The organism is Pseudomonas sp. AF32 (genome assembly GCF_022342325.2).
Classification (GTDB): domain Bacteria; phylum Pseudomonadota; class Gammaproteobacteria; order Pseudomonadales; family Pseudomonadaceae; genus Aquipseudomonas; species Aquipseudomonas uvaldensis.
In genome coordinates this window covers 1-57,671 of sequence record NZ_RQJK02000009.1, presented here as the reverse complement: position 1 = coordinate 57,671, position 57,671 = coordinate 1, and the positions used below count along the sequence as shown (strand labels likewise).

The window sequence follows — 57,671 nt, the reverse complement described above, 5'->3', positions numbered from 1 at the left end:
TCGCCAACCAGGCGGTAGAAAACAGCCTCAAGCAGCTCAAGCAGAGCGACCTGGAGATGATCCGGGTGCTCGACGACCTGATCCAGGTCCTGACCGCCAAAGGTGTCATCCGTGTCACCGATCTGCCAGCGGCGGCCCAGGCCAAGCTGATGGACCGCAGCCAGGCCCGGGAAGCATTGGGTGGGTTGAGCCGGTTGATCGATGATGATGAGAAGGGGTTGATCTAGGCCTGATTCATCTGCGTCAGGGCTGGCCTCATCGCGAGCGGGCTCGCTCCCATAGAAGAGGGTGCTGTCACAACTACCGTGATCACACCGAACCCACGTGGGAGCGAGCCTGCTCGCGATGACCGACTGACCGGCAGCACCGCCACCAAGCCTTAAACCCAGCGCCCGGGCTCCCCGATCAACTGCCCCTGCACCCCGAACAAGCCCATTTCGCGGATCACCGCCAGTTCCCCCTCAGTCTCTACCCGCTCGGCAATCAGCGGCAGGTCTATACTGTGGGCGGCGCGCTGGATGGCTTCGATGAACAGGCGCTTGTCGCTTTCCTGGTCGATGGCGCGGATGTAGCTGCCGTCGATCTTCAGGTAGGCCAGCCCCAACCGCGACAGGTTGCCGATCATGCTGAATCGACCACCGAAACGTTGCAGGCTCAGGGAGAAACCGAGTTCGCGCAGGCGCCGGGTCAGCTGCTCCAGTACCGCTTGCTCCGGCAATTGCTCTTCGCCGATCTCCAGGGTCAGGCGCGGCCCAAGGTTGGAATGGGACCGCAGAATCTCGAAGATTTTATTCAATGCCTGGGCATCGGCCAGGGTGGCTGAGGACAGGTTCAACGCCAGGGCGTGTTCGTGCTCGACCATCTGTTTGAGCACCTGCTCGAGCATCAGGCGGTCCAACCGCGCGGTCCAGCCAAAACGCTCCAGCCAGGGCAGGAAACGCCCGGCGGGGATGGTCTGGCCCTGCTCGTCCAACAGCCGGGAAAGCACCTTGTAATGCAGGACCACCTGGGTGTCCTGGGCCGCCACCACCGGTTGGAAGTACAGCTCGAACCGTTGATTGTTCAACGCCGCGTCCAGCAATGTGTGCCAGGCATGATGATCGTCGCCGACGCTGACCGATGCACTGTGTTCCAGACAAGCCCAACCCGGTTCGCCCTGGCTTTCGGCCTGAGCCAACGCCTGGTCGCCAAGCTGGAGCACCGCTTGTGGGGAGTCGCCGTGGACAAACGGCGCCAGTCCGATGGACGCCACGGACGCCACGTCGGTCGCCCCGGTGGCATGCAGACTCGCCAGCGCGGCTTCGAGGTTCTGCGCCAGCTGCACGGCTTCCTCACGTACCAGTCCCGGGGCCAGCACAGCGAATTCGCCACCGCGGATGCGCGTCACCAGATTCTGGGTTTCAGGGTAGCGGGCGCTCTCGCGCAGCAATTGCTCGCCCACCGCTTTAAGCAGTTGGTCGGTACGCTGTCCGCCCAATCGCTGGTTCAGACCAGCCAGGTCCTTGACCCGCAGCAACAACAGATAACCGGAACTGGCCTGCTCGGAGCTGCTCACCCGGGCGTTGAGCTGCATTTCGAAGTAACGCCGGTTGGCCAGTCCCGTGAGCGTGTCCTGGTAGGACTCGACCCGCAGTTTTTCACTGCGCTCGGCCTGCTCCTCGAACAGCGCCTTGAGCTTCTCGACCATCTGATTCATGGCCTGCACCACACGGCGCAGCTCGGGGGTACGTGGCAGCTCCGGCAGGCTCAGGAATTCGCGGCGGGCGATGGCATGGGACTGGTGCACCATATAATCCAGCGGCTTGAGCTGACGTCGCAGCAGCAAGGCCCCCAGCACTGCACTGATGGCGCCGCACAGCAACAGCCAGCTCAGGCTGCCCAGCGCACTCTGCCAGAGCTTGGCCAGGGCAAACATCGGATGGCTGACCACTTCGACCCGCGCCGCCTGCTCCCAGCCACGGCTGACGATCGCGTCGCCACCGGCCGGCTCCAGGCCAATGAGCTTGACGAACCATTGCGGCACGCTGCCGGCATCCGGAATGCCGGTGCGCTCGACGAGGGTCTTGTCGGTGGCCACATCGACCACGCGGATGCTGGCGTAGTAGCCGCTGTCGAAAATCGAGCTGACCATCAGTTCCACCATCGCCGGGTCATCGATGTTCGGCGTCAGGGACAGCGCCAGCGCCGTGGCCGCGTCCTGGGCGTGGGAGCGCAACTGGTTGACGTACTGGGCCCGCGAGCTCTCCAGGCTGACCATGAAGCTGCCGCTGAAGGCAACCACCAGGAACAGACAGATAGCGATCAACAGCTGTTTGAACAGGGACATCTGAGCGCGCGCTCCTAGTTAGTCTCGACCGGAAAACCTTCGGCCTGCATTTTCTTCAATACATCCTGCCACCGGGACAGGCGCTTGGTATCACTCACTTTCTTGTTGCCCTTGGTGCCCGGCAGCCAGAGCCCTTCGGCGTTGAAAGAGTAGACCGGCAGCAGGTCGGTTCGCTGGCTGGCCGGCTGGATGCCATCGATCAGGCTGTCGAGCACCAATGGCATGGCATCGGGGGTGGCGTAGTAGGTCAGCACCATGTGCGCACGGTTCTGCCGCAACGCCTTGACGTAGGTGATGCGCAGCTTGTCACTGGACACCCCGAGATGGCGCAGGCTGAAATACTTGGCGATGGCGTAGTCCTCGCAGTCGCCAGCGCCCTTCCACAGGGCCTGAATCGGGGTTTCCCAGTAATCGACCTCATGCCACAGGTCGATGTCTTCCACGTAGCGCACCTGTTTGTTGAAGAACAGGTTCACCACCTTGAGCTGTTCCAGTTCCGGAATTTGCTTCTGGGTCGCCAGCAATTTCTGCCAGGCATCGATCCGCTGCTGCCCTTCGCCCAGCGGCCCGTACAACGCCTGCGCCCGCCGGCTGATCTGCGCAAAGTCCCAATCAGCCCTGAGAGCGCCCAGCATGAGGCCGGCCAGCAACAATGCCGAACACAACCAGCGCAAGGACCTGAAGACAGGAGAAAGTGCAGCCAAGGGAAATACGTCCGGAAAGGGCCGTGAGTCATTCGTTGGATGGTGAAGCCTGGCCCGGGAAAAGACAATGGCAGGATGGAATCACTGCGGACACGCTAAACTTTAGTTCAGGAACCGGAGCCGTGAGATTTTGACGGCATGACAAACTGTAACTAGTGTTGGCTTGGATCCAATTTCGTTACTACCAGCCAGGGTGCGTTGTCGTGACACAGAAGCCCAAGCCGTTAAGCACTATCCAGGTCAACAAACCCGTCCCTGCGGCTCAGGCACGGTCGATCATCGAAGCTTCCCTGCGCGAGGCCATCCTCGACGGTCGCCTGCCTCGCGGCACCGCCTTGCGCCAGCAGGAGCTGGCCGACCTGTTCGGCGTGAGCCGCATGCCGGTGCGAGAAGCGTTGCGTCAGCTCGAAGCCCAATCGCTGCTCAACGTGGTCCAGCACAAAGGTGCCGTGGTGGCCCCGTTGATCACCAATAACGCCATCGAAACATATGCGTTGCGCGCGGTGCTGGAAGCATTTGCCCTGCGCCTGTCGATTCCATTGCTGGATGACGATGACCTGGCCCAGGCCGCCCGTTATATCGATCAGCTGGAAACGCAGACCGATCACAGTGAAATCGGCAGGCTCAACCGGCTGTTCCACATGTCGCTTTACCACAAGGCGCCCAACAGCAAGCTGCTGGACCTGATCGAGCGCGAACTCAGTGAAGAAGAGCGCTTCCTGCGCTTTCACCTGTCCTCCATGGGACTGGGCAAGCTGACCCAGGACGATCATCGCGCGCTGCTCGAAGCAGCGGCGGCCAGAGATATCGATCAGGCAGTGGCGCTGCTGGAGCGCCATCTGGAAAAAGCCTGCGTGACCATTCGCCGGTACCTGGAGCAGTCTCCAGGCTGACCCGCCTATCGACCCGCGTATCACTTTCTTACACATCCTTCCTACCGGCCTTCCCGCCTCCACGGCGGGCTTGGCCGTGGACGCGACGCATCGTCGTGTCGGCCTAATGGCACTGCCGTCGATTTGGGCTCACTCTTGCGTTTGTCGATTCAAGAAACAGACCTGAAGAAGTCAGCGTCCGGCCATCAGCCTGGCGAATCGAAGCCACCACGCAAGGAGCGTCGCCCAACCGGCGGGATGATCGAGTGTCCGACCGATATCCCTCCCTTAATACACAAACTTCCTTATTTCCTGTTCCCTGAAGTGCTCCGAGTGAGGCATTCACTCGAACTTTTCGATTCTGATGACAATCCATCGGAAGGAGCAACTTCGACCCAATAAAACTTATATATAAAGTTTTAACCAGCCTCTTCGCGCCCAATAAAACCACAAATAAAAATAATAAAAAAAGTTCTTGCGACTCACTTATTACGTGTATTAGTTTTTTCGCTGTCGAGCTTTTATCGATGATCACATTCTTTACCAAAAGCCCATGAACAAAGGCCCACAAGCCCGGCACAGATGGTAAAGCAAACACTTTAGCTATTCATGGATTCCGGTTCAGGCCCCCGCTCGCCTTGATTAAATCTCGAGCCGCCTACTGGTCAAACATCATTGATGAGGACGTTCCAATGCAGCCAACCAAAGAACAACTTTTTCTGAAAAAACGTGAACTTGGGCAACATCCGGTTTTTTCCGAAATAACGTCAATTGATCTGTTGCGCCGTTTTATGGAAAGCCATGTGTTTGCCGTGTGGGATTTCATGTCGCTGACCAAACGGTTGCAGCGGGAATTGACCTGCGTCCACCTGCCCTGGCTGCCGCCGGCCGATCCGCAGGCGGCTCGCCTGATCAACGAGATCGTCCTGGGAGAAGAATCGGACGACCGTCCGGGTGCGGGGTACTGCAGTCACTTCGAACTGTACCTGGACGCCATGCGCGAGGTCGGTGCGGATACCCGGGCGATTGAACAATTCATCACCTTGCAGCAGGAAGGTGTCAGCCCCGACACAGCACTGGACAGCGTCGAAGTCGAACCGGCGGCGGCGCGGTTCGTTCGCCAGACTCTGCACACCGCCCTGCACGCCCCGGCCCACAGCGTGGCGGCTGCGTTCGTGCACGGCCGCGAGAGCGTCATCCCGCAGATGTTCCAGCGCATGTTGGATGCCTGGGGCATCGGCCTGGACCAGGCGCCGACGTTCCGTTACTACCTGCAACGGCACATCGAAGTGGATTCCGAAGATCACGGCCCGGCGGCGGAGAAACTGCTGGCCCGGCTGATCGATGGCGATCCGCAGCGCGAAGCCGAGGTGTTGTCCTCCGCGCTCGCCGCCGTGAACAGCCGCACGGCCCTGTGGGACGGCCTGCGCGAAAGCATGAGCCAGCCGGTTGCGCAGGTGATGCCATGAACGCCATCCAATACCAGTCTTTCGCCGACACCTGGGAAAGCCGCGCCACGATCCGCACCCGGCCACGGCGTCGGGTCGAGAACGACGACAAGCTGATTTTCCCGATGAGCCGTCAACCCCTGGTGCACAGCCAGACCTTTCTCAGCCATTGCCCACAACTGCGCGATTTTGTGCTGGTGCAAAGCCTCTACAAGTTCATCAACGACGTGGTGATCTTCGAGACGGAGCTGGTGGACCACACCGCCCGGCGCATCGCCAAGAATCGCTTCGGCATCGAGTTCCCGTTCGCCTGCCGCTACGACGCGATGACCGTGGTGGTGGACGAGGATTATCACGCGCTGGTGGCAATGGATTTCATGCAGCAGACCATCGACATGACCGGCATCGCACCGATCCCATTACCGACACAGATCGAACTCAGCCGGGCCATCCCCGCGACGCTGGCCCAGGCGCCGGAACACTTGCTCAGCGCCGTCGAATTGATCTGCATCGCCATTGCCGAGAACACCGTGACCAACGAAGTGGCCGCCTTCGCCCGGGACGACTCGGTCAAGGCATCGATCAAAGGGTTGATGGCCGATCACTTACTGGACGAGGGCCGGCACTCGGGGTTCTGGACGCGTTTGGTGCAGATGTATTGGCGCACCGCTAGCGAAGAAGACCGCGAGGCGATTGCACGCCTGATGCCCGGGTTCATCGCTCAATACCTGGCGAGCGATCTGCAGCAGGCCTTCGATTTCGAGCTGATCGCCCACTTGCCCGTCGACGAATCGGTGCGCCAGTCGCTACGCGAAGAAGCCAGCGCGCTGGCCTATCCCATCAATCGCTATCACCCGCTGGTGGGCAACATCACGCGCTTTTTCCGCAGCAGTTCGATGCTCGCCTCCCCCTGCGTGCGTGATGCCCTGGCCGACTACCTGATCCCATGAGGAGCCCCCGATGAGACGCCTCGAAATTGCAGTGCCTGGCACAAGCCAGGCCATGGCCGAATTGGCCCGAGAACTTGAAATGCACGGTCACGGGATCGTGGATGCTCAATCACCTGTCGACCTGTTGATCGACGACGGCACGGTGCAGTGCGCCATTGAAGCCCGATCCTGTCTTCAAGTGCGTGTGGCATTACGCACGGTGCCCGGCGAGGCACTGCCGCAACCCGTCGTGGTGTTCCGCGACGGGGCCCAGCGCCTGCTATGCCAGGAAACTGTTGCCATGCAAAGCTGCGGCAACGGTCAATCCTTGCGGCTGAATACACTGGCAACAGTGGTCGAAACCGCTGCTCGGCTGGTCAGTCAGCTATCCCGGGATGCAACCTGCTTCGATCACTGGCCGGCGCCTCATGTCGACGTTGTCGATCAGCCTTTACATGGGCTCGATGCGCTGGAGCCACTGGCTTTCGAACACCGGCTCAATCGAGCCTCCGTGCCCTGGCTGCTGGCCGCCGCCGAAGTCCCGGTGATGCATGACATCGAACAGCACATGCTCGATGACGCCCTGTCACCGGCGCTGTGGGCCGACGGCAAGCTCACCGACTACAAAACCTTGCGCAGCGAAGCGCTGAAGTTGCAGCGCGCCATGCTGGAACGGTTGGCGCATGCCTCTGTTGACACAAGGCCTGTGGGAGCAAGGCTTGCCCGCGATACTGACACAGCGGTACCCAACCAGACCGAGCCATCGTTCATCGCGGGCAAGCCTTGCTCCCACAAGCCTCGCTCTCACCAGCCTTCCCTTCACCAGCCTAGCTCTCAAACGGTGATTGCGCTGTGCCTGCCAAAATCGGCGCAGTTGTACGCGGCCATCCTGGCGGTGCTGGGCTGTGGCGCCGTGTACCTGCCACTGGATCCGCAACACCCGGCGCAACGTCGACGCTTCATCCTGGAGAACGCCAAGGCCGACCTGCTGCTGCACGACGGCAGCACCGACCTGGGTGATCTCCCGGTGCCCACCCTGAACGTGCACCGGCTGCCCTCCGCCAGGCCGGATTTCCCCGCCTCGCTGATCCGCCGCACAGTAGACATCGACGAGCCGGCGGTGGCGATCTATACCTCGGGTACCACCGGTCAGCCCAAGGGTGTGCTGCTCAGTCATCGTAACCTCAGCCATTTCTGCGCCTGGTACGGCAACCATGTCGGGTTGCAGCGCAACAGCCGGGCGTTGCAGTTCTCCACCATCAACTTCGATGCGTCGCTGCTGGATATCCTGCCGACTTTCATCCAGGGAGCGCTGCTGGTAGTACCCGGCGAAGACCAACGTCGCGATCCGCGCCAACTGGTCGAGCTGATCCGCTCACAACAAGTCACCCATGCCTTCCTGCCGCCCGCGCTGCTGAGCGTGATGCCCCTGGAGGAGCCGCTGGGCCTGACGCACCTGATCACCGGCGGGGATGTCTGCGAGCCGTTTGTGATCGAGCGCCTGGCGCCACATTGCCGGTTTCACAACATTTACGGCCCGACGGAAACCACCGTGCTTGCCACCACGCGGCAATTCACCGGTGGCGACAACAACCGCAACCTGGGGGTGCCCATTGCCAACGGTCGGGTGCTGATCCTGGATGAACACCTGCAACCGGTCCCGGAGGGCACACCGGGCGAACTCTATATCGCCGGGCCTGGCGTCGGCCTGGGCTACCTGAATGACCCGACGCTGACCGCCAGCCGCTATCTCGACCTGTCGCTGCCCTGCGAGCGCACGCTACGGGTTTATCGCACCGGCGATATCGGCCAGTGGACCGAGCACGGTATCGAACTGTGCGGCCGTCGCGACAACCAGGTGAAGATCCGCGGCTTTCGGGTCGAACCGGAGGAAATCGAGCATTGCCTGCGGGAAAGCCAGTTGTTCCGTCAGGTCGCGGTCGGTGTGGATGAACGTCGCAGGATCCTGGCGTTCCTCGTCCATCCACAGGAAGACCGGCCCGGTGCCGCACTCCAGGCCTTGCGCGAGCATGTGCAACGGACGCTGCCCGCCTACATGCATCCTGGCGCCTACATCGAGCTAGCCAACCTGCCCTACACCAGCAACGGCAAGGTCGATCGCCGGGCCTTGCTCGCCCTGTCGGTGCAGGTCCAGTCCGATAGTCAGCACCGACAGCCACAAAACCCGCTGCAAGCGCAGTTGCAGCAGCTGTGGGCCGAGCTGCTGGAGCTGCCCGCCGAAGACATCGCCGTCGATGAAAGCTTCTTCAACCTGGGCGGGCATTCGATCCTGCTGTCGCAGATGCTGCTGAACATCCACCAGGCTTTCGGCCGCAGCCTGTCGATCAATCGCTTCATCGAAGCGCCCACGCTGATCACCCTGGCGAAATTACTCGACGGTCCCGAAACAACGGGTGTATCGGTGCTCAGCCCACAGGCTTTCATCGATGCCGAAGCCGAACTCAACATCGATCCGCTGCCCGTCAGCCAGATCGGTGATGTGCACAAGGTGGTGGTGACGGGCGCCAACAGTTTTCTCGGCGTGCACATCGTCGAAGCCTTGCTGGCCTGGGGCGCCACCGAAGTCGCCTGCCTGGTGCGTGAGTCCGCCGGGCAAAGCGCGGCACAACGCTTTTCCCAGGCCCTGCAGGACAATCGCCTGACTCATCTGGACCTGAGCCGGGTCAGCGTCTACGCCGCTGACATCACCCTGCCGCAGTTGGGCCTGCCGGATGACGTCTACACCCGCATCGACCGCACCTTCGGCGCGCTGGTGCACAACGCCGCCCACGTCAATCACGTCCTCGACTACGAGTCGCTGGCGCGGGACAACGTGGAGCCGATCTTCGAATGCCTGCGCCTTTGCGAAGGGCGCAGCAAGAAAATCTTCAACTTCGTCTCCACCCTGTCGGCCTCCAGCGCCTTGGGTGATGACGGCCAGGTGCTGGAGCAGCCCGCCGCACCGACGCCGCCCATCTACATCAAGAATGGCTACAACCTGTCCAAATGGGTCGGTGAACGGATCCTGCAACGGGCCCGGGATCGGGGCGTGCGGGTCAACCTGTTTCGCCCCGGCAACATCAGTTTCAACAGCCTGACGGGGGTCTGCCAGCCCCACAAAAACCGTTTGATGCTGATGCTCAAGGGCTCGATCCAACTGGGCCAGGTGCCGGCCCTGTCACTCAATTTCGACTTGATGCCCGTGGATTTCCTGGCCCGTTTCATCGCCTTTCATGCCAGCCGCTACCAGCCGAACCAGGCGGTATTCAACCTGCACAACCCCGAGCCTTTGAGCTGGGACGATTACGTGGCGTCGTTTCGCGACAGCGGGCGGGAGTTCTCGCTGGTGAGTGTGGCGGACTGGCAGCGCCAGCTGGGCCGGGTCGACTCCGATAACGCGCTGTTTGGCGTGCTGGGTTTCTACCTCAACGGATTCGAGGAGGACATCGGCGACATCTCGATGATCCGCCACGACAACGCCCGGACCGGGGTACGGCAGATGGGCGCCCGCTACCCGGAAAAGTCACCGGCCCTGCTGCGACGCGGCGCCGACTACCTCAAGGCCATCGATTTCATCTGAAGTAACTCAACCCCAAAGCAAGGAGCAATACCATGAGTGCATTTCAACCCGACACCCTGATAAAGAACCCCCACGCCTGCCATGTCGAAACCTCGGTGGAGATACAGACCGATGCTGCTCGTGCCTGGGAGCTGGTGGGCGACTTTGGCGGATTCAACCGCTTCATCCCGGCACTGGCGCGCATCGAAATGACTGGCGACGGCGTGAGGTCCCTGCGCAAGAAGTTCTTCACCGACGGGCAGAACCTGGTGGTGGAACAGCTCAACAGCCGGGACGACCAGGCCATGCACATGACCTGGACGCTGATCTACAACACCCTGGGCATCGACAACCTCTGGGCGGCGATGCGCGTCGAGCCACTGGCGGACAACCGCTGCCGCGCCACCTGGACCATCATCGCCGACCACACCGACGCCCACACACCCTCGGGCTTCAGGGACTTCCTGCAAGGTTTCGCCGATGAGGCGATGGGGAATGTGAAGGCGATGCTCAAGTAACCATCGCTAGTACCTTGTGGGAGCTGAGCTTGCTCGCGATGGCGGTGGAACGGCTTACAGCGATGTCGGTCGTACCGATATCATCGCGGGCAAGCCTTGCTCCCACAGATTTTCCTTCCGGTGACAGTCTTCTGCATCAGATCTTGAAGCTGTCCACCAACTGCTTCAGCCGATTGGCCTGTTGTGACAAGGCATCGCAATCCTTGAGGGTTTCATTGAGGTTGGCGACGCTTTGCTGGTTCAACAGGTTGATGTGGCTGACGTCCATGTTGAGGGTTTCCACCACGGCGGTCTGTTCTTCGGTCGCCGCGGCGACTGATTGGTTCATGCCGTCGATCTCACCGATACGCTGCGTCACGCTGACCAGCCGCAGGCCGGCCTGGTTGGCGACGTCCACGGTTTCGGCGCTGGAGGCCTGGCTGGCGTTCATCGTGGTCACCGCTTCGCGAGAGCCCACCTGAAGCGAGGTGATCATCTTGTGGATCTCCTCCGCCGACTCCTGGGTACGGTGCGCCAGGTTGCGCACTTCATCGGCCACCACCGCAAAACCACGCCCGGCTTCACCGGCACGGGCCGCTTCGATGGCAGCGTTCAGCGCCAGCAGGTTGGTTTGCTGGGAGATGCCCTTGATGACATCCAGGATGTGCCCGATGTTGTCGGTGCTGGCGTTCAGGGTCTCGATCTGCGTGCAAGACAGGCTGATCTTCTGCGACAGTTCGGTCATGGCCTGGATGGTTTTTTCCACCACCTGACGACCATCGTCGGCCTGTTCGCTGGCGCCACTGGCGTGTTGCGAAGCATCGGCGGCATTGCGAGCGATTTCCTGGGTGGCAGCGCCCAATTGGTTGATGGCCGCCGCCACGCTGTTGGTCCGCGCGCTTTGCTCATCCGATCCCACCAGCGAAGCGTTGGACGAGGTCATCACCCGCTGCGACAGGTCGTGCACTTGCCGGGTAGCAGAAGACACTTCGGCAATCGACGCGTGGATCCGCTCGACGAACTGGTTGAACGAGCCCGCCAACACCGCGAACTCGTCCTTGCCGTGCACCACCAGACGCCGGGTCAGATCACCCTCCCCCTGGGCAATGTCCTGCATGGCGCGGCCCATGGCGGTCAACGGACGCATCAACACCTGGATCAACAGACTCAGCAGCAGCGCAATGGCCGCCACCGCAACGAACATGGCGATCAGGGCCGAAGTCCGGAACTGGCTCAGCGGGGCATAGGCCTTGTCTTCATCGATCGACAGACCGATGTACCACTGCGCATTCGGCAGGCCCGCGACCTGCGTGAACGACAGGATGCGATCCTGCCCGTTCAGTTCGACTTCCTGGATGCCTTTCTCGATGCGCACCGGCGTTCCAGGGTAGATGTCCTTGAGGTTCTTCATCACCTGGTCCTTGTCCGGGCTGACGATCACCTGACCGTCACCGCTGACCAGGAATGCGTGGCCGATCCCGCCGAAATCCACCGAGTTGATGATTTTCACCAGGGTGTCGAGGCTCAGGTCTCCGCCCACGACGCCGAGCAGTTCGCCGTTTTTCTTCACCGGCAGAGCAATGGTCACCACCAGCCCACCGACTGCCGCCGAGTAGGGCGGGGTGAGCATCGTTTTATCGGCGCTCACGGCCTGTTTGTACCAGGGACGCTGACGCGGGTCGTAGCCGTCGGGCATTTTTGCGTCAGGGCGCTGGGTGAAGACACCGTTGGCCTGGCCCACATAGGTGAACTGGAAGTTCGAGGTCAGCGCCGGCTGGTCCACCAGCCCCGCCAGATCGGCATTGGCGCCCTGATGCGCAATGTTCTGCGCGAGGTTCTCCAGCACCAGCACCCGGCCACTCATCCAGTTCTGGACGCTGCTGGCCGTCAATTCGCCGGATTGCTCGATGGAAGATTCGAGGCTGCGGCCGATGGTATTTCGCTGCAGATAATCGTTGTAGAGGGTGAAAAGCGCGAACGCCAGCACCACTACACCAGAGGCGGCCAGCAGGATCTTATGGCTGAACTTGAGATTCATCGATGAGGCTTCTTATGCAAAGAGTTGGGGTGCATTCCGGGTTGCAACGTTCCATGTAACAGCGTGGGCGGGAGGTAACCCGCTCCAATTTGGTGCACGCATGATTCTCTGTCGGCAAGCCCGCGAAAAAAATTAGGGCTTTCAAACATCAGGCGACGGAAGGATGACAGTCGAATGGTGGTTGCAAATTCCCTGAACGCTGATGACAATGCGACCTATTATCATTTGTGACACCCAGGGCGTCGCGTTCATGTCATCTCCCGAGTTTGCAGTACAGGCGCTCTACAGCAGTCATCACGGCTGGCTTCATGCATGGTTGCGCAACCGGCTTGGCAATGCCGCTGATGCGGCGGACCTGGCACAGGACACCTTCGTCCGCTTGCTGCAGCGCACCGAACGCCTGGAACTCAAGGCCCCGAGAGCTTTTTTGCGCACCATTGCCCAAGGCCTCGTCATCGACCACTGGCGACGGGAAGAAATCGAGCGCGCCTACCTCGAAACCATAGCCCATCTGCCGGAAGCCGAAACCCCCGGCGCCGAAGCCCAGGCGTTGATCCTGGAACTGCTCGAAGCCATCGCCAGAATGCTCGAAGGCCTCAAGCCCAAAGTGCGCAGGGCATTTCTGCTGGCCCAGTGTGAAGGCCTGACCTACAAGCAGATCGCCGAGCAAATGGGCGTTTCGTTGCGTTCAGTGGAACGCTACGTCGCCGATGCGCTGTATCACTGTTACGTGTTGCGTTATGAAAACTGAACCCATGGGCCGTCGTAGCGGCCCTTCGCAGCAAGTGGTCAAACAGGCGATCAACTGGGTGCTGCGCCTGCGCAACCACGCCACCCATCCCACTCTGCACCAACAGTGCGAGGCCTGGCGCGCCACTCATCCTGAACACGAACTGGCCTGGCAACGGGTGCAATCGCTGCACAGCGAACTGACCTCGAACCTGAGGGCCGTGCCCGGCGCTCACATTGCCCTCGAAACCCTGGAAAACAGCGCCCGGCGACTCAACCGCCGCCAGGCTCTGAAATTGCTCTCGGGGGTGGCGCTGCTGGGCTCCGCCGCGTGGCTGGGCAAGGACCTGGGCTGGCAGCCGTGGAGCGCCGATTTCGCCACCACCATTGGCGAGCGACGGGGTTTCCAGCTACCGGATGGGACGCGCCTGGAGCTCAACACTCAGAGCGCAGCCGATCTGGACTACACCTCCCGCCAACGCCTGATCAACCTGGCACGCGGTGAAATCATGGTCACCTGTGGTCGAGATCCGGAGCGGCCCTTACTGGTACGAAGCCGGCAGGGACTGTTCGAAGGCATCGAGGGCCGCTTCGTCGTCCGCCAGGACAGCGACTGCACGCGCCTGAGCGTCAGCAGTGGCCGGGTGTTGATCCGTTCGCACGCTGACAGCAACGGGGATCCCTTCCAGGTGAATGCAGGGCAGAGCTACCTGATCACTTCATCCACGGCCACCGTTGCGCCGCCGCTGGACATGGATGCCGGCGCCTGGGCGGACGGGTTGATCGTCACACGCAACATGCGCCTGGAAGACTTTCTCAACGAGGTAGGGCGCTACCGCCGGGGTTACCTCAAGTGCGCCGCCTCGATTGCGGACTTGCGGCTGTCAGGCGTCTTCCGCCTGCAGGATACCGACAAGCTGCTGGCCGTGCTGCCGCGCACACTCCCGGTGCAGATACGTTATCGGACCCGTTGGTGGGTCACGGTGGAACGTCCTGCCTGATTTTTTTTGGCGGGTTTTGAGCGGCTGACCGGCTAGGAAGGTAATCAACGCTTTTCTGCCTTCAGCGACTCCAACGGAAACCTGTAAATGACCGAGCGCGTAAACCTCAAGACCCCCTTCGGCGGTTCCTCGCAAACCCGACTGCTGCGCCAGGCCATCCGCGCCGCGCTACTGACCACGGCGCTGGGTGCCGGCGTCGCGCCGGTACTGGCGGTCGCCGCCCCCGACAGCGTCAGCACCAGCCGCCAGAGCTACAACATCCCGGCCGGACCGCTCAGCGACGTGTTGAACCAATTCGCTCGCCAGGCAGGTATTACCCTGGCCAGTACCCCGGAGCAGACCCGTGGCGTCCAGTCCCCCGGTCTGCAAGGCGAATACTCGACCGACCAGGCCTTGAGCCATCTGCTCGGCGGCTCAGGGCTGGTTGCCGTCAGCCAGGACGGCAACAGTTATGTCCTGCAGACCGAAGCCGAGGGCAGCACACTGGCCTTGCCAACCACCGATATCAAAGGGTTTGCCCTGGGTAACGCCCTGGGCAGCATGGAAGGCTACAACGCCACCCACAGCCAGGTCGCTACCAAAACCAGTACTGCGTTGCGGGAAACGTCGCAAAGCGTATCGGTGGTCACTCGCGAACAGATGGACGACCAAGGCGCACAGACCGTGTCCCAGGCCATGCGCTATACCCCTGGCGTGCTGACCAACCCCTACGGCGCCACCCACCGTTACGACTACGTGGCGATGCGTGGCTTCAACGATGGCTCGGTGGATAACATCTACCTCGACGGCCTCAAGTCCATGGGCGACAGCGGCACCTACAGCTCCATTCAGATCGACCCGTACTTCCTGGAGCGGGTCGATATCCTCAAGGGGCCGTCCTCGGTGCTCTATGGCCGCAGCTCTCCCGGCGGCCTGGTGGCGCTCACCAGCAAGAAACCCCTGCACGAGGCTTATCGCCAGGTCCAGGCGACGGTTGGCACCCAGGGCCAGCGTGGCGTGGGTTTCGACTTCACCGGGCCGGTAGACGATGACAAGCGCATCGCCTATCGCCTGATCGGTTTGGCGGACACCTCCGACACCCAGTTCGATCACAACAAGGAAAAACGCTTCGCCCTCGCGCCCACAGTGAGCATCGACTTCACCGAAGACACCTCGCTGACCCTCCAGGCCTACCTGCAACACGACCCCGACGGGGGCTACCATGGTGGCATGCCCGCCGACGGCACCTTGCACCAGCGCAACGGCCGCCGGATTTCCGAAAACTTCTTCGAAGGCGAACCCGGCGTCGATCGCTATGAGCGTGACCAGCAATCGTTCGGCTACCAGTTCGAGCACCGCTTCAACGATGTCTTCACTGCCCGGCAGAACTTCCGTTACCTGGATTCGGAGGTCAAGAACGACCAGGTCTATGCCTACGGCTGGACGACGCCCACCAGCAACGAGTTGAACCGCTACTACACCGGTGCCGAAGAAAAGCTCCACGCGTTCATCGTCGATAACATGTTGCAGGCCGAATTCTTCACCGGCGCGACGAAGCACACCGTGCTGACGGGTGTCGATTATCAGCGCCGCAAGACCGTGGTCGACTGGACCAGCGGCAGCCTGGCGCCGATCAATGCCTTCGATCCGGTCTATGGCAACTCGGCCATCACCTATTTCAGCCCTACCAGCTATCTGCGGCGTCTGGAGCAGACCGGCGTTTACCTGCAAGACCTGATCGAAATGGACAAGTGGCGTTTCTCCCTTGGCCTGCGCCAGGACTGGGTCGAAACCTCGGATGAAAACCGCATCGCCGAATCGGGTCGCCCGCAAGGCACCGAAATCAACGACAAGCGCACCAAGCTCACCGGCCGCGCCGGAGCGTTGTACCTGTTCGACAACGGCCTGGCGCCGTACATCAGCTACTCCGAGTCGTTCAATCCCAACTCCTATGCCGACAGCGCCGGCAACCCGCTGCCGCCGACCGATGGCAAGCAATGGGAGCTGGGCCTGAAGTATCAGCCACCGGGCACGGATGACTTGTACACGGCGTCGCTGTTCCGCATCGATCAGGAAAACCTGGCGACCAAACTGCCCCAGGAAAACTTCTACCGTGCCGTGGGGGCCGTGCGTTCCCAGGGCCTGGAACTGGAAGCGCACCTGCAGTTGACCGAGCAGCTCAAGCTGTTGGGCAGCTACACCTTCACCGATATCGAATACTCGAAGTCGATGGTCAGCACGTTGAGCACCCCGACCGACATCATCGAAAACAAAGGCAACTCACCGACCCAGGCCCCGCGCCACATGGCTTCGGTGTGGGCCGACTACAAGTTCGACAGCGGCGCCCTGGATGGCCTGCGCCTGGGCGGCGGCGTGCGCTATGTCGGCTACAGCTGGGCGGATGCGGAGAACACTATGAAGGTGCCTTCCTACACGCTGTTCGACGCCTCGGTGGGGTATGACCTGGGCAAGGTCGGCTTGAAGGGTGTGGACGTGCGCCTGAATGCCAACAACCTGACCAACGAAACCTACGTGGCCTCGTGCGCCAGCCTGAGTTATTGCTACATGGGCGAAGAACGCAACGTGGCGGCTACTGTGAGCTACCAGTTCTGACTCATTCTTCATCACCTACGGCACCCTGTGGCGAGGGGATTTATCCCCGCTGGGCTGCGCAGCAGCCCTTTGACTGTCGCCACGTGGTGTCAGGCCTGATTGCATTCAACCTTTTTGGGGCCGCTGCGCGGCCCAGCGGGGATAAATCCCCTCGCCACAGGGTGTTTTTTATCCCTGAAATTGTGCACCTCAAACCCGAACGGCCTTCCCTTTCTCCCGCACCACACCTTCCTGGCGCACGAACCGATTCGCCCGCCCGAACGTGCCAATGTCATTGAACCGCACCCCCATCTCCCGCATCACCCGGTGGGCCACCGGCACCGTCAATTGACGGATGTAGAACGGCTCCTTCACCACGAAGTGGTGGATCCCGTGACTGCTGCCGAAGTTGAAGCAGAACGCCTGCAACGGCCACAGCCACCACGCATTGAGCACCTGAGTCTGCTGCATGACATTGCCCGGCTCGACGTCGCCGTAGTAGTGCATGTTCGAGCTGATGAAATGCAGGCAAAAAGTGCGCAACACGTTCGGACCGATGATCACTACCGCCGCGATGTCGATGACATGCATCACCGCCAGGGTGTCGGCGGACCAGTCGATCGCGGTGCCGAGCAGGCCGGCAATGCCGTTGGCTGCGTGAAAGCCGAGAAACACATACCAGGCTCCCCAGTGCAACAGCGCCAGCGGGAAATAGACCTTTAGCGTGCGCTTGAGAATGCTGCGTTTGTGGGCCCATGTCCTGGCCCGGAGCAGGCGGATGAAGGCTGACATCACGTTGTCGCCGACCATCAGCAATCGCGCCAGCCCCCAGGGCTCTCCGTTGGTGATGGCCCGCTCTTCCATGTCGGCTTCGCTGCCGGAGACCTTGTGGTGATTGAGGTGCAGGTGTCGACGGATCCACGGGTTGATGGTGCTCGGCCGTGCCAGCCATACCAACCCCATCATCAGGTTGTGGGGCAGGCGCTGCTTGCGAAAGTACATGCTGTGGATCAGGTCATGTTCCAGCTCATGGGTCAGGGACGCGAAAAACGCGTTGAGCAGCAGGCATGCCCAGCCGTCCAGGTGGCCGTTGAGGTACAGCAGGGCCGATCCGATCATCCCGGTCAGGGCGAACGCCAGGATGCACACCCCCAGCGCGTTCTGATGCCTAAGGATCGGATAACGCCGGCGCAATTCATCGCCTCGGGCCAACACCACTTGGCGAATATGGGCAGCTCGTTGTTGTGCATTCAATCGGTCGGGACTTGCGCAAGTGCCATGCATGGCTTACATCCTCTAGTAACGATGTGCTCATCCTGACGGGCGTGGTTCCACAGGGTGGTAGCCGTAAACGCCAACCTGTTGACCGCAAGCGCCAATCGTCATGACTGAACCGACCACCCTAGCCAGCTGGACCCGCGCCCTGCGCAAACAGCTCGATGCACTGGGCCTGGACAGCCACGCGCTGTGCGTCGAGGCCGGCCTCGACCCGCAGTTGATGGATGACCCCAACGCCCGCTACCCGCTCTCGGGCACCACGCGTCTATGGGCGCTGGCGGTACAAGCCAGTGGCGACCCGGCCATCGGTCTGCGGGTGTCGCGCTTCGTCAGCCCCACCACATTCCATGCATTGGGTTACGCCCTGGTGGCCAGCGGCAGCCTGCGGGAAGTGTTCGAGCGGATCGTGCGCTATCACCCGGTGGTCAGCGATGCCTTGACGTTGCAACTGCGTCGCTGCGAAGACCGCTACCGCTTCAGTCTCGATGCCCCCCAGGCTCATCCGGCCCCTGCCTTCGAGGCCATCGATGCCTTCGCCGCGATTTACGTGCGTACCTGTCGCAACCGGCTGGGCCGTGACTATGCGCCCCTGGCGGTCTACCTGCGGCGTCCGGAGCCGGCGGATCCCGGCCCCTGGCATAAAGTGTTCCGCTCACCGGTGCATTTTTCAGCCGGCCAGGATTACCTGGAATTCGGCCTGGCCGATTTCGACAGGCACCTGGACGACGCCAACCCGGAATTGGCCGAACACAACGAAACAGTGCTCAAGCGTACCCTCGCCCAGCTCCAGCCACTGACCTGGGAACGCAAGGTACGCGCCGCCATCGAGGCCCAGTTGCCCGAAGGCGAACCCAGCGCCGAACGCATCGCCCAGACCATGCACCTGAGCCTGCGCAGCCTGCAACGACACCTGGCCGATGAAGGCTGTCGCTTCGACGCGCTGCTCAACGAATGCCGGGAAAACCTGGCGCTGCTGCACCTGCGCGACCCCGATTGCTCGCTGAGCGAAGTCGGGTATCTGCTGGGCTTTGCCGACGCCAGCAGCTTCAGTCGGGCGTTCAAGCGCTGGACCGGGATGACGCCGGGGCAGTTTCGCGACGGGCTGCGCTAGGTTTTTATGTCGACCGCAAATCCCTGTGGGAGCGGGCTTGCTCGCGAAAGCGGTGGATCAGTGGCAACGATGTTGAATCTGCCGACGCCTTCGCGGGTAAACCCGCTCCCACACTGAGCTGTGCAAATCCCCTGCGGGATCCCTCAGGTGGCACTCAGCCCCCGCAGCCGCTCGATATCGAGAATCTCGATTTCACCGTAGCCAAGGTGAAGGATGCCCTGGCTTTGCAGGTCCTTGAGGATCTGGTTGGTGGTCTGGCGCGAGAGCGACAGCATCAGCGCCAGTTGTTCCTGGGGCAGTTGCAGCACCTGACGGGTCGCTTCGATTTCGCCGTAGCCCTCGGCAATCATCAGCAAGCGGTGGGCGACGCGGGCTGGGGCGGGCATCAGGCTCAGCTGTTCGAGATTGATGAAGGTCAGGCGCAGTTTGTGGCTCATCAACAAAGCCAGTTGCCGCCAATGGACCGGTTGTTCCTCCAGCAATGCCAGCAATGCCGCTTGAGGCAAATGCAGCAAGGTGCATTGACCTACCGCCACCGCATCGTGGGTACGCGGCTGACCGTCGAACAGGCAGATCTCACCGAACCAGTGCGGAGCCTCGATCACGCTCAACAACGCTTCCTTGCCCTGTTCGTTGACCGCGCCAACCCGCACCGCGCCTTCCAGCACGGCGTACAGGCCGCACGGTGGATCACCGCGCTTAAAGAGCCGATGGCCCGCAGAAAGGCGGCGCACGCGCGCGATGCCCAGCAGACTATCCTGTAACGGGACGGGCAAATGGCTGTACCAGTGACCCGTCATCAGGTGCGAGTGCCAGGGATGCGAATTCATGGAAACTCCGGGACAAGTGTCGGCTAGCTGACAGAGCGCCTCGTAGAACCTGGGCATCATGCAGGTATCACATCAGGAGGAACAACAATGAAAAGCCTCGTCGATCATCTCAGTCAATACGCCGCCTACCATCGCGACCCTCGCAACATCGCCACGCACTTCATCGGCATTCCGCTGATATTCGTCGCCGTCGCCGTGTTGCTGTCACGGCCGGGCTGGCCGTTGGGCGCGGTCCTGTTGTCGCCAGCCTTGCTGGTGGCGGCGGCCAGCGCCTGGTTCTATCTGCGCCTGGAGTTGCGCCTGGGTGCGCTGATGACGGTGCTGCTGGGCCTGGCCGTATGGTTGGGGCAGGTATTGGCCGCACAAAGTACATCGGTGTGGCTCGTCAGCGGCCTGGGCCTGTTTGTGGTGGGTTGGATCATTCAGTTTGTCGGCCACTATTACGAAGGTCGCAAACCGGCGTTCGTCGACGACCTGACCGGGCTGATCGTCGGACCATTGTTCGTGGTGGTGGAAGCAGGATTCCTGCTGGGACTGCGCAACGAGCTGAAGCGGGCCATCGAGGAACGCGCCGGGCCGGTGGCGATGCGCAACCAGCGCTCGGCGGCGTGAAAAACCACGCCATATCCGCCTACCCCTCTGTGGGAGCGAGCTTGCTCGCGATTGCGCTCGGCCAGGCACATCCGTGTCGACTGCCCCACCGCTATCGCGAGCAAGCTCGCTCCCACAGGAGTCAGGCCTCACCTTTCAAGCATTACAGCGCACCGAACTCGACCCGGACAGTCAGAGCGCCGGTGTTATCGCTCAAGCCAGCCCCGTGCTGCCCGGTCAAATCATCATTGATGCACAGTTGCAGTTCCCCTTGCTGGTTTCCTGGAACTTGCCCCAGATCCCCCACCAGGAACGGCGTGCCACCATTGCCCACACGACCGATCAAGGCACCTTCGGCAGCCCCGGGCAAGGCATAGCTGCTGTAGTCGATGTGCCTCGAACCGCCGTTCCCATCGACATTTCCGCCTTGAGGACTGGCACACCAAAGTCCAGAGACGTAGCGAACCAGGCGTGGTACCAGCGCGTTGACCTGCACGCCGGTACCCTGCCAGCTTTTATTGGCCTGGACCGTCAGAGTCACCGCCTTCAGGTCGTTGGCCACGGTGTCCCCAGCCTGGAACGACAACGCGGCGATCGTCAGGCTCGGATTCGAGGTGCCGCTGCTGGGGAAAACCCCATCGCCCACCAGGAACAGGTTCTTGTGATCCCAACTGCGCTGGTCCTTGTCGACCACCGATTTGGCCGGGTCACTGCCCATGCGATAAGTGCCCATCAGGTGCCCGGCCCCTTGGAAGCTGAGAGATTCGTTTCCATAAGTGAACGTTCCTGGCGTAAGCGGTTTGGTCAGCTCCACGGCGCCGAGCAGGTCTTCGATAATGTGAGTGGCCAGCCGTTTTGCCTCCAGGAACCCCTTCTGGGTGTACTCGGACAATTCATAGTGGATTTCCGGCCGGGGAATATCGAGCAGGTCCGTGTAGTCGGCCGACGGCACGATGTAGCACTTGGCGTTATCGGGATCATCTTCCACCTGCTCCACCAGGAACGCGATGCGGAACTGCCGGACGAAGATGTCGTTGAGTTTTTGCACCAGCGCTGTTCCATAAAGCGCTTCGGTAGGAGGTTTGGGGTCCTGGTCCGACTTCACCGGGTTGACGCCGTTGTTGTTCGTACCGTCGATAAAATCGGCCACCGTGTCGTAGGGATCGTTGGCCGGCCAGTTCCAGCCCTCGTTGCCGATCTCAATACGCCACGCCGCGCGTTCACTGCGAAAGGCACCGTCACGCAAGCTCTCGATCCCCGCAGTGGATAGGGGGCCGCGGTAGGGAAAAACCGCCTTGCCTTCGGGCATCAGCCCCCACGCCAGGTAGATCGGGTGATCGGCCAGGTTGCGCCCCACCTGACCGCTGCTGTTGGCCACGCCCTTGGGCCAGGCAGGCGTGGCGGAATTGAGCAACAGCTTGGGAGTTTCGATGGCATGGGCAGCGATGACATAACGTTGAGCAATGGCCTCGCCAGTGCCGGTGACCGGTCCGTCACCCAATTGATATTGCTTGAATTCCACACCGAAGATATTGCCGTCCGAGCCTACGTTCAATTTGCTGGCAACCGTTCTGTACAACACCCGGACCTTGCCGGTGGCCAGGGCCTTGTTCATCGTCACCGTGGCGTCGTACTTGGCCTGGATCGGGCAGATCGGCGTGCAGTTGGTGTTGCCGGCACATACGCGGCGCCCTGCATAGGGTTGGGAGTTGCGTCCAGCCGGCGTCGGGCTGACGACCAGTGGCAAGCTGTCGAATACCTGTCCCGTCACCGCCGCGACAAAACTGCCATCGACCAAGGACAACGGAATGCTGTGCATGGGAAATTCGTAACCCTCGGGAAACGTCATGCCCAGGTAGGCCTGATCGGCAACGTTGGCCGAGACGCCGATTTCCGCTTCGGCCCGGCAATAGGCGCTCTGCAGGTCATCGTAGCCGATAGGCCAGTCCACCCCGACGTTGTACAGGGACTTCAGGCGAAAATCGTTCGGCACCATGCGCAGGCAGGTCCCGACCCAGTGCCAAGTGGTTCCGCCGCCGACTCGCTCATAAGTGCTGGTGAAAGGCATCGGGCCCTTTTGCACCAGGTAACTGACCTCCGGCTTGTCCCATCCCAGGATCAGGTCGGCGATCGTCGCACGCGGGGCGTTCTGTTTGGCAGGGTCACGGGGCGGGTCCAGGGTGGTGACCGGTGGATAGGGTGATTCCGGGGTTTTCAGCGTGGTGGTATAGAAGCGTTCCAGGTATTGCGCCCGATTGGCCGGGATCTCCGGTCCCGATTCGAGCACCAGCACCTCCACCCCGGCCATGGCCAGTTGATAGGCAACGATACTACCCGCCAGCCCGGCGCCAACGACCACCACTTCGGCTTGTTCAATAGTCATGACCGGTCTCCTTGCTGGGTTTGGGAAGACGTGCTGGCGGGTACGCCGGTCAAGTCCTCAAGGCTCGACGGCTGTTCGTTCCAGTAACCGAAGAACGATTCGCTGTAACCCATGGGGTGGGCCTGGGCCACTTTCCAGGCCCAGCTGTAGATGTAGGCCTGGTCGGATACCACCGCCGAGTCACCCTTTTTGTAATTCCCGGCGTCATAGGGTTGGTACCAGACACCCAGATACCACAGCTTCATGATCGAACGCGCCGCCAGCACGGAGTCAGGATTCGGTTGCTCAGTCGTCAGCACCTGCTGGGCAATCCTATCCGGGGGCACCTTGTCGGCGGCCAACGTGGCGTACTGCGTCAACAACGGGTTGAGCACATCGGTAGTGATTCGCGGGGTGACGTAATCGAGAAAAAGCGGCGGCAAACCCACCGGATCGAGCTGCGGCGCCAGGCGCTCGATGGGAATACCGGTCAGGGCCGACGACAAGCCGACGAAATTGTCCAGATCAGTGCTCATCGTTTGGCTCCTTGTCCGGTAGTGGACTGCGCACGTTCGAGCAGATAGGTGAAGTCCGCGAAGCTGGTACGCGGGGATTCGGTGACATGAGTAGCAGCGTTGCCGTGACAGGCCATGCAACTGGAAGACGCCTGGGGCGTGGTGCCCTGGATGTAGGTTTCCAGCGTGGCGTTGGCCAGGAACGAAGGGGCGGGGTTGCCCAACGGGTTGGCGGCCGATATCTGGCAATCCGGCGGCGGTGCGGCGGTCGGCCATTGGGTGCTGATCAGTTGATAATTGGCCCAGACACTCTGTGGATTGACCGTGCGCAACAAGGCCTGGTAGCTGGCATTCAAGGTCTTGGTGGCGTCGGTCAGCGGCACCTCGCGCACGATCTGCGAGGGCGTCGCCTTGACGGCCGGGTTCCACGGCCGTGGGGGTGGCTGGTTGATCGTGCTGTCGCTGCTGGCGTTGTAGAACAGGTAGGGGCCTTTGCGCTGCGCCACCGGTGTGGATTGTTCCGGCACGTTGTTCACATGTTCGAAGGTCGACCAGACCCACTGCGGCGCGCTGGCGGTCTTGTGGACGATGTGCAAGCCCACCAGACCCACCGACTGTGACGCACAGGACTCCTCGACAATCGGCCCGTGACTCGGATCGCTGTTACCCGGCGTATAGACCAGCGCGTCGACCGTGTGGAAATCCTGGGGACGGTCATTGGCGCCCAGCACCTTCCAGGACGCTTTCACCATCACCGCGCCGACCTGGCTCGTGTCGTTGGAGCCACAACTGAACGCCACGGTGTTCTTCTGGTTGGCGGCAAAAAATTTCTTCTGGCCTTCGATGCTGTACAGGCCGTTGTCGACGATCCCGTTGAACATCGACTGGTTGACCACGATTTCGTTGCGCGTATAAACGCCGTTCTGATCCACCAGCGGGCCACTCTCGAAAGGCTGGATAAATTCATCCAGCACGTCGGGGACCTTGCCCATCTGCTGCAACAGGCGGCCCGGCTTGAGCTGCTTGCAGACTTCCGGAAGCGTCGCCGCAGCGCCCCAGGGCAAGGGCGCCTGCCCCTTGGCGCGGAAGATCTGGTAGCTCTCTTTCCAACTCTCCCAGACCGTGGCGCCGTCCTGCTGGCCGATGGTGGTACCGGTATTGGGATTGCCGTTGTCCAGCGCCGGCCAGTTCAGGGCGATGAAGGTCTGCCACGATAGATCATCGAAATTGCCTTGCAGGCTGGCCAGCGAAATCGGTTGGGTGGCCGTGACATCGAAGGGTATCTGCGGTGATAACGCGGGGGCGGCACTGGCGGACGGGCACAGCAACACGCTCAACAAGGCACAGCCCAGTGGGCCATGCCGACTGACTTCCATTCTCATGCTTTCTCTCCTTGGCATCAGGCGCCAGGAGAAAACACCGGTCCGTCATGGACTCTTACTTGCCTCCTGGCAGGTCAGAGTCTAGGTAGGGTTTGATTCAAGAAGAGACAGGAAGGTAGAACCAATCGAAGCAAAGCCGAGCGGTATTATTCGGATTCAGAGAGCGGTGTCATGGAGGACGCCATCGCGAGCAGGCTCGCTCCCACAAGGGTTCAGTGTCGTTCACAAATCCGCTGATCGACGCTGCCCACTGTGGGAGCGAGCCTGCTCGCGATGTTTTTAAAGGTTGGCGACTTTCTGCCAGACCTTCGGTTTGAAGAACAGCGTCTCGCCCTTCGCCAGGCCCACCAGACTGTCGTGGTCCTTCACCACTTCGGCTTCGATCAGTTCGCTCTGGCCTTCCACCTTCAGGGTCACCCGTGTCGTGGCGCCCAGCGGGCGGATATCGCGTACTTCAGCGGCGTGGTGATCCTCCAGCTCCGAGCGCGACAGTGAGACTTCATGGGGGCGGAACAGCACATGCCGGTCTTCGCCCAGGTGCAGGCGATTGGAGTCACCCAGGAAGTGATACACGAAATCGCTGGCCGGATTTTCGTAGACATCACCCGGCGAGCCGATCTGCTCGATCACGCCCTTGTTCATCACCACAATCCGGTCGGCGACTTCCATGGCTTCTTCCTGGTCATGGGTCACGAACACCGACGTCAGGTTGATGTCCTCGTGCAGCCGCGCCAGCCAGCGGCGCAGCTCCTTGCGGACCTTGGCATCGAGAGCGCCGAAAGGTTCGTCCAGCAACAGCACCTTTGGCTCCACCGCCAAGGCACGGGCCAGCGCGATACGCTGGCGTTGGCCGCCGGAAAGCTGTTCGGGATAGCGGTCGGCGAGCCAGTCCAGTTGCACCATGTTCAGCAGCTCATGGACCTTGGCCGCGATCTGGCTTTCGTTCGGGCGCTGACCCTTCGGTTTCATCCGCAGGCCGAAGGCCACGTTGTCGAACACCGTCATGTGGCGGAACAAAGCGTAGTGCTGGAACACAAAACCGACGTTGCGATCACGGACGTCGTGGCCGGACACATCCTCGCCATGGAACACGATGCTGCCCTGGTCCGGCGTCTCGAGGCCGGCAATGATCCGCAGCAACGTGGTCTTGCCGCAGCCCGACGGGCCCAGCAGCGCTACCAACTCGCCGCTCTGGATGTCCAGGCTGATGTCGTCGAGGGCCTTGAAGGCGTTGAAATTCTTACTGACGTTACGGACTTCGATCGACATGACTTATTCCTCCGCGGCGCTGGCGCGCAGGCGGTTGATTCGGTTTTCGCTCCACTGCTTGAGCAGCAGGATGAAGAGCGCCAGGATCAGCAACAGGCTCGCCACGGCGAACGCGGCCACGTGGTTGTATTCGTTGTAGAGGATCTCGACGTGCAGCGGCAGGGTGTTGGTCACCCCGCGAATGTGCCCGGACACCACCGACACCGCGCCGAACTCGCCCATGGCCCGGGCGGTACACAACACCACGCCATAGATCAGGCCCCACTTGATGTTCGGCACGGTGACATGCCAGAACATCTGCCAGCCGTTGGCGCCCAGCAGGCGCGCGGCTTCTTCTTCCTGGGTGCCTTGCTCCTGCATCAAGGGAATCAGTTCGCGGGCCACGAACGGCACGGTGACGAAAATCGTCGCCAGCACAATGCCTGGCAATGCGAACACGATCTGGATGTCGTGGTCCGCCAGCCACGGCCCGAACAGGCCCTGGGCACCGAACATCAACACATAGACCAGGCCCGCGATCACTGGCGACACCGAGAACGGCAGGTCGATCAGCGTCACCAGCATGCTCTTGCCGCGGAACGAGTATTTGCTCACGCACCAGGCGGCACTGACACCGAATACTAGGTTCAACGGTACCGACACCAACACTGCAATCACCGTGAGCTTGAGCGCCGACAGCGCATCGGGCTCGAGGATCGCCTCGAAGAAAGTCCCCAGGCCAGACTTCAGGCCCTGAGATACCACGATAAACAGCGGCAACAGCAAGAACAGCGCGAAGATCAACCAGCCGAGGCCGATCAGGATGCGCCGCGAAACCGCGCTGCCACGACGGGCAGCGTTGGTGGAAGCGGCGGAAATAGACGATTGGGACATTTTTCGCGCCTCCTCAAGGGGTTTCGATGCGCCGCTGCAGCAAGTTGATCAGCAGCAACAGGACGAAGGACACCACCAGCATCAGCACGCCGATGGAGGTGGCGCCGGTGTAGTCGTATTGATCGAGCTTGACCATGATCAGCAGCGGCAGGATTTCGGTTTTCATCGGCATGTTGCCGGCGATGAAAATCACCGAGCCGTACTCGCCCACGCCACGGGCGAACGCCAGGGCAAAACCGGTCAACCAGGCTGGCAACAACGCCGGCATCAGGATGTGGCGAAACACCTGCCAGGGCCTGGCGCCGAGACAGGCGGCAGCCTCCTCCACCTCACGGGGAATATCCGCCAGCACCGGCTGCACCGTGCGCACCACGAACGGCAGCGTCACGAAGGTCAGCGCCAGGGTGATACCCAGCGGGGTGTAGGCGATCTTGAAGCCCAGGTAGGTAGCGAACTGGCCCACAAGGCCGGTCGGCGCGTACAACGCGGTCAGGGCAATACCGGCCACGGCGGTGGGCAGGGCAAACGGCAGGTCGATCATCGCATCGATGACCTTGCGACCCGGGAAGGTGTAGCGCACCAGCACCCAGGCCAGCAGCGTACCGATCACACCGTTGATGATCGCGGCGTACAGCGCGGTGCCGAAGCTGAGCTTCAGCGCAGCCAGCACCCGTGGCGCCGAGATGATCGCCCAGAATTGGTCCCAGGTGAGTTGAGCGGCGTGCACGAACATGGCCGCCAGCGGTATGAGCACAATCAGACTGAGGTACACCAGGGTGTAGCCCAGCGTCAGCCCGAAGCCGGGTATGACGGGGGATATGCGACGCGACATAGAAGTCCTTGGTTGAGAACGCGCAAAAGTCCCAATAAATCGAGACCTGTTAAGCAAGTGTCAGCCCATCAGGTTTGCATACCTGTGGGAGCGGGCTTGCTCGCGAAAGCAGTGTGTCAGGCAATGCTGTTATTGACTGTATTACCGCTTTCGCGAGCAAGCCCGCTCCCACATGAATTGCGCTTGGCTGGCCATCAGTTGATCTGTTCCAGCTTACTGCGCCTGATAGATCTGGTCGAACACACCGCCATCGTTGAAGAACTTCGGCTGAGCGGTTTTCCAGCCACCGAAGTCCTTGTCGATGGTCACCAGGTCCAGTTTCGGGAACTGGCGGGAATACTTGGCGGCCACGTCCTTGTCCCGTGGACGATAGAAGTTCTTCGCGGCGATTTCCTGTCCGGCCGGGCTGTACAGGTGCTTGAGGTACGCTTCGGCAATCTCGAGGTTGCCCTTTTTCTCGGCGTTCTTGTCCACCACCGCCACCGGCGGTTCGGCGAGGATCGACAGCGACGGCACCACGATGTCGAACTTGTCGGCGCCGCCGTCCTCTTTCAAGGCCAGGAAGGCTTCGTTTTCCCAGGCCAGCAACACATCACCCTGGCCGTTGTTCACAAAGGTAATGGTCGAACCACGGGCGCCGGTGTCGAGGATCGGCACGTGCTTGAACAGCGCCTGCACGTATTCCTTGGCCTTGGCCTCATCCCCGCCGTTGGCCTTGAGACCATAGGCCCAGGCCGCGAGGAAGTTCCAGCGAGCGCCGCCGGAGGTCTTCGGGTTCGGCGTGATGACCGATACGTCATCCTTGATCAGGTCGCCCCAATCCTTGATGCCCTTGGGGTTGCCCTTGCGTACCAGGAACACGATGGTGGAGGTATAGGGTGTGCTGGCGTCCGGCAGGCGTGTCTGCCAGTCCGCCGGCAGGGACTTGCCCAGCTTGGCGATTTCGTCGATATCGCCGGCCAGGGCCAGGGTCACCACATCGGCCCGCAGCCCATCGATCACCGCCCGGCCTTGCTTGCCCGAACCCCCGTGGGATTGCTGGATCTTCACCGTGTCGTCCGGGTGGGCCTTCTTCCAGAAGCTGGCGAATTCGGCGTTGTAATCCTGGTATAGCTCGCGGGTCGGGTCATAGGAAACGTTGAGCAGCTCGTAATCCTTGGCGACCGCGGAACCTGCGAAAACAGCGCTGGCCAGTGCGGTCAAGGCATAACGACGAATCGACGACATGGTGAAAGCTCCTGGAATTCTGGTTTTTTCTTTTGGCTTATAAATCGTGAGACCTGAACAAATCGAACCGCTGTGAGCGCAAAAGCCTGCTCGCGATGCAGGCGACACGTTTCCCCAAAAATCGAGGCGCCTGTTCGCGAACACGCTTTGCTCCCACAACCAGGCTGTTTCAGCCCGGCTTATGACTCGGCTGCTGCAGACGGAATTTTTCCTTGCGCTCAATCTGGACCACTTGCGCGTTATGCACAGTGATCTCCACCGCGCCAAAGCGCAGATCGCGCAGCGCGCTCTGAATCTCGCGCAAAATGGTTGCTTCGTCCTGGCCGTCAACGCTACGTAGGGATGCGCTCATGTTGCTGCTCCTTGAATGAATGCCGGGCAGTGGGCGGCACTGCGCGTGGCGTGGAGCCATACTAGATAAGGCGGGATATTCTTAAAAATACTATTTAAGAATTTTTATATAACCGTTTTCACAGGCTCGCGAGAAACGAGCCCGCACGCTTGAGTCAGGCGGCTTGCATCAGACGATGACTGGCGCATAGGCCCAATCCAGTTGCTGCACGGGCCCAGGCCGTCCGAACCAGTAGCCCTGCCCCAATCCACAACCCTGCTCCAGCAGGAAAGCCGCCTGCTCGCGCTGCTCGATGCCTTCGGCATGCACCTGCATGCCCATGCTGCGGGCCAGAGCAATGATGACCCGGACGATCGCCGCGTCGTCCTCATCCCAAGGCAACCCGGCGACAAACCCCTGATCGATCTTGAGTTTCTGCACCGGCAAGCGCTTTAGCCGCAACAACGACGAATAGCCGGTACCGAAATCGTCGATTGCCAGACGCACGCCCAACTCCCGCAGGCGATGCATCTGCTCCAGCGCCACCTCGGGGTCTTCCATCACCGCGCTTTCGGTCACCTCCAGTTCCAGAAGCGCCGGATCCAGCCCGGTGTCATGCAGCACCTTGGCGACCTGCTCATACAACTCGCGATGGGCAAACAAGCGACTGGAGACATTCACCGCGACGAATGACAGCACGACGCCGTCTTCTCGCCACTGGCACATCTGCCGGCAGGCCTGGGCCATGACCCAGGCATCGATCTGGGCGATCAACCCGATGCGCTCGGCGACAGGGATGAACCCGGCCGGTGAAATCAGTCCTCGAACAGGATGTTCCCAACGCACCAACGCCTCGACGCCGATCAGGCGACCGGACGCCAGGTCATGCACTGGCTGGTAGTGCACCCGCAACTCTTGCTGTTCGAGGGCACGACGCAGTTCGGTTGCGATTTCGACCCGTTGCTGGGCGTGGGCAGTGAGTTCTTCTGTGTACAAAGCGTAACCGTCACGCCCGGCGCTCTTGGCCTTGAACAGCGCCGAGTCGGCGTTGCGCAGCAGTTGCCCGGCGTTAAGGGCATCGCTTGGAAACAGGCTGATGCCAATGCTGGCATTGATGAACAAGGCATGGCCATCGAGCCGCAGTGGCTCTCTCAAACCATCGAGGATGCGCTGGGCCAGGACCGCCGCCTGGCCTGGCTGGGAGCAGTTTTCCACCAATACCGCAAATTCATCGCCTCCCAGGCGCGCCAGGGTCACGCCCGGCGCAAAAAGCCCGCGGAAACGCTCGGCCACCCCTTTGAGCAATTCATCGCCAACGGTGTGCCCCAGGCTGTCATTGATGTTTTTGAAATGGTCCAGGTCCACCAGCAGCAGTGCACAGCCCCGCTTGTGTTGTTGCGCCGAGGCCAGGGCCTGCTCCGCTCGGTCGGTGAACAGCACGCGGTTAGGCAGGCCGGTCAGCGGATCGTAATGGGCCAGGTGCGCCAGTTCGTGTTGCGAATCCTTGATTGCACTGATGTCGGAAAACACCGCGACGTATTGGCTGACCTGGCCACTCTCATCGGTAATGGTGCGGATGGTCTGCCATTGTGGGTAGATCTCGCCGCTTTTGCGCCGGTTCCAGATTTCGCCGCTCCATTCGCCCACGCTCGCCAGGGACTTGAACATATCCTGGTAGAAGTCCAGGCCATGGCGACCCGACTTGAACAAGCTGGGACGACGGCCCAGCACTTCGTCCCGGCCATAGCCGGTGATCGCCATGAAAGCCCGGTTCACATGTACGATCAGGCCGTTGCGATCCGTCACCAGCACGCCTTCGCGGGTGCAATCGAAGACAGCGGCCGCCTGGCGCAGACGTTCCCGATCGGAGGAAGGCAGGCCCGCCTCCATCGTTCGAGGCCTGCGTATCCACACCAGAAACATTGCACCGGCACTGATCAGGATCCAGGTATAACCGTTGATCAGTTGCCAGCGAAGCCTGTCGGCGGATTCATCGAAGAAACTGCTCAATAAATAACCAACCAACTGCAGCCAGACAACTGATAGCACGAGATAGAGCAGCGTGCCCCGCAAGGCGCTACGGTGATAAGCGGTCATTGGCGTCCATGTCCTTACAAAGAGGCCGGGATTATAAAGGAAGAAACATCCTGCCACTCTTATCTGAAAGGCCGACTGGTTTTATCCGCGGGGCTGGAGATAATGCAGCGGCTGTTTCTACTTTATCGAGGGCCCCATAGCCTATGTGGTACGAAGGTTTTCTTGGCTTGTCGCCCTGGTCGCTGGTGGCAGTCACCCTGTTGATGACCCACGTCACGATCATCAGCGTCACGATTTACCTGCACCGTTATTCGGCTCACCGCTCCCTGGAGCTCAACGCAGGCCTCAAACATTTCTTTCGCTTCTGGCTGTGGCTGACCACAGGGCAGAACACCCGCGAATGGACCGCTATCCACCGCAAGCATCACGCCAAGTGCGAAACCGTCGACGACCCCCACAGCCCGGTCGTCAAGGGCCTGTCCACCGTGCTGCGCAAAGGCGCCGAGCTCTACCGGGCCGAAGCGGAGAACCCGGAAACCCTGCGCATCTACGGCAAGAACTGCCCGGAAGACTGGATCGAGCGCAACCTTTACAGTCGCTTCCCGCTGCTGGGCGTGGCACTCATGGGCCTGATCGACCTGTTGCTGTTCGGTACCATCGGCATCACCATCTGGGCCATCCAGATGATGTGGATCCCGGTCTGGGCCGCCGGAGTGGTCAATGGCCTGGGCCACGCCGTGGGCTACCGCAATTTCGAGTGCCGTGACGCGGCGACCAACCTGGTGCCCTGGGGCATCCTGATCGGCGGCGAAGAGCTGCACAACAACCACCATACCTACCCCAATTCGGCCAAGCTGTCGGTACGCAAATGGGAGTTCGACCTCGGCTGGGCCTGGATACGGGTGTTCAGTTTCCTGCGTCTGGCCAAGGTCCAGCGGGTGGCGCCGATTGCCCATCGGGTCGAAGGCAAGGGGCACCTGGACATGGACACCGCCATAGCGATCCTCAACAACCGCTTCCAGATCATGGCTCAGTACCGCCGCCTGGTCATCGCGCCGCTGGTCAAACAGGAGCTGGAAAAGGTCGATCACTCGGTACGTCACCAGTTCCACCGGGCCAAACGCCTGCTGTCGCGGGAAACCAGCCTGCTGGACGACCGTCATCACCTGCGCATCCAGAACATCCTGGAACACAGCCAGGCGCTGAAGGTGATCTACGAAAAACGCCTGGCCCTGCAACAGATCTGGGTCAAGACCAGCAGCAACGGCCACGAGATGCTCACGGCCATCAAGGAATGGGTACACGAAGCCGAGGCCAGTGGCATCCAGTCCCTGCGCGACTTTGCCGACCAGCTCAAGACCTACTCGCTGCGGCCCGCCACTGCCTGATAACAAACCCCGCCATCCGGCGTAACGCTGTTCACTTAAGAAAAACGATGCACCTGTGGCGAGGGGATTTATCCCCGCTGGGCTGCGCAGCAGCCCCAATACAGGCGACTCAATCCGCCTGATGCACCGAGTAGTAAGGCTTTGGGGCTGCTTTCGCAGCCCAGCGGGGATAAATCCCCTCGCCACAATGAACCGGGCAAGTCTTAAGTGAACGGCATTACGCCATCCGGCGGGGTTTTCCTTTGACCAGGCTGTAAAATGCCATCGCCATCGCCTGGCTCGCCAAGACCCCGCACTTCGTCGCCTGGAAAGGAACTTCGCCCTGAATCCCCTATCTCAAGAGCACTTCGCCATCCAGGCGGGCTTTGGAGTGAGCGCGTGCGAACCTACAACACTGCACGCTCTTTGAGATATGTGCCGATGGTCGACAAGAACCTGCAGGATTCATCCCAACCTCATTGGCCCGAAGCGGCCCAGATGCTCATGGCGCTCATGCATGCCAAAGGCGAGGTAGCGCGCTTGAGTGAGCGCGAGCAACTGTTCAGCTCGTTGCTGGACAGCGTCAATGCAGTGCTTTGGGCGTTCAACTGGGAAACCCGGCAGCTGTTGTATGTGAGCCCTGCCTATGAGCGGATCTTCGGCCGTCCTGCTGGCCTGGTACTGGCTGATTTCAACGAATGGCGCGATGCAATCTACCCCGACGATCTCGACTACGCCGAACGCAGCCTGGCCGAAGTACTGGTCAAGGGGGCCGTGGAGGACCGTGAGTACCGCATCATCGCCGCCGATGGCCAGATTCGCTGGCTGAGCGACAAGTGCTTCATCAACCGCCAGGCTGACTCGGGACAACCCGTGATCGTGGTGGGCATCGCCGAAGACATTACCGAAAAGAAGTTGCTGGAAAGCGAACTGCAACGCCTGGCGACCACCGACGTACTGACTCAGAGCAGCAACCGCCGTCACTTCTTCGAGTGCGCCCACCGCGAATTCGAGCAGGCACGGCTGCACGGAACCCCCATGGCGTTCCTGTTGCTGGATATCGATGACTTCAAGGTGATCAACGATACGTACGGCCATCAGGAAGGCGATATCGTGCTGCAGAAAATCGCTGAGTGCGGGCGGACCGTGCTCCGGCGTGGCGACCTGTTCGGGCGCATCGGTGGTGAGGAGTTCGCGGCGATATTCCCCGGCTGCCCTCCGGACATGGCGCTGCAAGTGGCTGAGCGTCTGCAACGGGAAATCCAACGCATGACCTTCCGCAACGCAGAGCAGGGCTTCGGAATTACCGTCAGCCAGGGGCTGACTGGCATCACCGCCGAAGATCAGTCCCTCGACAGCCTGTATTCCCGCGCCGACGCCGCCATGTATGAAGCCAAGCGCCAGGGCAAGAATCGCATCATCACCGCTTGAAAAAAGAGGCGATAGCTTACTTCCTGCGCAAGCGTGTCAATTCCGGCAGCCCGATCTTCAACAACCGCGCCGTGCGGCCTCGGGCCAACTCTTCGAGCCCTTCGTGCTCGGTCAGGTGAGCCATCTGCGCCGCCATGTTCATCACCAGCGCTTCACGCGAATACACCCCGCCACCGAGGCTGTAGACTGCGGCAATCAACTCTCGCAGCTCCAGTGGCAGGCGCCAGCGAGTACGCAATGCCGAACCGAAACCAGCGCCATACTGGTGGAGAGAGTTTCCGACTTCCTCAGGCTCATCCAGCTCGCCACCCGCCTGTTTCCATTCTTCCAGGCATCGCAACACCGCCAGCTCGCCCAGACGATGCAACAGCCCGGCGCAGTAGCAGCGCTCCGGCTCCAGATCCAGCAACCGGGCCATCATTCGGGCATATTCGGCAGTGTGCAGCGATAACGTCCAATAACGCTCGGCATAGTCCGCCAGGCACGGAACGCTGAGCCGGGCGCAGCGTTTGAGGGTCAGGCCGAGAATCAGGTTCATGCTCTGCCCGGTGCCGAGCTGGTGCAGCGCCTGGGCCACGGTCTGGACCGGACCGCCACCTTGATGCTGGGCAGCGCTGTTGGCTGCGGCGATCAATACGGCGGTGATCTGCGGATCGGTGCGAATTTCCTCTTCCAGCAGTTTCAGGTCCAGGCCGCTGGGGTTGAGGCTGCGCTTAACCGCCACCTGAACATCGGTGAGCAGCGGCGCCCCCTCGGACAAGTCGCGCCGACGCTCCAGAAAGGCTGCCAGTGTCTGCGCCGGACCGGGAACCGGCGCATCATTGGAAGCGTCTTCAACACCGCTCAACAGCAAGCCTCGTAGACGCTGGGTCAGGTTTTCCCGGTTCAAAGGCTTGGTCAGGTACGCCGTCGGCGCCAGCGGCAATACCTCACGCACACTGGCAGTGTCGTTGCGTCGGCTCATCAGAATAAACGGCAGCACCGGCGTGCGACGCTGGTGGCGAAGGCCGCGCAGGATGCTCAAGCCATCCACTCCCGGCAGCTCCCAGTCGGCGATGACCAGGTCATAGGGATTATGCGCTAGCAACTCCAGGGCCTGTTTGCCCTCCTCACAGGTGTCCACCCGCGCATCACAGCGCACCTGCGACAACACCTGCTCGAGCAGCTCCCGGGACGCCGGATCGGCCTCGGCAATCAGCACACGGGGTACAGCGGGTAAATCCACAGCAGTCATTGCAGTATCGCTCCCTTGCCATACATGCACCTTAGACAATGGCAGCCATTCCAGACAGTCCAAAAAATCCGTACCGGCAGGCGGATATGAAAAAACCCGCCGAAGCGGGTTTTTTGTGAATCAGCGCACAGATCAGAGTTCGGAGAAGCACTCTTCGATGATCGCCAGCCCTTCGTCCAGTTGCTCGTCCGGCGAGGTCAGCGGCACCAGCACCCGCAGGACGTTGCCGTAGGTGCCGCAAGACAACAGGATCAAACCCTTGTCCCGAGCCTTGACCACGATCTGAGCCACTGCGGCGGCGTTTGGCTTGTGGGAGTCGCCGTCTTCGAACAGCTCCACTGCGATCATTGCACCCAAGGCACGGACTTCACCGATCACCGGGTATTTCTTCTGGATGGCCTTGAGGCCAGTGACCAGGCGCTCACCGACAGCCTTGCAGCGGTCCAGCAAGTGTTCTTCCTCAAACACTTCCATCACCGCCAGCGCAGCGGCGCAAGCGATCGGGCTACCGGCGTAGGTACCGCCCAAGCCACCCGGTGCGATGGCGTCCATGTACTCGGCCTTGCCGCACACACCGGCCAGCGGGAAACCGCCAGCGATGGATTTGGCGAAGGTGGTCAGGTCGGCAGCGACACCCATCTGTTCCATGGCGAAGAAGGTGCCGGTACGGCCGGCGCCGGTCTGTACTTCGTCAGCGATCAGCAGAATACCGTGCTGGTCGCACAGGGCACGCAGGCGCTTCATGAATTCCTTCGGCGCGACATAGAAACCACCTTCGCCCTGAACCGGCTCGATGATGATCGCAGCGATGTCACGCGGCTCGGCGTCGTTCTTGAAGATGCGTTCGATGCTGGCGATGGAATCGTCGATGCTCACGCCATGCAGTTCGTTCGGGTACAGCGCGCGGAAGATGCCACCCGGCATCAGGCCCATGCCGGCCGAGTACGGCACGACTTTACCGGTCAGGCCCAGGGTCATCATGGTGCGGCCATGGTAGGCACCCGTGAAGGCAATCACGCCGGCACGGCCGGTGGCGGCGCGGGCGATCTTCACGGCGTTCTCGACCGCTTCGGAACCGGTGGTCACCAGCAGGGTTTTCTTGGCGAAGTCGCCGGGCACCTTGGCGTTGATTTTTTCGCACAGCTCCACGTACGGCTCGTAAGCCAGGACCTGGAAGCAGGTGTGGGTCAGCTTGTTCAACTGCTCGGTCACAGCGGCGATGATTTTCGGGTGCACGTGGCCGGTGTTCAGCACGGCGATGCCGCCGGCGAAGTCGATGAACTCACGACCTTCGACGTCGGTTACCGTGGCGTTCTTCGCGGAATCAGCGAAGATCGGGTGAATCTGGCCAACACCGCGTGGAACAGCGGCGGTACGGCGGGCCATCAGGTCAGCGTTAGTCTTGCTCATTACAGTCCTCATTCGCCGCTCATCGGTCGGCGTGGGTCAAGGATTACACGGCGGGAAGTCAACGGCGGCAGCATGCGATGATCGACTGCCACGGCGTTCCCGGCCGCAGAGAAATTACGTTTTGAAACGGCGCAAAGGGACAGCGCTCTCGTGCCCTTCGCGCTTGCAGCAGGATCAGATACCCAGGCAGAGGTACTTGATTTCCAGGTAATCCTCGATGCCGTACTTGGAACCCTCACGGCCCAGGCCCGAGGCCTTGATGCCGCCGAACGGAGCGACTTCGTTGGAAATCAACCCGGTGTTGACGCCGACCATGCCGTATTCCAGGGCCTCGGCCACACGGAACACTCGGCCCAGGTCGCGGGCATAGAAGTACGAGGCCAGGCCGAACTCGGTGTCGTTCGACATCGCGATCACTTCGGCTTCGTCTTTGAAGCGGAACAGCGGCGCCAGCGGGCCGAAGGTTTCTTCCTTCGCCACGGCGGCATCCTTGGGCACGTTGGTCAGGATGGTCGGCTCGAAGAAGTTGCCTTCCATCGGCTTGCCACCGGCCAGCACGGTCGCGCCTTTGCCGACGGCATCGGCGATGTGTTCCTGGACCTTGGCCACGGCTTTTTCATCGATCAACGGACCGGTGGTGGTGCCGTCTTCCAGACCGTTGCCGATCTTGAGCTTGGCGACCGCGGCCTTGAGCTTTTCGGCGAAGGCGTCATACACCGAATCCTGGATGTACAGGCGGTTGGCGCAGACGCAGGTCTGGCCGTTGTTGCGGTACTTGGAAATGATCGCGCCCTCGACGGCCTTATCCAGGTCCGCATCGTCGAACACGATGAACGGCGCGTTGCCGCCCAGTTCCAGGGAGACTTTCTTGATGTCCTTGGCGCATTCGGCCATCAACTGGCGACCGATCTCGGTCGAACCGGTGAACGACAGCTTGCGCACGATCGGGTTGCTGGTCAGCTCGCCGCCGATGTCGCCGGCGCTGCCGGTGACCACGCTCAGCACGCCTTGCGGAATGCCGGCACGGTGCGCCAGTTCCACCAGGGCCAGGGCCGAGAATGGGGTTTGCGAGGCCGGCTTGATAACCATGGTGCAACCGGCGGCCAGGGCCGGGCCGGCCTTGCGGGTGATCATCGCGGCCGGGAAGTTCCACGGGGTAATGGCGGCAGTCACGCCGATGGGCTGCTTGATCACGATCAGGCGCTTGTCAGGCTGGTGGCCGGGAATCACGTCACCATAAATGCGCTTGGCTTCTTCGGCGAACCACTCGATGAACGATGCCGCGTAGGCGATTTCGCCCTTGGCTTCGGCCAACGGCTTGCCCTGCTCCAGGGTCATCAGGCGACCCAGGTCGTCCTGGTTTTCGATCAGCAATTCGTACCAGCGGCGCAGCTTGTTGGCGCGCTCCTTGGCGGTCAGCGCACGCCAGGCCGGCAGCGCCTTGTCGGCGGCTTCGATTGCACGACGGGTTTCGGCAGCGCCCATCTTCGGCACGGTACCCAATACTTCACCCGTGGCCGGGTTGGTGACCTTGATTGTCTGACCATTGTCCGCATCGACCCAAGCGCCATCGATAAAGGCTTGCTGGCGGAACAACTGGGTGTCTTTAAGCTGCATGTCGGCTTTCCTTAACAGCACCGCGCGCACGCGGAGCGAATTAGAGTTGTAGAAAGGCGCCTTATGGGCTGCCGTCAGGGAAATCATTCACCGGGCTGAAGCACAGAAATAACGCACAACAAGCATAGACGTGCGGTTCAGCACCCAGACAAGAGCGTTTGAAATCTCAAACGAATCCTAGGGCCGATAGGGGTGAAGGACAATAGGCTGTTCGAAAAAAAGAACAAAAAAGCCGTATTTGCCTGTTTTTTCTGATCAGCGTAGCCGATGCCCGTACACAAGCAGGAAAACACCGGCGAATCAGCAGCATGGACGCCCGGCATGCTTATGAGTATCATGGCGCCCGCGTTGCACCAGTAGCTCAGCTGGATAGAGTACTGCCCTCCGAAGGCAGGGGTCGTGGGTTCGAATCCCGCCTGGTGCGCCAGATATTGTTTCTAGTTGTCTATAGATGTCTACGAAACGCTCGACAGAGCCCGCTCCGTGCGGGCTCTGCCGTTTCTGATTATCTCTCGATCTTAAAATCGGCAGGAAAAGGTAGCAGTTATGCAACTACTGCTCACCGGAAGCGCCGTCAAGGGAGATGAACTGGAGATCGCCTGATGGCAAATAGCGAGCTAATTCTCTACAGCACAGAAGACGGTCTGGCGCAGTTCACCCTGCGTGAAATGGATGGCCAAGTCTGGCTGACATAACTGGAAATGGCCGAGCTGTACCAGACCAGCAAGCAGAACATTGGCAAGCATATCCAAGCCATCATCACTGATGGGGAACTGGCTCCACGGGCAGTTGTAAACCAGAAGTTTACTACTGCCGCCGATGGCAAAGATTACCTGACCCATCTTTACGCCCTGCCGATGATTATCGCCGTAGGCTACCGGGTGCGCTCAACGCGTGGTACTCAGTTCCGTCAGTGGGCCACCCGCACCCTGGGTGAGTACTTGCAGAAGGGTTTCGTGATGGACGATGCCCGGCTGAAAGAAGGAAGTTTACTCAACAGCGGCTGAGCATCCGTTGACTCCCCCATCAGCAGCTCTATACAGGGATCTTTCGAGCCCACTCCCTGATAGCCCGCTCCACTCGTGCCTTTGGCAGATACTCCTGCTCGAGACGTCCTCGTTCTTGCACCAGCAGATACCGATAGAAACCCGCTTCGTCAGCCAGCAAACCAGGCGGAGCCGACTCCAGAGCTTTGGTTGGCTCAACGACTGCGTTACCCGATGAGTGCTGTTCAAACAGCTCCTGTTCCATCAATAGTGCCTGGACTGCGGGTTGATAGAGTCTCGCTCGCGCCAGCATCAGCAAGCCCCAGGTATCCATGTCGCCCCAGTACGCGACCTGTTTTCCGGCTAGGTGCGCAGATGAGTGATGTGGAGCGAGGGGTGAGAAGGTTGGATACAGTTCAGTTGCGAGATTTGTGCTTCGTTCTGGGCACGGATCTGACGACTTTCTCTGCCAGTTACGAAACAGCGCTTAAGGAAGAATGATTTGAATCTCCCACGCAGAACGTGGGAGATCATCGGGCCCTAACGCTTTCGCAACGCCTCCAACCGCGCAGGCAGATCCTCCTCGGGAAAACGCTTGTGCAGCGCCAGCAGCTTTTCATCCGCAGCCTGGGCCTCTCCCGCTTGGCGCAGGCGCAGAACATCCGCCAATTCCTCCTCCAACGACGGCAGCGCAGCGGGGGCCTGCTTGCTCATCTTCGCCGCAGGCTTATCCGCCTGAAGCTGGCCTGCGAAGCTGTCCGGAACCTGGGTCATTTCAGCCTGGGGGCCCATGCGGGCCATCGGCGCGGGTGCCGGCATGGCCGGTGCTGGCGCGGCGGCAGTGACCGGCGCCTGGCGGTCGGCGGAATCATCCAGCGAGGCCGGTGCGGCCAGCTCATCGTGGGGCACCGGTGAGCGCATCACCAACCCAATCATCAGCGCCACGCCGGCAACCGTGGCGAATGCCATTTGCCAGGGTGGCCGTTGGCAGACCTGGAGCCAGCGTTGCCACAGGCTTGGCTTGGGAGCCGGCGCTTCGCGGTGCGCGGCGGCCAGGATGGCGGCATCCAAGTGCGCGGGCGGTTCGCCGCCGGCGTGCTGGCGGAAATGCTCGATCATCGCATCTTCATTGGGATCCGGGGTGTGTTTGGAATCGATCATGCGGGTACCTCCTCGGCCAGCAGGCGGTGCAATTTCTGCTGGGCGTAACGCAAGCGGCTTTTCACCGTTTCCAGCGGAACGCCGGTCAGGGCAGCGATCTGTGGCAGCTCCAGGTCACCGTGCAGGCGCAACAGGAAGACTTCCCGCTGGTCTTCGGGCAGAGCTTGCAACGCGGCCTCCAGGCGAGCCTGGTCACGGCTCAGGCTCAACTGCTGCTCGGGGCTGCCGGTGTCGTCGGGCTGGACGTGAAGCTGCTCGTCGTAGCTGTCGTGCAGCGGGTTGTGGACGCCGTGTTTGCGCCAGTGATCGATCAAGCGATTACGGGCAATCTGGAACAACCAGGTCCGAAAGCTCGCCCGGCCCTGTGGCTGGGTGGTGCTGCGGATCAGGCTGAGCCAGGTGTCCTGGAAGATTTCTTCGGCCAGTTCGGCTTTGTTGCTCAAGGACAGGAGGAAACGGTAAAGCCCCTGTCGATGACGGGCGTACAGGGCTTCAAAGCAGGCCCTGTCGCCGTTGCGGTAGCGGGCCAGCAGCGATTCGTCGCTGGGTGGGTCCATCTGAGCGGACATGTGGGTGGCGAACTCCTTTCGTGTGAACGCACGGTCTTGCAGGCAACAAGGGCCAACTGTGGGAGCGGGCCTGCTCGCGATGGCGGTGGACCAGCCAACAGTATCGTCGACTGATCCGACGCTATCGCGAGCAGGCTCGCTCCCACAATGGGTCCTCGTTGTGCTTCGGATCAGTGTTTGGCCACAGGCTTGAGGCTCTGGGCCAGCTCGACCATCTGTACGAATTCGGCACGCAGCCCGAACGGGTCATCGCCCCGGGCAGAGCGGGCCAGTTGAGCGGTGTCCTTCAAGCTCATCGCGCCAGTGTAGCGCCCATCACCCTTGAGCTGCTGGGCGAACGCGGCGACAGCGGCCGAGAAGCGCAGATCGTCGCTGGCCTTGCCTTCGCCCTGCGTGGCGGCAATGGGATGCTCGATCAAACGGCTGCTGCCACCCTCGGCAAGCTTGTAGCGCACGCGCAACATCGCCAGCTCACCTGCCTTGCCATCCAGCGCGGGGGTATTGCCATAGCGCAACGGCTCCAACCAGCCTTTTTCACCCTTTGGAACAATTTCGTACAATGCCGTCACCGTATGCCCGGCGCCGATCTCCCCGGCATCGACCTTGTCGTTGTTGAAATCCTCACGCTTCAGCGCCCGGTTCTCATAACCCAACAGGCGATACTCACTGACCTGGGCGGGGTTGAACTCCACCTGCAACTTCACGTCTCTCGCCACCACCGCCAGGGTGGAACTGAGCTGGTCCACCAGGACCTTGCGCGCTTCGAGCAGATTGTCGATGTAGGCATAGTTACCGTCACCGGCGTCGGCCAGTTGCTCCATCAGATGCTCGTTGTAGTTATCCACACCGAAGCCCAGCGTTGTCAGGGACACACCGCTCTTGCGCTGGTCCACCGCCATCTGCTTGAGGCTATCGAAGTCACTGATGCCCACGTTGAAATCGCCATCGGTGGCCAGCAGGATGCGATTGATGCCGTTGTCGATGTAACTTTCCCGCGCCATTTGATACGCCAGCTCGATACCCGAGGCCCCCGCCGTGGAGCCGCCGGCGTTCAGTTGATCGATGGCGTTGCGAATGCTTGCCTTGTCACGCCCCGAAGTGGGCTTGAGCACCACCCGCGATTCGCCGGCATACACCACCAGCGAGACACGGTCCTGGTCGCGCAGTTGATCCACCAGCAATTTGAGCGTGCTCTTGACCAGCGGCAAGCCTTCGCGACGGTCCATGGAACCTGAAACATCCACCAGGAATACCAGGTTGGCCGGCGCCAGTTGCGCCACGGCACGGTCGGACGCCTTGATGCCGATGCGCAGCAAACGGGTGTGAGGATTCCAGGGCGAAGGCGCCACCTCTGTCGTCACGCCAAACGGCGTACCGTCGGTGGGCAGCGCGTAATCGTAGGGGAAGTAATTGACCATTTCCTCCAGTCTTACGGCCCCTTCGGGCGGCAGGCTGCCCTGATTGAGAAAGCGCCGAACATTGGCATAACTGCCGGTATCGACATCCACACTGAAGGTCGACACGGGCGTTTCGGCAACGCTATGGACAGGGTTATCCGGCAGCCTCTCATATTGTTCCCGCGGCTCGGTGCGGTAATCCCCAGCGATGGCATCGTTCGTCACGCTCGGCGCAACCATCGATGCGGGGGCGGCCATGAGCTTGCCCATCGGTTGGCGAGTGTAGGCCGCCTCGCTTTGCGGTACAGGGCTGGGCGCCACCGGCTCGACCGGCTTGGGGGCCTCTCGGGAGGCAGACAATCCACAGCCGGCCAGTGCCGCCAACAAGGTCACGGCAAAGCCCTGGGCAGCGGGACGTAGAAATGGATGTGGGCGGGACATGGGTTGAACCTCGTGAGTGGATGATCCGTTCACAAGCTCAGACGAGGTATAACGCGGTTTCGGGTTAACGACCGGAAAATAATTTCTGAGCGTTGAAACCCCAGGACCTGGTCACCGGCGGGCAACCAGGCAGACGAGGTGACTAGCGGGACGGAATGGCCTGCAGATCATCCGCGATAAAGCGGCTCAGTTGACCGGTGTAATAGCCCTCGACATCGGAATTACCCTTGTTGGTCAATGCCCCCAGCATGCTTTTCATATTGTGCATCTGGCCTACCGCGCCCCCCGGCATCAGCCCCTGTCGCGCCTGGGCAAAGTGCAGCACTTCGGCGCCGGCCTTCTTGACCTTGACCTCATAGCTGAAATCGACGCTGGCGAGGTACGTACCATCGGCAACGATTTTGTTCATGAAGCCGCCTTGGGTGTCCTGGATACGGCGCGTATAGACGGCGTTCACATCCAGCAGGTAATCGGCGGTTTCCTTGCTGTCGGCATAACGATTGCCGTCGAGCAGGCGGACGATCAGGTCTGAGTGCAGTTGATCACGGACCTTTTCATCAGGAAGAAAACGTTCGTTCTTGCCCACGACTTCGACATTGAACGTGTCGACCCAATAGGTGGCAGTCTTGGGGATCGTCACGGGATTGGGGGAAATGTAGTAATCGGGTTTCGAAGCACAGCCCGTCATAAGGCAAAGGGCCAGGATTGCGGCAAAAAAGCGCATGTTTGAAATCGTCCCTGAAGGAATAGTGGCACAACGGCAGCAGTTTACGAGGTCTTGAAGGATTCTCAAGCCGTTTCGCCGCCGTGTAGACTGTTGAAGACAACAAGGGCCACCCTCATCGGGATGACGTGGCCCGCTTCTGCTTACTTGATCAGGTCAGGTCGGGTGGTCTTGAGCATGGCCTCGGTGACGCTGCCTTGAACCGAGCACGTCAACATCCCCTTGCTGCTCTTGGCGAGGTCCTCAGGGCCCGGCTCAACCATTAGAATCCGCTCCGCCGTATCGGTCACTAGCTTGCCTGCGGTGCTGTCACCATTTTCCGGCACCCAGGCGGATTGCTTGTGGGACCAGATCTGGGCTCGAGCGTAGATCCCGTTGACTTTTGCCAAGTCTGCCCCGGCGACCTCGTGAACAAGCGAATAGAGTTCGGCGGGATCCTGCTGGGTGTAAAAACCCCAGTTGATGACCCGAGATCCCATCAAATCAACGTCTTCGGCAAAGAAACCGGTCAGGGCAATACCTTCGACAGTTACAGGCTTGTCGAAAATCCAGCGGTGGCCCAAATCGGTTTTGGTCCCGCCATTGAGCTTGACCTGCCCGTTTTCGAGCCCGCTGGGGATATGCTGCTTGAACGCAGGCTGGCTGACGATTGCCAGGGAATTCGCATCGCAGGCAAGGAATTTTTCAAATGACGGTGTTGCCGCGTAAGTGTTGGCGCAGGTTATGAGAGTGGCCATCGGGCCGAGCAGGTGACGCAGTTTCATCGGACTACTCCTTAGTCAGAACGAGTATGAGGCGACACAACGCGGGTAAATGCCCATGGCTGGCCCGCGTCGTTACTTTTTGATTGTCGGTTCTATCGATTGCGGGATCCCCATCGCGAGCAAGCTGTGCTCTACAGGATGTTTCCCGAACCACAAACCAAGGATGCCTGCGCAGCGTTCTGATGCCTGACAGGGAAATACATCGCCGCGCCTACCCCCACCGCGCCCATCACGACGCAATACCCCACGCACACCCATGGGCTCCAAGGCACCAGCGCTATCAGTAGCAGCGGCGTCATGCTGGCCCAGAGGGCGTAGGCGATGTTGTACGTGAACGAGATACCGGACACGCGGATTTTCGCCGGGAACAGGTTGACCATCACCGAAGGCACCGCGCCCACAACACCGCACCCCAGGCCAGCCACGGCGTAGGCCAGGCCCAGCCAGGCACCGCCGCCGATCAGGCTGGCGTAAAGCAACGCGATACCCACCGGCAGCAGCAGGCTGTAAAGCATGACGGTGCGCCAGGCACCGAAGCGGTCGACGATGAGGCCGGCCAGAACGCAGCCGATGTTCAGGAAGACGATGCCCAGACTGCTCAAGGCGAAAGTATGCCCCGGCGTCATGCCAAAGCTCTTTTGCATGACTGTCGGGGTGATGACCACGAACACCACCACGGCGGAGGTCAGCACGCAGGTGAGAATAGCGGCGGGCAACAAGGCGTGGCGATGGTCGCGCAGTACCGTGCGCAGGGGCAGCTCCGCAGCGCCGTCACGGTTGGCTTGCAGGGCCATGAAGATCGGCGTTTCGCTCAACCAGCGGCGCAGCCAGACGCCGATCACGCCGAAGACGCCTCCCAGCAGAAAAGGCAGGCGCCAGGCGTAGTCGAGGATTTCCGTGGGGGTGAACAGCCGTGCCAGCACCGTGGCGGTCAGGGCGCCCAGCAAGTAGCCGAAGGTCAGCCCGGCCTGAAGGAACCCCAGCGCGTAGCCACGATGCTGCGTCGGTGCGTGTTCGGCCACGAACACCCAGGCACTCGGTACCTCGCCCCCCACCGCCGCGCCCTGCAGGATGCGCAACGCCAACAGCAACAGGGGAGCGAAATAGCCGATTTGTGCGTAGGTCGGCATCACCCCGATGAGCAGGCAGGGCAGCGCCATCATCAGAATGCTCAGGCTGAATACCCGCTTGCGTCCCAACCGATCGGCAAAGTGCGCCATGAGGATGCCGCCTAATGGGCGCGCCAGATAACCGGTGGCGAAGATCCCGAAACTTTGCAGCAAACGCAGCCAATCGGGCATTTCCGGCGGAAAAAACAACTGGCTGAGGGTCAGGGCGAAGAAAACGAAAATGATGAAATCATAGATTTCCAGCGCACCGCCCAGGGCGGCCAGGCCCAGGGTCTTGTAGTCGGACCGGCTGAATCGGTCGCTTGGCAGAAGCGTTGTGTCAGTCATAGGCAGATAGCACAAAGGTTGAGAGAGGACGACCGTTCAGTCGTCGCTCCGGTTGTCCATGGGCGGAACCGGCGGTTGGCCCGGTTCGGCGTCTTCGGCCTCGTCTTCCGGCAGGAAGTCCTTGCGGCTGCGCGCGATTGCACGGCGGATTTCGTCGCCTTTGGTGGGGCAGTTCTTCAGCCGGGCGATGCCGTCGGTTTTCTGTGTCATCGCCATCCTCCGGCATGTGAACAGGGGCTCGATAGTGCTCGCTTTTGGCGCGCGATGCCAATGTTGTGGCGGGTGGCTTGGTCAGCGGTGGTAACGACGCACCACGCTGCTGTTGCGCAGTACGTGGCCTTTGATCCTTTCCATCAACTGAGCGCGCGTCAGGCCTGCAGGCAGGGCTTCCGGTGGCAGGTCCAGTGCGTAGATCTGGATCAGGTAGTGATGGGCGCTATCGCCGATAGGCGGGCAAGGACCGATATAACCAGGGGTATTCCTGCTATTGGTGCCGCTGACGCCTTCCAGCGCGGATTTGGCACCCACGCCCGCCGGGATCTGCCGCGTGGAGGCCTTGATGCCGTAGTGCACCCAATGGTCGACCCCCTGGCCTTTCTGGCCGTCCGGGTCATGCATGACGATGGCGTAGCTGAGCGTACCGGGCGGGCCGGCGTTCCAGCTCAGGGCCGGCGAAATGTTCTTGCCGCCGCAATTGTTCGCGTCGTTGGCAGCCGCTGCGGTGAAGAGGCGGTCGTCCGACACACCAGGGATGCTGAGGGTGAAACGCTCCTGGGCCTGGACGGCCCCCTGTGCGCACAACGCCAGGGCGACGGCGGCCAGCCAGGGAGTGAGGGAGGTCAATCGAGTCATACCGGGCACCTTATGCGATTCAGGCCATGGACGGCTTGCGAACTATAGCCGCAGCGCCCATCGGCTTGCAGTGACAATTGCGCTGAACCTCGCGCCGTCCCCCGGTTCCAATGGGAAACGCCTGCCGGAGAGCCATCATGCCTGTGCATCATGTCGCCCGTTTCGCTGATGTGCGCGAGGACCGCGGCCTCGAAGTCAAGATCAACGATACCGCTATCCTGTTGCTGCGCGCAGGCGGCCAAGTGCGTGCCTTCCAGGGCAAATGCCCGCACGCCGGAGCACCGCTGGCCAAAGGCGCGGTGTGTCATGGAAGGTTGATCTGTCCCTGGCACAAAGCGGCATTCCGGGCTGAAGACGGCGCCCTGTGCGAACCGCCGGCCTTGGACAGTCTGGCGCGCTATCACGTCGAGATACGGGGCGACGATGTCTGGGTCGACGACCAACCACTGCCGGCCGAGAAGATCCCACCGGCCGATGACTCGCGCACGTTTGTCATCATCGGCGCCGGGGCTGCCGGCACGGCTTGCGCGGCGGCGTTACGAGAGAAAGGGTTTGGCGGTCGCATCCAGATGATCGATCGCGAAGCCGGGGCCGGATACGACCGTACCGTGCTGAGCAAGTACGTGCTGGCCGGCGACATGAAGGTCGACGAGACACCGTCTCTTCGAGATGAAGCTTATTTCACCCAGCAACGTATCGAACGGATCCAGGGCGACGTCACGGGCCTCGACAGCAGCGCTCGTCAGATCCACCTCGCCGACGGCCAGGCGCTGGACTACGACGCCGCCCTGATCGCCACCGGCGGCACGCCCAGGATCCCGGATCTGCCAGGCATCGATTTGCCGCAGGTGTTCGTACTGCGCAACCTGGAACATACCCGACAGATCGTCGACCACGCCCGGGCAGGCCAACGGGCGGTGATCATTGGCGACAGCTTCATTGCCATGGAAGTCGCCTCGTCATTGCGCAAGCGGGAGCTGAGCGTGACCGTGTTGGGCCACCATCCCGTGCCGTTCGCCAAGCAGTTGGGCGAAAGCGTCGGTCAGGCGATCCTGGCCCGGCATCGCGCCAATGGCGTCGTTTATCACACCGATGGCCAGGCGGTGCGCATCGAAGGCACCGGCCGGGTGGAAGCCGTGGTGCTGAATAACGGCCAGCGCTTCGGGGCAGACCTGGTGATCGTCGGCGTCGGAGTGCGCCCGGCCACCGAGCCGTTTACCGACCTGCCGGGGGAAAAGGATCAGTCCTTGCGTGTCGACGCGGGCATGCGCGTGACCGATGGGGTTTGGGCGGTCGGTGATATCGCGACTTTTCCACTCGACGGCCAGCCCCAACGCATCGAGCACTGGCGCCTGGCCCAGCAACAGGCGCGCATCGCCGCGGCGAACATGCTCGGCGCCGACGAACATTACCTGGACGTGCCTTTTTTCTGGACCTATCACTTCGGCAAACGCTATGACTACCTCGGTCATGCCGAACAGTGGGATGAGGTGCAGTTCAAAGGCTCACCCGAGCATCCGCCCTTTATTGGCTTGCTCGGCAAAAATGGCCTGGTTGCCGCCGCCGTGGCCTGCGATGAAGGCCGGGCCATGGCAGCCCTCGCCCAGCGCATGAAACAACCGTTACCGGTGGACGAGGCGTGGCGGCTGGTTCGCGATTTTTCGACGTCCTGACGACGCGGATCCCGTGCAGACGCCATCGCGAGCAAGCTAGGCTCCCACAGTGTTGTCGTCGACCGCTTGTGAGAGCGGGCTTGCTCGCGAAAGCGGTGTGTCAGGCAACATCATTGCAGGCTGAACCGGCGCTTTCGCGGGCAAGCCCGCTCCCACAACGGACGGTAGGGGTTGGACGTGCGGCACCACATGGCTGATTTCGCCGTCCTGGTTGTTGTGGATAACTTTCGAGCCCGGCTGGCGCAAGGTGCCCAGGCGCTCGTCGCACAACTTGAAGCTGTTGCTCAAATCCTGATCACCCACCACTGGCGCCGGCAGCCGGCGCTGGGCGAAACGGCCACTCTTGCGCTGCTGATATCGCGCCCAACCGATCAGGATGGCGGCATTGACCAGCGCCACCCAACCGTAGATCTGCAACGTCCCGAGGGTCTCCAGCCATGCGCCCCCCAATCGTGGCCCCGCCTGACTGTCGAACAGTGGCCATAAGCCGGTGATCAGCAGATACAACAGCCCGATCCATGCCAACACGGTGAAACAGACATCGATCACCACCAGAAAAGGGCGTTGCCGGGTCCTGATAATCTTCATCGGATCACCTCCTCTTCTTCCTCACCGAACGGTTTGATGCCGCGATCCGGACTGATCCAGCGCGCACGCTTCTGATGCTGCCCGAACAACACTTTCGGAAAGCTCACCAAGGTCGTGAGCAGGCTGATCAGCCAAAACACCAGCGGATACCAGACCACCCAGAACATGATGTGCCACAGGCCTTTTTCGTAGCGGCGATCGATCAGGATGCTCACTGCGAACTGCATCAGGCACACCACCGCCAGCAATAGCCCGGTGAAGGCCGGCGGCATCAGGTGGTGCACCGCAATGGCGGCCGGCATCTCGACGAATTTGCCAACACCCCAGAAGACCACCGACAACAGGAAGGTGAACGCCCACCCGGTGGACAGGCAATACTCGAACAGCAGCGGCCACAGGTAACGATGACGGTATTGCCAGATGCCACGGATGTTCTTGCACAACACTTCGGCGCCGCCCTGGGCCCAACGCAGCCGTTGCCGCCACAGACCGCGCAGGGTTTCCGGCATCAGGATCCAGCACAGTGCGCGAGGCTCGTAGAAGATGCTCCAGTGATCCAGTTGCAGCTTCCAGCTGATGTCGATGTCTTCGGTGATCATGTCCGGGCTCCAGTAGCCAACCCGGTGCAGGGCGGTGCGCCGGAAAGCGACGATTACGCCGGAGACAGTGAAGATTCGCCCGAAGACCCGCTGTGTACGCTTGATCAGGCCAATGATCGAAGAGAACTCGCCTACCTGGACCCGGCCCACCAGGGTGGAGCGGGTACGGATCCTTGGGTTGCCGGTCACGGCGCCAAGGCGGGCGTTGTCCAGCATCGGCGCCACCAGATAGGCGCAGGTATTGGGCGCCAGCAACGCATCGCCGTCGATGCACACCAGGTATTCGCTGCGTGCGGCAATGGCGCCCATGCGCAGGGCCACGGCCTTGCCCTGGTTCTCTGCCAGGTGCAGCACGCGCAAGCGCGGGTCTTGTAGCGCCAACTGATCCAGCACCGCACCGGTGTTGTCCTTGGAGCCGTCGTTGATGGCGATCACTTCGATGTTCGGGTAATGCTGCCCCAAAGCGGCATGGATGGTGTCGGCGACGTTATCGCCTTCGTTGAAGCACGGCACCAGGATGCTGATCAGCGGCTCACCGGCCAGGGGTGGCGGCAGGGTGTCGTCTTCCCACGGCCAGTGGCGTTCCCAATGCAGCCAGAAATACAGGCCGCCGGCGATCCACAACCCGGACATAAACAGCGGATAGAAGAATACGAAGTCCATCAGGAATTGCCCGGTGACCAGGAAAATCAGCCCCAGGGGTACGCCAAGGACAATCGCCAGCACCAGCAGGGCGAGCAGTCTGTCGAGCATGTCAAGGATTCCACTTGTTGGAGAGCGCAGGACGCACGGTTTTCACGGCGGGCTGGTCTTCGATGAAGTTGTCCGGGTAGTAGCCGAAACTCGTCACGCCCTGGCGTTTCAGCAGCCCCATCCATTCGGCCAGTTGCGCGCCATCGATGTCAGTGGCGGGTTGGCTGTGCCAGTCACGGGCCTGCAGTTCGAACACCGTGCGCTTGAGCGCGCCGGGGCGAGCCTTGACGGTGCTCACCAGGCGTTCGAGCCAGGGGCCGGACTGCCGGCGGGTCTGCTTCTCCATCAGCGGCATGGCCATTGGTGCCGTCCAGTCATAGGCGCCAAGGAAATCGTCGAGATTCTGGGCGAACCAGGCTTCGCTTTCGGGATTGAGCATCGGCTCGGCGAACAGATTGCGGGCCGTGAGCACCTGCGGGCCGCGAATCGCCCGGACCCTGGCGGTCAGCTCGTGGGTGAAGTCGATCAGGTAGCGGCTCTTGAAGCGGGTCCAGCGTTGCATGGCCACCGGGTCGTCGCGCAGGGCTGCGATGGACGTCGGCAGCCCGTTGGCGGCATAGACTTTCAGGGCGGCGGGGCCGGCGTCTTCGAAGTCGGAGAACACCGCATCGTCATGGTACAGGACGCCATCCACCGAACTCATCCGCGCCAGGTCCTCGTAGATTTCGCCAATCGCCTTGCGCACGTCCGGATCGAATGGCGTCAGGCGTACGTACTGGTCCCTGGCAATGTCGGTCTTGCCGGTCTGCGGGTCCCAACGCTGCACGCGCGGCAGCTTCGGGTCCAGGGCAAAACCGAGCACGGGCATCCAGGCGAAGACCTTGGCGTTCGCTCGGGTTTTCAACTGCCATGCCACCCGATCGAACAGATCGGCCCGTACCGGCAGGTGACGGTTGGGGAAGTACAGCGAATGCACCAGGCCGTCACCTTTCGGGTCGGCGAAGGCTTGCAGGAATACAGTGTTCGCGCCCAAGTCATAGATGCGCTGGACCAACTTGCCAACGTTGGCTTCCTGTTGGACGGGGTCCGGGTCGTAGACGTAATCCAGATCGACATGAACCACTCGCATCGGGTCCATCGTCTGCACGGAAACGATGCTTTCAGCGAAGTGCGCACCATCCGGATCGGAGGACACCAGAAAACGCGGCCCGCTCATCAGGTTATCGAGGCTGTCGAGGCCATCCTCCAGGGTCAGGGCCATTTGATAGCCTTCACGGCCAATCACCTGTAGCGCGGTGCCGTCCGCTTCCCCGTACGGCCAGACCCAGACGCGCGGACTGTAGCCGGCGACCTTACGGATTTTCTCGGAAATCGCTGCCACGTCCTTGCGCAGGCGCGCCTGGAAGTCAGCCTCGGTTTCATAGCGCCCGGTGGAGGGATCGTAGCGGCGGGTGGTCGCCGCGGGTTGCTGGTTACCTTGCGGATTGGCCAGCACGCCCTTGTGATTGGCATCGGTGTGAGCGGCGATTTCCACCAGGCCAGACTGGGAGACTTCACGGATCTGCTCCCACGTCAGGAACTCCGAACGCTTGCGCGGCACTCCGGCAAAGTCCACAGCCTGGTTCGATGGTGTATCGACCCAGCTACCCACCGGGGCCAGGATCGCCGGCCAGTTGTAAGCGCGCAGAATCGGCATCACGCGGGTATAGAAGCTGGCGTAACCGTCGTCGAAACTCAGCAACACTGCCCGGGGTGGTAGTTGCGGGCCGCCGTTGCGGGCTGCGATGATCTGGTCCACCGTGACCGGCTGATAGTTATTCTCCCGCAGCCACGCCAGCTGTTCGATCAGACGCTCGGTGCGCACAGCCACCAGCGCCTGGTCCGGATCGCGGTCGTTCACGTCGTGGTAGGCAATACCGAGCACGTGATTTTTCGGCCATGGGGCTTCATTGGGCGCCGACGGACGCTGCGAAGGAGGCGTGAACGCCGGGGCCTGCTGGGCGCAGGCGCTGACCAGCAAAACGCCCAGCAGAAGGATGAATCGCGAAATGACAGGCATCTTCAAACTCTTCTAGAAGCGATAGGTGAGGTCGACGAGCAGGCGCAGATCACTTTCGCGATCGCCGTCGTAAGGGCGGTTGAGCCAGCTCAGCGCGGCACCGGCCTCCAGTACGTCGTTCCAGATGAAACGTTGTCCGTAGCCGAGCAATCCCATGGCACCGGTGCCATGGTCGCGCTGGCTGTAGGTACCGGCGCCAATCTGAAATTGCTGGCTCCAGGTGGTTTCATACCGACGGTACAAGACGTGGTTGGCGCTCAGGGTCGGCATCACACCGAGGTCCGACTTGGGATTGAAGTACGGTACTTCGTCGGTTCCACTGTTGCGGCTGGCACTGACTTCCAGGCCCAACTCCACTTGCAGTCGAGGCGCGCTGTATAGGCCCTCGCGACCGCTGAGCAATGCTTCGAGACGATTATTGCCATCGCTGAAATGGGACGGGCTCACGGTGAGTCGCCACTCGCGACTTTCATGAGCACGCCAGCGAACGAAGCCAGTGCCGCCATTGGCGCGGATACCGCTATTGAGCGCCCGCAACGGTGTGTTCGCCGAGAGGTAATCCAGGCTGCCGCCGTACTGCCAGTGATCGTCGATATCCCGCGCCACCGCCAGGCGTGCGCCCTGTTTATCACCGGAACCATAGGCATGGTTGGAGACCTCCGCCTCAAGCGTCATGTCCCGAGTGCGTCGTTCCACGCCAAGGCGCTGCCAGCGATGATGGCCGGTACCTTCCTCGAAATCGCCCGTGGCATAGCCGACGCCGCCAAACAGCCGCCAGTCTTCATCGATGGGCGGGCTATAGAGCAAGGTCTCGATGCCGAAATCCCGGCTACCGGTGACCGCACCGGCCTCACCATTGCCACCATCGTAGCTTTTGCCGGTGTAGGCTTCGATGCGCAGCTCGGCCATATCATGCACGTCGCGCTGACGTTGCAGCCGCCTGACGTGAGCGTTCTCCGGGTAGCGGACCACCACGTCGTCGGTGAGGGCATCCATCTGCCGCCATTCCTGCAACTCCATGGCGGTACGGGCCTGGGCGACCTCCAGGTCACGGTTGCGCGGGGTCGTTGTCTCGACTTCCTTGAGAAGGCTTTCCGAGCGTCGCGGCCATTCGCGGGCCCGATAGAGATCGGCCTGGGCCAGGCGCAGGCCGATGTTGCCGGGTCCCTGGTTGACCAAAGCGTTCAGGCGCGCTTCGGCGGACGGGTAATCCGCACCGTAGGTGCCGGCCTGGGCGGCGAGTAGCTGGGCGTCCATCCATTCGTCATTGGGGTTACCGACCGGTAACCCCTTGAGCTCGACACGCGGGCGCTGGGAGCTTGCCAGGTCTTCAGCCAAAGCCCGGGCATCCTCGGATTTTTCGCTTTCCAGCAGGGCGTAATAAAGTGCCGTGCTGTCCTCGAAGCGATCCGCCGTATCGGCGTCCGGCGCCGTCAGGACCTGGCGATAGAGCTCGACGGCGATTTCCGGCTGGCGCTGTTCGAGATAGGAGGACGCCACCCAGCGCAGCGCGTAAGTGGGAATGCTGACTCCCTCGGCGCGCAACTTCTGATATTCGGCAATCACCTCCGGCCGATACGCACGCGCGTTGAGGGCCCCCATGCGATCGATTCGCCAGCGGAGCACATCATCGTGAGCCTCGGCCACCGGCGTCCAGGTCGCGAGCAATTTGTCGTAGTCGGCCAGGGCACGGTCAGCGATGATAAACCGCTCTTTTTCGCCACGGGTCGCCATGTCCGCCAGACGAACCCGCTCAGCGGCCACATCGCCTTCAAGCCGCCGCTGTACGCCACGGTCCACCAATCCCGGCTGTAGACGGACCAGGCGCAGCGCCGGCTCCGGCAGGCGAGCCCGTTGCAGGGCGTTGAGGTATTCCCGTGCAATCTCTGGGTTGTTGCCAGCGCGAGTGAAGGCCTGGTCGTATTCGAACAGCGCCTCATGCGGATTGCCGGCACGGGTCAGCGCATAGCCCAGGGCCATCCGGCGCATCGGGTCGTGGGGTTGGGTGGCGACCAAGGCCCTGGCGCGACTGACAGCTTCGTCGGGCTTGCCGGCGTCGGCCTGGGTCAACGCCAGGCCGAGTTGCAGGTCAGGGTTCTGCGGGTCGGTCACTAACGCCTGGCGATACAGCTGCACAGCCGAAACCCAGCGCTTGAGGTTACGATAAGCACGAGCCGTTGCGCTCAAGGCCTGGATGGGCAAAGTCCGATGGCGCCCCTGGGTTTCGTAGACCTGCACCACTTCGGCATCAAGGCCGGCCCAACTGGCAATTTGCAGGTGATCGCTGACCTGCGTCGTGCTGGCCTGGTCGGCCGGCACCTGACGCAACGCATCCAGGGCCGGGGTGTAGTGACCGGCGCGGGCGTCACGAACTGCTTCGTCATAGGCGGTATCGGCAAACGCCAGTACAGGCCAGCACAATTGGCTGCACAGCACGACACTAAACAACGGGCGCAAACCACATTGAATAAAAGGACCTACGGTACGCGGCATTCGTCAGCACCCTTACATGGCCAGCCGGGTCGCAGTGCCCCCTTGCCCATCAAACAGGAAGCCGGATCAAAGGAACCCAGCCAAGCTCTAATGGGCTTAGTCTTGCATCCCTGTGCGAGTCACTTTTCGCAGCGCAACAATTCTTCAGAATCGGTCAGATTTGCCGCGACTTATCAGCGGGCCAAAAAAAAACCGGCCCGTGCGCAATGCACGGGCCGGTTCTGGATGACGCTGCTGGGAATTACTGAACGGCGACGCCACCACCAATCTGATTCATCACAAACGTGGTGAACTGCTCAACCGTCATCTTCTGGCCGTTGAAATCAACCTGATCGTTGGCATAGCGCAGTTTGCTCACCACGTCATTGCCCTCCAGAGTCGCCAATTGTGTCCCCACCGCCATGGCACTGAACATATCGCTGGTAGCGGTGGCCTGATCGGCGATCAACTTGGCGTCGGTCTGGCCTTCCATTTGCGCCTGCAGGGTTGCCAGATCCGCCAGCATCGGCTTGGACACCTTCACATTGAGTTCCAACAGCGCAAGCAACTGCCGACCCAGCTCATCAGGTGGCAGGTCCATGGACTGAGGCTTGGCCAGGTTAATGGTCAGGCTCGCGCTGCTTTCGCCATTAGGGGTGCTGAAGGACAGCTTTTCCACCGCCACTTGCGGGCTGCCGGCCAGGATCTTTTCCAGATCAGCCTTGACCTGCTTCTCTTCGGCTTCGGTCAGGTTCAGCTCAGGAGCTGGTTCACCGGCTTCAGCGGCCTCGGCGGCGGCTTTCTCATAAGACGGTAGCTTGGCCTGATAGAGCTGCATCAGCGACATTGTAGCGGGGACATCCAGGTTCTTCAGGCTCAGCGACATTTGTGCAGAGCCGATAGCCTTATCGTTGAACGACAATTCGCCGATCTTGTAATCGGCACGCCCCGAAGCACTGGCACCGCTCTCGGTGCTGTTGTTCCTCATTTCCAGATTCTTCAGGCCCACCACCGACTTCTCTGCACCGAAGCTGGCTTTGGTGTTACTGAGGATCAGGGCGTTTTCCCCCAGGTAATACCCATACGAACTCTTGCTCAGGTTGCTGGCGAGCGTGAGACCGCTGAGTTCGACTTGCACCGGGCTCTGATCCTCCTCCGAGACGGTGGTCAGCTTGAGGCTGTCCATATAACCGTCGAGCTTGATCTTCTGGGCCTGGGCGCTGGCAGCCAGGTCGATTTTCAGGCCGGAGAAGATAAGCTGGGATTGTTCATCCAGCTTGGTGTCCAGAGGCAGGAGCTCCAGGGTACCGTTGACTGACTGATCGTAACCGAGGTTAAACACGCCCTTGACCGGCGATTTGTCCTTGGCGGCGGCAAACCATTTTTCAGTCAACGGGTTGCGCTCGATCTCGGTGTGGCTTGTGGCCATGACCGGTAGCCATTTGAGTGTCATCAGACGCGAAAATGGCAGCGGACCATGTTCGATATTGTCTACCAACTGCAATTCAACCGCTTCGCCGCCAAACATTTCGCCTTCACCCTTGAGGCGATAACGAGCAGTGCTGCTGAAGATCCCCCGCTCCAGCGAAACCAGCTCGATGGAAGACGAGCTGTTGGAACCGGTCAAGGCGATCGTCATCTGCTTGTTGCTGTCGGCAATTGCGTTCTGCAGTACACCTTCGAGCTTGGTGCCGGTGTACCAGGCGCCGCCCGCGCTGATCGCACCGACAACCACGACGATTCCCAAGAGTACGCTTGCTGATTTATTCATGAGTGACCCGATCGATATCCATGGTTTAAAAAGTCGTCGTCTTCCCTGGCCCGCGAAGGGGGTGGCTCGACGCCGTGAAGTGCGGGGAGATTACCATCAGGCCCCGGTAGAGGCCCAATGTTTAAAGGGGGAAAAGCGAATTCTTGAGAGGTGGTCTACGAATATTGGACTTCGATCTCATCCAGTTGATGGTCGAAGGTCCTGAGGCGTGCCGTCCAGGTGTACACCAACACCTCAAAATCACGATTGATCACCGCTGCGCCCGATGACTCGGCGCGGGGGTCGCAGAAGTCCAGCTGATAGCGTTCACGGGCCATGGCATTGGCGACATCGCACAGCTCACGAGCATTGTTCAACCAGTGCCAGTCCTCCTGTGCAACTTGTTTGTCCAACGCGGCGCATTGGATCTTCAGGGCCTCGAGACTTTTTTCCAGCGGGGTGCCAGTCAGCTCTCCCATGACTTCCTGAAAGGTACGACCTGGCTGCCAGTAGCTGCCCCAGAAGTAACGGTCAAACACCGTCTCGACCCGACGTAGTGCAACCTTGGTGTCCCAGATCAACAGCAAAGTCTTGCCTTGTCCCAGGTGTTTTCTCTTGATTCGTTGGCCCTGTAGCGATGCCCAGGCCACGACAGCAATGGAAATAACACCGATCAGGGCGGCGGCACTGTCGAGAAATATCAGCGCTTTTTCGATCTGGTGAGTCAGCATGACACCATAGAAATACGTCGCTGAAAGCAGCACCAATGCTGCGATGGCACACCAGAAACCAGGAGCATAAGGGTTTTTCATTATTGGAATCCCCATGACCAGTGACGCATTGACCTCGCGGGCTCCGTTTCTGGCAGAGCCTTCGACATTCAAAGCATAGCAATGGCCACGGGGTTTGCCGGTGGCGGTCGCACATTCAGGTGATCATCCGATTACCGGCCCTGAAACGACAAAACCCCTGTCTACGTCAGCAGACAGGGGTTCTGGGAATTCAATCTTGACGATGACCTACTCTCACATGGGGAAACCCCACACTACCATCGGCGATGCATCGTTTCACTTCTGAGTTCGGGATGGGATCAGGTGGTTCCAACGCTCTATGGT

Annotated in this window: 47 protein-coding genes, 1 tRNA gene and 1 rRNA gene (1 of these 49 running past the window's edge); 16 read left to right on the top strand and 33 right to left on the bottom strand. The window is 61.1% G+C overall.

Annotated elements, in window-relative coordinates:
- A protein-coding gene (locus EGM97_RS10690) for a hypothetical protein (RefSeq protein ID WP_053151984.1) crosses the window boundary here: on the top strand, positions 1 to 227 show its 3' portion. Its footprint begins 112 nt before the window's first position; the window shows 227 of its 339 coding nt (coding positions 113-339); the start codon falls outside the window, past its left edge; the stop codon is at positions 225 to 227.
- 152 nt (positions 228 to 379) lie between these two features.
- On the opposite strand, the gene lapD is transcribed toward EGM97_RS10690, so the two are convergent.
- Together lapD and lapG are read right to left on the bottom strand one after the other, a co-directional pair.
- Positions 380 to 2,326 carry a cyclic di-GMP receptor LapD gene (lapD, locus tag EGM97_RS10685; RefSeq protein ID WP_238964715.1) on the bottom strand — a complete coding sequence of 649 codons (1,947 nt, stop codon included), beginning with the start codon at positions 2,324 to 2,326 and terminating at the stop codon, positions 380 to 382.
- 14 nt (positions 2,327 to 2,340) lie between these two features.
- Positions 2,341 to 3,030 carry a cysteine protease LapG gene (gene lapG / locus EGM97_RS10680; protein WP_238964716.1) on the bottom strand — a complete coding sequence of 230 codons (690 nt, stop codon included), beginning with the start codon at positions 3,028 to 3,030 and terminating at the stop codon, positions 2,341 to 2,343.
- Positions 3,031 to 3,233: 203 nt separating this feature from the next.
- Here lapG and EGM97_RS10675 point away from each other — a divergent pair, with 203 nt between their 5' ends.
- The 5 genes from EGM97_RS10675 (at position 3,234) to EGM97_RS10655 (ending at position 10,356) form a co-directional block, all read left to right on the top strand.
- The gene (locus EGM97_RS10675) at positions 3,234 to 3,923 is read left to right on the top strand and encodes a GntR family transcriptional regulator (RefSeq protein ID WP_238964717.1); all 690 of its coding nucleotides are present in this window, start codon (positions 3,234 to 3,236) and stop codon (positions 3,921 to 3,923) included.
- Positions 3,924 to 4,594: 671 nt separating this feature from the next.
- A complete protein-coding gene (locus tag EGM97_RS10670) occupies positions 4,595 to 5,371 on the top strand; it encodes a DUF3050 domain-containing protein (protein ID WP_238964718.1) in 777 nt (258 codons plus the stop codon).
- Positions 5,368 to 6,300, top strand: coding sequence for a diiron oxygenase (locus EGM97_RS10665; protein ID WP_238964719.1), 933 nt, complete (start codon positions 5,368 to 5,370; stop codon positions 6,298 to 6,300). Before EGM97_RS10670 ends, EGM97_RS10665 begins: the two co-directional genes overlap by 4 nt.
- Positions 6,301 to 6,310: 10 nt before the next feature.
- Positions 6,311 to 9,859 carry a non-ribosomal peptide synthetase gene (locus EGM97_RS10660; RefSeq protein WP_238964720.1) on the top strand — a complete coding sequence of 1,183 codons (3,549 nt, stop codon included), beginning with the start codon at positions 6,311 to 6,313 and terminating at the stop codon, positions 9,857 to 9,859.
- A gap of 32 nt (positions 9,860 to 9,891) precedes the next feature.
- A complete protein-coding gene (locus EGM97_RS10655; RefSeq protein WP_238964721.1) occupies positions 9,892 to 10,356 on the top strand; it encodes an SRPBCC family protein in 465 nt (154 codons plus the stop codon).
- A 136-nt stretch (positions 10,357 to 10,492) separates the two neighbouring features.
- On the opposite strand, the gene EGM97_RS10650 is transcribed toward EGM97_RS10655, so the two are convergent.
- A complete protein-coding gene (locus tag EGM97_RS10650) occupies positions 10,493 to 12,373 on the bottom strand; it encodes a methyl-accepting chemotaxis protein (protein WP_053152000.1) in 1,881 nt (626 codons plus the stop codon).
- A 250-nt stretch (positions 12,374 to 12,623) separates the two neighbouring features.
- Here EGM97_RS10650 and EGM97_RS10645 point away from each other — a divergent pair, with 250 nt between their 5' ends.
- From EGM97_RS10645 to EGM97_RS10635, 3 genes are all read left to right on the top strand, one after another.
- Positions 12,624 to 13,124, top strand: a complete 501-nt coding sequence (locus tag EGM97_RS10645) for a sigma-70 family RNA polymerase sigma factor (protein ID WP_238964735.1) — start codon at positions 12,624 to 12,626, stop codon at positions 13,122 to 13,124.
- On the top strand, positions 13,114 to 14,103 hold the full coding sequence (locus EGM97_RS10640) for a FecR domain-containing protein (protein ID WP_238964722.1): 990 nt from the start codon (positions 13,114 to 13,116) through the stop codon (positions 14,101 to 14,103). Before EGM97_RS10645 ends, EGM97_RS10640 begins: the two co-directional genes overlap by 11 nt.
- An 87-nt stretch (positions 14,104 to 14,190) precedes the next feature.
- Positions 14,191 to 16,695 (top strand): TonB-dependent siderophore receptor, encoded by a 2,505-nt coding sequence (locus EGM97_RS10635; RefSeq protein ID WP_238964723.1) that lies wholly within the window; start codon positions 14,191 to 14,193, stop codon positions 16,693 to 16,695.
- A gap of 189 nt (positions 16,696 to 16,884) precedes the next feature.
- Here EGM97_RS10635 and EGM97_RS10630 read toward each other — a convergent pair whose 3' ends face one another.
- Positions 16,885 to 17,958, bottom strand: a complete 1,074-nt coding sequence (locus EGM97_RS10630; RefSeq protein WP_238964724.1) for a fatty acid desaturase — start codon at positions 17,956 to 17,958, stop codon at positions 16,885 to 16,887.
- 100 nt (positions 17,959 to 18,058) lie between these two features.
- On the opposite strand from EGM97_RS10630, the gene EGM97_RS10625 reads away from it, so the two are divergent.
- Complete coding sequence (locus EGM97_RS10625) at positions 18,059 to 19,063, top strand: AraC family transcriptional regulator (RefSeq protein WP_238964725.1); 1,005 nt, start codon at positions 18,059 to 18,061, stop codon at positions 19,061 to 19,063.
- 143 nt (positions 19,064 to 19,206) lie between these two features.
- Here the strand turns inward: EGM97_RS10625 and EGM97_RS10620 are convergent, their stop codons facing one another.
- The gene (locus tag EGM97_RS10620; RefSeq protein ID WP_238964726.1) at positions 19,207 to 19,893 is read right to left on the bottom strand and encodes a Crp/Fnr family transcriptional regulator; all 687 of its coding nucleotides are present in this window, start codon (positions 19,891 to 19,893) and stop codon (positions 19,207 to 19,209) included.
- A gap of 87 nt (positions 19,894 to 19,980) precedes the next feature.
- On the opposite strand from EGM97_RS10620, the gene EGM97_RS10615 reads away from it, so the two are divergent.
- A complete protein-coding gene (locus EGM97_RS10615; protein ID WP_238964727.1) occupies positions 19,981 to 20,505 on the top strand; it encodes an Mpo1 family 2-hydroxy fatty acid dioxygenase in 525 nt (174 codons plus the stop codon).
- Between the two features lie 142 nt (positions 20,506 to 20,647).
- On the opposite strand, the gene EGM97_RS10610 is transcribed toward EGM97_RS10615, so the two are convergent.
- The 9 genes from EGM97_RS10610 to dibA form a co-directional block, all read right to left on the bottom strand.
- Positions 20,648 to 22,867, bottom strand: a complete 2,220-nt coding sequence (locus EGM97_RS10610) for a GMC family oxidoreductase (RefSeq protein WP_238964728.1) — start codon at positions 22,865 to 22,867, stop codon at positions 20,648 to 20,650.
- A complete protein-coding gene (locus EGM97_RS10605; protein WP_238964729.1) occupies positions 22,864 to 23,382 on the bottom strand; it encodes a sorbitol dehydrogenase in 519 nt (172 codons plus the stop codon). Before EGM97_RS10605 ends, EGM97_RS10610 begins: the two co-directional genes overlap by 4 nt.
- Positions 23,379 to 24,743 carry a cytochrome C gene (locus tag EGM97_RS10600; RefSeq protein WP_238964730.1) on the bottom strand — a complete coding sequence of 455 codons (1,365 nt, stop codon included), beginning with the start codon at positions 24,741 to 24,743 and terminating at the stop codon, positions 23,379 to 23,381. The genes EGM97_RS10605 and EGM97_RS10600 overlap by 4 nt, the downstream gene beginning before the upstream one ends.
- 279 nt (positions 24,744 to 25,022) lie before the next feature.
- Positions 25,023 to 26,012 carry a sulfate/molybdate ABC transporter ATP-binding protein gene (locus EGM97_RS10595; protein WP_238964731.1) on the bottom strand — a complete coding sequence of 330 codons (990 nt, stop codon included), beginning with the start codon at positions 26,010 to 26,012 and terminating at the stop codon, positions 25,023 to 25,025.
- Positions 26,013 to 26,015: 3 nt separating this feature from the next.
- Positions 26,016 to 26,885, bottom strand: a complete 870-nt coding sequence (cysW, locus tag EGM97_RS10590; protein ID WP_053153376.1) for a sulfate ABC transporter permease subunit CysW — start codon at positions 26,883 to 26,885, stop codon at positions 26,016 to 26,018.
- A gap of 13 nt (positions 26,886 to 26,898) precedes the next feature.
- Positions 26,899 to 27,717: a sulfate ABC transporter permease subunit CysT gene (gene cysT / locus EGM97_RS10585; protein WP_232778078.1), complete on the bottom strand. Its 819-nt coding sequence runs from the start codon at positions 27,715 to 27,717 to the stop codon at positions 26,899 to 26,901.
- Between the two features lie 213 nt (positions 27,718 to 27,930).
- On the bottom strand, positions 27,931 to 28,944 hold the full coding sequence (locus EGM97_RS10580) for a sulfate ABC transporter substrate-binding protein (protein ID WP_238964732.1): 1,014 nt from the start codon (positions 28,942 to 28,944) through the stop codon (positions 27,931 to 27,933).
- A 169-nt stretch (positions 28,945 to 29,113) separates the two neighbouring features.
- Positions 29,114 to 29,296 (bottom strand): sulfur starvation response protein OscA, encoded by a 183-nt coding sequence (gene oscA / locus EGM97_RS10575; protein WP_042732574.1) that lies wholly within the window; start codon positions 29,294 to 29,296, stop codon positions 29,114 to 29,116.
- A 168-nt stretch (positions 29,297 to 29,464) separates the two neighbouring features.
- On the bottom strand, positions 29,465 to 31,372 hold the full coding sequence (gene dibA, locus EGM97_RS10570) for a phosphodiesterase DibA (RefSeq protein WP_238964733.1): 1,908 nt from the start codon (positions 31,370 to 31,372) through the stop codon (positions 29,465 to 29,467).
- Between the two features lie 143 nt (positions 31,373 to 31,515).
- Here dibA and desA point away from each other — a divergent pair, with 143 nt between their 5' ends.
- Together desA and EGM97_RS10560 are read left to right on the top strand one after the other, a co-directional pair.
- Entirely contained in the window at positions 31,516 to 32,700 is a 1,185-nt protein-coding gene (gene desA, locus EGM97_RS10565; protein ID WP_238964734.1) for a delta-9 fatty acid desaturase DesA, read from the top strand.
- Positions 32,701 to 33,120: 420 nt separating this feature from the next.
- Entirely contained in the window at positions 33,121 to 34,110 is a 990-nt protein-coding gene (locus EGM97_RS10560; RefSeq protein WP_238965014.1) for a GGDEF domain-containing protein, read from the top strand.
- A gap of 16 nt (positions 34,111 to 34,126) precedes the next feature.
- On the opposite strand, the gene EGM97_RS10555 is transcribed toward EGM97_RS10560, so the two are convergent.
- The 3 genes from EGM97_RS10555 to gabD form a co-directional block, all read right to left on the bottom strand.
- Positions 34,127 to 35,344, bottom strand: a complete 1,218-nt coding sequence (locus EGM97_RS10555) for an HDOD domain-containing protein (protein ID WP_238964995.1) — start codon at positions 35,342 to 35,344, stop codon at positions 34,127 to 34,129.
- 132 nt (positions 35,345 to 35,476) lie between these two features.
- On the bottom strand, positions 35,477 to 36,754 hold the full coding sequence (gabT, locus tag EGM97_RS10550; RefSeq protein ID WP_238964996.1) for a 4-aminobutyrate--2-oxoglutarate transaminase: 1,278 nt from the start codon (positions 36,752 to 36,754) through the stop codon (positions 35,477 to 35,479).
- A 174-nt stretch (positions 36,755 to 36,928) separates the two neighbouring features.
- Entirely contained in the window at positions 36,929 to 38,371 is a 1,443-nt protein-coding gene (gene gabD, locus EGM97_RS10545) for an NADP-dependent succinate-semialdehyde dehydrogenase (RefSeq protein WP_053153398.1), read from the bottom strand.
- Between the two features lie 350 nt (positions 38,372 to 38,721).
- Between gabD and EGM97_RS10540 the strand changes: the two genes are divergently transcribed.
- A tRNA-Arg gene (locus EGM97_RS10540) sits at positions 38,722 to 38,798 on the top strand.
- Between the two features lie 274 nt (positions 38,799 to 39,072).
- A complete protein-coding gene (rhuM, locus tag EGM97_RS10535) occupies positions 39,073 to 39,378 on the top strand; it encodes a RhuM family protein (protein WP_238964997.1) in 306 nt (101 codons plus the stop codon).
- Positions 39,379 to 39,406: 28 nt separating this feature from the next.
- Here the strand turns inward: rhuM and EGM97_RS10530 are convergent, their stop codons facing one another.
- The 9 genes from EGM97_RS10530 to EGM97_RS10490 form a co-directional block, all read right to left on the bottom strand.
- On the bottom strand, positions 39,407 to 39,772 hold the full coding sequence (locus tag EGM97_RS10530; protein WP_477788801.1) for a Wadjet anti-phage system protein JetD domain-containing protein: 366 nt from the start codon (positions 39,770 to 39,772) through the stop codon (positions 39,407 to 39,409).
- A gap of 125 nt (positions 39,773 to 39,897) precedes the next feature.
- Positions 39,898 to 40,518 (bottom strand): hypothetical protein, encoded by a 621-nt coding sequence (locus tag EGM97_RS10525; RefSeq protein ID WP_238964999.1) that lies wholly within the window; start codon positions 40,516 to 40,518, stop codon positions 39,898 to 39,900.
- A complete protein-coding gene (locus EGM97_RS10520; protein WP_238965000.1) occupies positions 40,515 to 41,087 on the bottom strand; it encodes an RNA polymerase sigma factor in 573 nt (190 codons plus the stop codon). The genes EGM97_RS10525 and EGM97_RS10520 overlap by 4 nt, the downstream gene beginning before the upstream one ends.
- A 170-nt stretch (positions 41,088 to 41,257) precedes the next feature.
- On the bottom strand, positions 41,258 to 42,925 hold the full coding sequence (locus tag EGM97_RS10515; RefSeq protein ID WP_238965001.1) for a vWA domain-containing protein: 1,668 nt from the start codon (positions 42,923 to 42,925) through the stop codon (positions 41,258 to 41,260).
- 142 nt (positions 42,926 to 43,067) lie between these two features.
- Positions 43,068 to 43,649 carry a hypothetical protein gene (locus EGM97_RS10510; RefSeq protein WP_238965002.1) on the bottom strand — a complete coding sequence of 194 codons (582 nt, stop codon included), beginning with the start codon at positions 43,647 to 43,649 and terminating at the stop codon, positions 43,068 to 43,070.
- A 143-nt stretch (positions 43,650 to 43,792) separates the two neighbouring features.
- The gene (locus EGM97_RS10505) at positions 43,793 to 44,413 is read right to left on the bottom strand and encodes a hypothetical protein (protein WP_238965003.1); all 621 of its coding nucleotides are present in this window, start codon (positions 44,411 to 44,413) and stop codon (positions 43,793 to 43,795) included.
- Positions 44,414 to 44,544: 131 nt separating this feature from the next.
- A complete protein-coding gene (locus EGM97_RS10500) occupies positions 44,545 to 45,870 on the bottom strand; it encodes an MFS transporter (RefSeq protein WP_238965004.1) in 1,326 nt (441 codons plus the stop codon).
- A gap of 36 nt (positions 45,871 to 45,906) precedes the next feature.
- Positions 45,907 to 46,080 carry a hypothetical protein gene (locus EGM97_RS10495; RefSeq protein ID WP_238965005.1) on the bottom strand — a complete coding sequence of 58 codons (174 nt, stop codon included), beginning with the start codon at positions 46,078 to 46,080 and terminating at the stop codon, positions 45,907 to 45,909.
- An 81-nt stretch (positions 46,081 to 46,161) separates the two neighbouring features.
- On the bottom strand, positions 46,162 to 46,722 hold the full coding sequence (locus tag EGM97_RS10490; protein ID WP_238965006.1) for a YbhB/YbcL family Raf kinase inhibitor-like protein: 561 nt from the start codon (positions 46,720 to 46,722) through the stop codon (positions 46,162 to 46,164).
- A gap of 137 nt (positions 46,723 to 46,859) precedes the next feature.
- On the opposite strand from EGM97_RS10490, the gene EGM97_RS10485 reads away from it, so the two are divergent.
- Positions 46,860 to 48,395: an FAD-dependent oxidoreductase gene (locus EGM97_RS10485; RefSeq protein ID WP_238965007.1), complete on the top strand. Its 1,536-nt coding sequence runs from the start codon at positions 46,860 to 46,862 to the stop codon at positions 48,393 to 48,395.
- 36 nt (positions 48,396 to 48,431) lie between these two features.
- Here EGM97_RS10485 and pgaD read toward each other — a convergent pair whose 3' ends face one another.
- The 7 genes from pgaD to rrf form a co-directional block, all read right to left on the bottom strand.
- Entirely contained in the window at positions 48,432 to 48,983 is a 552-nt protein-coding gene (gene pgaD, locus EGM97_RS10480; RefSeq protein ID WP_238965008.1) for a poly-beta-1,6-N-acetyl-D-glucosamine biosynthesis protein PgaD, read from the bottom strand.
- Positions 48,980 to 50,335, bottom strand: a complete 1,356-nt coding sequence (pgaC, locus tag EGM97_RS10475) for a poly-beta-1,6-N-acetyl-D-glucosamine synthase (RefSeq protein WP_238965009.1) — start codon at positions 50,333 to 50,335, stop codon at positions 48,980 to 48,982. The genes pgaD and pgaC overlap by 4 nt, the downstream gene beginning before the upstream one ends.
- Before the next feature lies 1 nt (position 50,336).
- On the bottom strand, positions 50,337 to 52,334 hold the full coding sequence (gene pgaB / locus EGM97_RS10470; RefSeq protein ID WP_238965010.1) for a poly-beta-1,6-N-acetyl-D-glucosamine N-deacetylase PgaB: 1,998 nt from the start codon (positions 52,332 to 52,334) through the stop codon (positions 50,337 to 50,339).
- A gap of 12 nt (positions 52,335 to 52,346) precedes the next feature.
- Positions 52,347 to 54,827: a poly-beta-1,6 N-acetyl-D-glucosamine export porin PgaA gene (gene pgaA, locus EGM97_RS10465; RefSeq protein ID WP_238965011.1), complete on the bottom strand. Its 2,481-nt coding sequence runs from the start codon at positions 54,825 to 54,827 to the stop codon at positions 52,347 to 52,349.
- Positions 54,828 to 55,068: 241 nt separating this feature from the next.
- Entirely contained in the window at positions 55,069 to 56,577 is a 1,509-nt protein-coding gene (locus EGM97_RS10460; RefSeq protein WP_238965012.1) for a YdgA family protein, read from the bottom strand.
- Positions 56,578 to 56,732: 155 nt separating this feature from the next.
- A complete protein-coding gene (locus EGM97_RS10455) occupies positions 56,733 to 57,368 on the bottom strand; it encodes an NADH:ubiquinone oxidoreductase subunit N (protein WP_238965013.1) in 636 nt (211 codons plus the stop codon).
- Positions 57,369 to 57,562: 194 nt separating this feature from the next.
- Positions 57,563 to 57,671: ribosomal RNA gene (rrf, locus tag EGM97_RS10450) — 5S ribosomal RNA — on the bottom strand; the annotation flags it as partial.

Excerpts from the sequence above, each read along its gene's own strand:
- EGM97_RS10645 (WP_238964735.1), top strand. The coding sequence starts at position 12,624 with ATGTCATCTCCCGAGTTTGCAGTACAGGCGCTCTACAGCAGTCATCAC.
- EGM97_RS10555 (WP_238964995.1), bottom strand. The coding sequence starts at position 35,344 with ATGACTGCTGTGGATTTACCCGCTGTACCCCGTGTGCTGATTGCCGAG.
- EGM97_RS10610 (WP_238964728.1), bottom strand. The coding sequence starts at position 22,867 with ATGACTATTGAACAAGCCGAAGTGGTGGTCGTTGGCGCCGGGCTGGCG.
- dibA (WP_238964733.1), bottom strand. The coding sequence starts at position 31,372 with ATGACCGCTTATCACCGTAGCGCCTTGCGGGGCACGCTGCTCTATCTC.
- EGM97_RS10670 (WP_238964718.1), top strand. The coding sequence starts at position 4,595 with ATGCAGCCAACCAAAGAACAACTTTTTCTGAAAAAACGTGAACTTGGG.
- EGM97_RS10600 (WP_238964730.1), bottom strand. The coding sequence starts at position 24,743 with ATGAGAATGGAAGTCAGTCGGCATGGCCCACTGGGCTGTGCCTTGTTG.
- EGM97_RS10635 (WP_238964723.1), top strand. The coding sequence starts at position 14,191 with ATGACCGAGCGCGTAAACCTCAAGACCCCCTTCGGCGGTTCCTCGCAA.
- EGM97_RS10640 (WP_238964722.1), top strand. The coding sequence starts at position 13,114 with ATGAAAACTGAACCCATGGGCCGTCGTAGCGGCCCTTCGCAGCAAGTG.
- EGM97_RS10625 (WP_238964725.1), top strand. The coding sequence starts at position 18,059 with ATGACTGAACCGACCACCCTAGCCAGCTGGACCCGCGCCCTGCGCAAA.
- EGM97_RS10595 (WP_238964731.1), bottom strand. The coding sequence starts at position 26,012 with ATGTCGATCGAAGTCCGTAACGTCAGTAAGAATTTCAACGCCTTCAAG.
- pgaD (WP_238965008.1), bottom strand. The coding sequence starts at position 48,983 with ATGAAGATTATCAGGACCCGGCAACGCCCTTTTCTGGTGGTGATCGAT.
- EGM97_RS10460 (WP_238965012.1), bottom strand. The coding sequence starts at position 56,577 with ATGAATAAATCAGCAAGCGTACTCTTGGGAATCGTCGTGGTTGTCGGT.
- EGM97_RS10525 (WP_238964999.1), bottom strand. The coding sequence starts at position 40,518 with ATGATCGATTCCAAACACACCCCGGATCCCAATGAAGATGCGATGATC.
- cysW (WP_053153376.1), bottom strand. The coding sequence starts at position 26,885 with ATGTCCCAATCGTCTATTTCCGCCGCTTCCACCAACGCTGCCCGTCGT.
- gabT (WP_238964996.1), bottom strand. The coding sequence starts at position 36,754 with ATGAGCAAGACTAACGCTGACCTGATGGCCCGCCGTACCGCCGCTGTT.
- desA (WP_238964734.1), top strand. The coding sequence starts at position 31,516 with ATGTGGTACGAAGGTTTTCTTGGCTTGTCGCCCTGGTCGCTGGTGGCA.
- EGM97_RS10650 (WP_053152000.1), bottom strand. The coding sequence starts at position 12,373 with ATGAATCTCAAGTTCAGCCATAAGATCCTGCTGGCCGCCTCTGGTGTA.
- EGM97_RS10485 (WP_238965007.1), top strand. The coding sequence starts at position 46,860 with ATGCCTGTGCATCATGTCGCCCGTTTCGCTGATGTGCGCGAGGACCGC.
- EGM97_RS10560 (WP_238965014.1), top strand. The coding sequence starts at position 33,121 with ATGGTCGACAAGAACCTGCAGGATTCATCCCAACCTCATTGGCCCGAA.
- EGM97_RS10630 (WP_238964724.1), bottom strand. The coding sequence starts at position 17,958 with ATGCATGGCACTTGCGCAAGTCCCGACCGATTGAATGCACAACAACGA.
- EGM97_RS10515 (WP_238965001.1), bottom strand. The coding sequence starts at position 42,925 with ATGTCCCGCCCACATCCATTTCTACGTCCCGCTGCCCAGGGCTTTGCC.
- EGM97_RS10660 (WP_238964720.1), top strand. The coding sequence starts at position 6,311 with ATGAGACGCCTCGAAATTGCAGTGCCTGGCACAAGCCAGGCCATGGCC.
- EGM97_RS10655 (WP_238964721.1), top strand. The coding sequence starts at position 9,892 with ATGAGTGCATTTCAACCCGACACCCTGATAAAGAACCCCCACGCCTGC.
- lapD (WP_238964715.1), bottom strand. The coding sequence starts at position 2,326 with ATGTCCCTGTTCAAACAGCTGTTGATCGCTATCTGTCTGTTCCTGGTG.
- gabD (WP_053153398.1), bottom strand. The coding sequence starts at position 38,371 with ATGCAGCTTAAAGACACCCAGTTGTTCCGCCAGCAAGCCTTTATCGAT.
- EGM97_RS10455 (WP_238965013.1), bottom strand. The coding sequence starts at position 57,368 with ATGAAAAACCCTTATGCTCCTGGTTTCTGGTGTGCCATCGCAGCATTG.
- EGM97_RS10605 (WP_238964729.1), bottom strand. The coding sequence starts at position 23,382 with ATGAGCACTGATCTGGACAATTTCGTCGGCTTGTCGTCGGCCCTGACC.
- EGM97_RS10520 (WP_238965000.1), bottom strand. The coding sequence starts at position 41,087 with ATGTCCGCTCAGATGGACCCACCCAGCGACGAATCGCTGCTGGCCCGC.
- EGM97_RS10620 (WP_238964726.1), bottom strand. The coding sequence starts at position 19,893 with ATGAATTCGCATCCCTGGCACTCGCACCTGATGACGGGTCACTGGTAC.
- oscA (WP_042732574.1), bottom strand. The coding sequence starts at position 29,296 with ATGAGCGCATCCCTACGTAGCGTTGACGGCCAGGACGAAGCAACCATT.
- EGM97_RS10510 (WP_238965002.1), bottom strand. The coding sequence starts at position 43,649 with ATGCGCTTTTTTGCCGCAATCCTGGCCCTTTGCCTTATGACGGGCTGT.
- EGM97_RS10580 (WP_238964732.1), bottom strand. The coding sequence starts at position 28,944 with ATGTCGTCGATTCGTCGTTATGCCTTGACCGCACTGGCCAGCGCTGTT.
- EGM97_RS10665 (WP_238964719.1), top strand. The coding sequence starts at position 5,368 with ATGAACGCCATCCAATACCAGTCTTTCGCCGACACCTGGGAAAGCCGC.
- EGM97_RS10495 (WP_238965005.1), bottom strand. The coding sequence starts at position 46,080 with ATGACACAGAAAACCGACGGCATCGCCCGGCTGAAGAACTGCCCCACC.
- EGM97_RS10490 (WP_238965006.1), bottom strand. The coding sequence starts at position 46,722 with ATGACTCGATTGACCTCCCTCACTCCCTGGCTGGCCGCCGTCGCCCTG.
- EGM97_RS10615 (WP_238964727.1), top strand. The coding sequence starts at position 19,981 with ATGAAAAGCCTCGTCGATCATCTCAGTCAATACGCCGCCTACCATCGC.
- pgaC (WP_238965009.1), bottom strand. The coding sequence starts at position 50,335 with ATGCTCGACAGACTGCTCGCCCTGCTGGTGCTGGCGATTGTCCTTGGC.
- pgaA (WP_238965011.1), bottom strand. The coding sequence starts at position 54,827 with ATGCCGCGTACCGTAGGTCCTTTTATTCAATGTGGTTTGCGCCCGTTG.
- EGM97_RS10505 (WP_238965003.1), bottom strand. The coding sequence starts at position 44,413 with ATGAAACTGCGTCACCTGCTCGGCCCGATGGCCACTCTCATAACCTGC.
- rhuM (WP_238964997.1), top strand. The coding sequence starts at position 39,073 with ATGGCCGAGCTGTACCAGACCAGCAAGCAGAACATTGGCAAGCATATC.
- EGM97_RS10500 (WP_238965004.1), bottom strand. The coding sequence starts at position 45,870 with ATGACTGACACAACGCTTCTGCCAAGCGACCGATTCAGCCGGTCCGAC.
- cysT (WP_232778078.1), bottom strand. The coding sequence starts at position 27,717 with ATGTCGCGTCGCATATCCCCCGTCATACCCGGCTTCGGGCTGACGCTG.
- pgaB (WP_238965010.1), bottom strand. The coding sequence starts at position 52,334 with ATGCCTGTCATTTCGCGATTCATCCTTCTGCTGGGCGTTTTGCTGGTC.